Annotated in this window: 49 protein-coding genes (1 of these 49 running past the window's edge); 11 read left to right on the top strand and 38 right to left on the bottom strand. The window is 35.9% G+C overall.

The genetic code is table 11. The features are described from left to right. From ftsZ to mraZ, 13 genes are all read right to left on the bottom strand, one after another. Positions 1–1,407, bottom strand: partial view of a cell division protein FtsZ gene (gene ftsZ, locus ACLMCG_RS20090; protein WP_413960935.1) — the 5' portion only. It extends 507 nt beyond the left edge of the window; 1,407 of the gene's 1,914 nt are visible here — the first part of the coding sequence; the start codon lies at positions 1,405–1,407; its stop codon lies off the left edge, out of view. A gap of 91 nt (positions 1,408–1,498) precedes the next feature. Next, entirely contained in the window at positions 1,499–2,884 is a 1,386-nt protein-coding gene (gene ftsA, locus ACLMCG_RS20085) for a cell division protein FtsA (RefSeq protein ID WP_413960934.1), read from the bottom strand. 84 nt (positions 2,885–2,968) lie between these two features. Continuing rightward, positions 2,969–3,934, bottom strand: a complete 966-nt coding sequence (locus tag ACLMCG_RS20080) for a cell division protein FtsQ (protein WP_413960933.1) — start codon at positions 3,932–3,934, stop codon at positions 2,969–2,971. A 65-nt stretch (positions 3,935–3,999) separates the two neighbouring features. After that, positions 4,000–5,358 carry a UDP-N-acetylmuramate--L-alanine ligase gene (murC, locus tag ACLMCG_RS20075; protein WP_413960932.1) on the bottom strand — a complete coding sequence of 453 codons (1,359 nt, stop codon included), beginning with the start codon at positions 5,356–5,358 and terminating at the stop codon, positions 4,000–4,002. An 81-nt stretch (positions 5,359–5,439) separates the two neighbouring features. Then, a complete protein-coding gene (gene murG / locus ACLMCG_RS20070; protein ID WP_413960931.1) occupies positions 5,440–6,537 on the bottom strand; it encodes an undecaprenyldiphospho-muramoylpentapeptide beta-N-acetylglucosaminyltransferase in 1,098 nt (365 codons plus the stop codon). A 1-nt stretch (position 6,538) separates the two neighbouring features. After that, a complete protein-coding gene (locus tag ACLMCG_RS20065) occupies positions 6,539–7,777 on the bottom strand; it encodes an FtsW/RodA/SpoVE family cell cycle protein (protein ID WP_149834337.1) in 1,239 nt (412 codons plus the stop codon). 86 nt (positions 7,778–7,863) lie between these two features. Continuing rightward, complete coding sequence (gene murD, locus ACLMCG_RS20060; protein WP_413960929.1) at positions 7,864–9,189, bottom strand: UDP-N-acetylmuramoyl-L-alanine--D-glutamate ligase; 1,326 nt, start codon at positions 9,187–9,189, stop codon at positions 7,864–7,866. 82 nt (positions 9,190–9,271) lie between these two features. Beyond that, complete coding sequence (gene mraY, locus ACLMCG_RS20055) at positions 9,272–10,513, bottom strand: phospho-N-acetylmuramoyl-pentapeptide-transferase (protein ID WP_126652841.1); 1,242 nt, start codon at positions 10,511–10,513, stop codon at positions 9,272–9,274. Between the two features lie 80 nt (positions 10,514–10,593). After that, positions 10,594–12,054 carry a UDP-N-acetylmuramoyl-L-alanyl-D-glutamate--2,6-diaminopimelate ligase gene (locus tag ACLMCG_RS20050; protein ID WP_413960928.1) on the bottom strand — a complete coding sequence of 487 codons (1,461 nt, stop codon included), beginning with the start codon at positions 12,052–12,054 and terminating at the stop codon, positions 10,594–10,596. Between the two features lie 60 nt (positions 12,055–12,114). Further along, positions 12,115–14,106, bottom strand: a complete 1,992-nt coding sequence (locus ACLMCG_RS20045; protein WP_223598097.1) for a penicillin-binding transpeptidase domain-containing protein — start codon at positions 14,104–14,106, stop codon at positions 12,115–12,117. Further along, a complete protein-coding gene (locus ACLMCG_RS20040; RefSeq protein WP_047377999.1) occupies positions 14,090–14,455 on the bottom strand; it encodes an FtsL-like putative cell division protein in 366 nt (121 codons plus the stop codon). Before ACLMCG_RS20040 ends, ACLMCG_RS20045 begins: the two co-directional genes overlap by 17 nt. A 66-nt stretch (positions 14,456–14,521) precedes the next feature. After that, on the bottom strand, positions 14,522–15,415 hold the full coding sequence (gene rsmH / locus ACLMCG_RS20035) for a 16S rRNA (cytosine(1402)-N(4))-methyltransferase RsmH (RefSeq protein WP_223598096.1): 894 nt from the start codon (positions 15,413–15,415) through the stop codon (positions 14,522–14,524). 49 nt (positions 15,416–15,464) lie between these two features. Beyond that, positions 15,465–15,923: a division/cell wall cluster transcriptional repressor MraZ gene (gene mraZ / locus ACLMCG_RS20030; RefSeq protein ID WP_047421934.1), complete on the bottom strand. Its 459-nt coding sequence runs from the start codon at positions 15,921–15,923 to the stop codon at positions 15,465–15,467. A gap of 272 nt (positions 15,924–16,195) precedes the next feature. Between mraZ and ACLMCG_RS20025 the strand changes: the two genes are divergently transcribed. From ACLMCG_RS20025 to ACLMCG_RS20015, 3 genes are all read left to right on the top strand, one after another. Further along, on the top strand, positions 16,196–16,957 hold the full coding sequence (locus ACLMCG_RS20025; RefSeq protein WP_047379978.1) for an alpha/beta fold hydrolase: 762 nt from the start codon (positions 16,196–16,198) through the stop codon (positions 16,955–16,957). A 68-nt stretch (positions 16,958–17,025) separates the two neighbouring features. Beyond that, the gene (gene yihA, locus ACLMCG_RS20020; protein WP_223598094.1) at positions 17,026–17,649 is read left to right on the top strand and encodes a ribosome biogenesis GTP-binding protein YihA/YsxC; all 624 of its coding nucleotides are present in this window, start codon (positions 17,026–17,028) and stop codon (positions 17,647–17,649) included. Continuing rightward, positions 17,642–18,091: a GNAT family N-acetyltransferase gene (locus tag ACLMCG_RS20015; protein ID WP_413960927.1), complete on the top strand. Its 450-nt coding sequence runs from the start codon at positions 17,642–17,644 to the stop codon at positions 18,089–18,091. Before yihA ends, ACLMCG_RS20015 begins: the two co-directional genes overlap by 8 nt. A 61-nt stretch (positions 18,092–18,152) precedes the next feature. Here ACLMCG_RS20015 and ACLMCG_RS20010 read toward each other — a convergent pair whose 3' ends face one another. The 14 genes from ACLMCG_RS20010 to ACLMCG_RS19945 form a co-directional block, all read right to left on the bottom strand. Further along, positions 18,153–19,040: a hypothetical protein gene (locus tag ACLMCG_RS20010; protein ID WP_413960926.1), complete on the bottom strand. Its 888-nt coding sequence runs from the start codon at positions 19,038–19,040 to the stop codon at positions 18,153–18,155. A gap of 11 nt (positions 19,041–19,051) precedes the next feature. After that, a complete protein-coding gene (locus tag ACLMCG_RS20005) occupies positions 19,052–20,392 on the bottom strand; it encodes a beta-carotene 15,15'-monooxygenase (RefSeq protein WP_413960925.1) in 1,341 nt (446 codons plus the stop codon). A 6-nt stretch (positions 20,393–20,398) separates the two neighbouring features. Further along, positions 20,399–20,806 carry a hypothetical protein gene (locus ACLMCG_RS20000; protein ID WP_413960924.1) on the bottom strand — a complete coding sequence of 136 codons (408 nt, stop codon included), beginning with the start codon at positions 20,804–20,806 and terminating at the stop codon, positions 20,399–20,401. A 5-nt stretch (positions 20,807–20,811) separates the two neighbouring features. Further along, positions 20,812–21,213 carry a DUF6804 family protein gene (locus ACLMCG_RS19995; RefSeq protein ID WP_413960923.1) on the bottom strand — a complete coding sequence of 134 codons (402 nt, stop codon included), beginning with the start codon at positions 21,211–21,213 and terminating at the stop codon, positions 20,812–20,814. A gap of 8 nt (positions 21,214–21,221) precedes the next feature. Next, positions 21,222–21,749 carry an SH3 domain-containing protein gene (locus ACLMCG_RS19990; protein ID WP_413960922.1) on the bottom strand — a complete coding sequence of 176 codons (528 nt, stop codon included), beginning with the start codon at positions 21,747–21,749 and terminating at the stop codon, positions 21,222–21,224. A gap of 44 nt (positions 21,750–21,793) precedes the next feature. Further along, on the bottom strand, positions 21,794–23,065 hold the full coding sequence (locus ACLMCG_RS19985; protein ID WP_413960921.1) for a hypothetical protein: 1,272 nt from the start codon (positions 23,063–23,065) through the stop codon (positions 21,794–21,796). An 11-nt stretch (positions 23,066–23,076) separates the two neighbouring features. Beyond that, entirely contained in the window at positions 23,077–24,147 is a 1,071-nt protein-coding gene (locus ACLMCG_RS19980) for a type I restriction endonuclease (protein WP_413960920.1), read from the bottom strand. Positions 24,148–24,150: 3 nt separating this feature from the next. After that, positions 24,151–24,489, bottom strand: coding sequence for a YegP family protein (locus ACLMCG_RS19975; RefSeq protein ID WP_413960919.1), 339 nt, complete (start codon positions 24,487–24,489; stop codon positions 24,151–24,153). A 2-nt stretch (positions 24,490–24,491) separates the two neighbouring features. After that, positions 24,492–24,776 carry a membrane protein insertion efficiency factor YidD gene (gene yidD, locus ACLMCG_RS19970; RefSeq protein WP_413960918.1) on the bottom strand — a complete coding sequence of 95 codons (285 nt, stop codon included), beginning with the start codon at positions 24,774–24,776 and terminating at the stop codon, positions 24,492–24,494. Further along, entirely contained in the window at positions 24,748–25,011 is a 264-nt protein-coding gene (locus tag ACLMCG_RS19965) for a hypothetical protein (RefSeq protein WP_047378012.1), read from the bottom strand. The genes yidD and ACLMCG_RS19965 overlap by 29 nt, the downstream gene beginning before the upstream one ends. Before the next feature lie 132 nt (positions 25,012–25,143). Continuing rightward, the gene (locus ACLMCG_RS19960; protein ID WP_413960917.1) at positions 25,144–25,809 is read right to left on the bottom strand and encodes a response regulator; all 666 of its coding nucleotides are present in this window, start codon (positions 25,807–25,809) and stop codon (positions 25,144–25,146) included. A gap of 114 nt (positions 25,810–25,923) precedes the next feature. Further along, positions 25,924–26,586, bottom strand: coding sequence for a response regulator (locus ACLMCG_RS19955; protein ID WP_413960916.1), 663 nt, complete (start codon positions 26,584–26,586; stop codon positions 25,924–25,926). Positions 26,587–26,596: 10 nt separating this feature from the next. Further along, positions 26,597–28,243: an ATP-binding protein gene (locus ACLMCG_RS19950; RefSeq protein WP_413960915.1), complete on the bottom strand. Its 1,647-nt coding sequence runs from the start codon at positions 28,241–28,243 to the stop codon at positions 26,597–26,599. A gap of 115 nt (positions 28,244–28,358) precedes the next feature. Beyond that, positions 28,359–28,535, bottom strand: a complete 177-nt coding sequence (locus ACLMCG_RS19945; RefSeq protein ID WP_413960914.1) for a hypothetical protein — start codon at positions 28,533–28,535, stop codon at positions 28,359–28,361. A gap of 395 nt (positions 28,536–28,930) precedes the next feature. Here ACLMCG_RS19945 and ACLMCG_RS19940 point away from each other — a divergent pair, with 395 nt between their 5' ends. Continuing rightward, the gene (locus tag ACLMCG_RS19940) at positions 28,931–29,722 is read left to right on the top strand and encodes a hypothetical protein (protein ID WP_413960913.1); all 792 of its coding nucleotides are present in this window, start codon (positions 28,931–28,933) and stop codon (positions 29,720–29,722) included. Between the two features lie 75 nt (positions 29,723–29,797). Further along, positions 29,798–31,585 (top strand): metallophosphoesterase family protein, encoded by a 1,788-nt coding sequence (locus ACLMCG_RS19935; protein WP_413960912.1) that lies wholly within the window; start codon positions 29,798–29,800, stop codon positions 31,583–31,585. A 137-nt stretch (positions 31,586–31,722) separates the two neighbouring features. Here ACLMCG_RS19935 and ACLMCG_RS19930 read toward each other — a convergent pair whose 3' ends face one another. Next, positions 31,723–32,799 carry a phosphatidylinositol-specific phospholipase C1-like protein gene (locus ACLMCG_RS19930; RefSeq protein WP_413960911.1) on the bottom strand — a complete coding sequence of 359 codons (1,077 nt, stop codon included), beginning with the start codon at positions 32,797–32,799 and terminating at the stop codon, positions 31,723–31,725. A gap of 330 nt (positions 32,800–33,129) precedes the next feature. Here ACLMCG_RS19930 and ACLMCG_RS19925 point away from each other — a divergent pair, with 330 nt between their 5' ends. Both ACLMCG_RS19925 and ACLMCG_RS19920 read left to right on the top strand, forming a co-directional pair. Further along, entirely contained in the window at positions 33,130–36,174 is a 3,045-nt protein-coding gene (locus ACLMCG_RS19925) for a SusC/RagA family TonB-linked outer membrane protein (RefSeq protein WP_413960910.1), read from the top strand. Between the two features lie 18 nt (positions 36,175–36,192). Continuing rightward, positions 36,193–37,953: a RagB/SusD family nutrient uptake outer membrane protein gene (locus tag ACLMCG_RS19920; RefSeq protein WP_413960909.1), complete on the top strand. Its 1,761-nt coding sequence runs from the start codon at positions 36,193–36,195 to the stop codon at positions 37,951–37,953. A 179-nt stretch (positions 37,954–38,132) separates the two neighbouring features. On the opposite strand, the gene msrA is transcribed toward ACLMCG_RS19920, so the two are convergent. The 9 genes from msrA to ACLMCG_RS19875 form a co-directional block, all read right to left on the bottom strand. Next, positions 38,133–38,687, bottom strand: a complete 555-nt coding sequence (gene msrA, locus ACLMCG_RS19915; protein ID WP_223598084.1) for a peptide-methionine (S)-S-oxide reductase MsrA — start codon at positions 38,685–38,687, stop codon at positions 38,133–38,135. A 559-nt stretch (positions 38,688–39,246) separates the two neighbouring features. Then, positions 39,247–40,215 carry an ROK family protein gene (locus tag ACLMCG_RS19910; protein WP_223598083.1) on the bottom strand — a complete coding sequence of 323 codons (969 nt, stop codon included), beginning with the start codon at positions 40,213–40,215 and terminating at the stop codon, positions 39,247–39,249. A 79-nt stretch (positions 40,216–40,294) separates the two neighbouring features. Then, positions 40,295–41,506 carry a PepSY-associated TM helix domain-containing protein gene (locus ACLMCG_RS19905; RefSeq protein ID WP_413960908.1) on the bottom strand — a complete coding sequence of 404 codons (1,212 nt, stop codon included), beginning with the start codon at positions 41,504–41,506 and terminating at the stop codon, positions 40,295–40,297. 50 nt (positions 41,507–41,556) lie between these two features. Continuing rightward, positions 41,557–43,671: a TonB-dependent receptor gene (locus ACLMCG_RS19900; protein ID WP_413960907.1), complete on the bottom strand. Its 2,115-nt coding sequence runs from the start codon at positions 43,669–43,671 to the stop codon at positions 41,557–41,559. Continuing rightward, positions 43,671–44,870, bottom strand: coding sequence for a PepSY-associated TM helix domain-containing protein (locus tag ACLMCG_RS19895; RefSeq protein WP_413960906.1), 1,200 nt, complete (start codon positions 44,868–44,870; stop codon positions 43,671–43,673). The genes ACLMCG_RS19900 and ACLMCG_RS19895 overlap by 1 nt, the downstream gene beginning before the upstream one ends. Positions 44,871–44,912: 42 nt before the next feature. Then, a complete protein-coding gene (locus tag ACLMCG_RS19890) occupies positions 44,913–47,069 on the bottom strand; it encodes a TonB-dependent siderophore receptor (protein WP_413960905.1) in 2,157 nt (718 codons plus the stop codon). Between the two features lie 151 nt (positions 47,070–47,220). After that, a complete protein-coding gene (gene secA, locus ACLMCG_RS19885) occupies positions 47,221–50,295 on the bottom strand; it encodes a preprotein translocase subunit SecA (protein ID WP_413960904.1) in 3,075 nt (1,024 codons plus the stop codon). A 127-nt stretch (positions 50,296–50,422) separates the two neighbouring features. Then, positions 50,423–50,644 (bottom strand): DUF2795 domain-containing protein, encoded by a 222-nt coding sequence (locus ACLMCG_RS19880; RefSeq protein WP_002662059.1) that lies wholly within the window; start codon positions 50,642–50,644, stop codon positions 50,423–50,425. A gap of 136 nt (positions 50,645–50,780) precedes the next feature. Continuing rightward, positions 50,781–51,809 carry a GDP-mannose 4,6-dehydratase gene (locus ACLMCG_RS19875; protein ID WP_413960903.1) on the bottom strand — a complete coding sequence of 343 codons (1,029 nt, stop codon included), beginning with the start codon at positions 51,807–51,809 and terminating at the stop codon, positions 50,781–50,783. Positions 51,810–51,898: 89 nt separating this feature from the next. Here ACLMCG_RS19875 and ACLMCG_RS19870 point away from each other — a divergent pair, with 89 nt between their 5' ends. Together ACLMCG_RS19870 and ACLMCG_RS19865 are read left to right on the top strand one after the other, a co-directional pair. Continuing rightward, entirely contained in the window at positions 51,899–52,696 is a 798-nt protein-coding gene (locus ACLMCG_RS19870; protein ID WP_413960902.1) for a DUF2797 domain-containing protein, read from the top strand. Between the two features lie 31 nt (positions 52,697–52,727). Then, on the top strand, positions 52,728–55,379 hold the full coding sequence (locus tag ACLMCG_RS19865; protein WP_413960901.1) for a hypothetical protein: 2,652 nt from the start codon (positions 52,728–52,730) through the stop codon (positions 55,377–55,379). Positions 55,380–55,484: 105 nt separating this feature from the next. Here ACLMCG_RS19865 and ACLMCG_RS19860 read toward each other — a convergent pair whose 3' ends face one another. Next, positions 55,485–55,835 carry a hypothetical protein gene (locus tag ACLMCG_RS19860; protein WP_047421893.1) on the bottom strand — a complete coding sequence of 117 codons (351 nt, stop codon included), beginning with the start codon at positions 55,833–55,835 and terminating at the stop codon, positions 55,485–55,487. Positions 55,836–56,010: 175 nt separating this feature from the next. Here ACLMCG_RS19860 and ACLMCG_RS19855 point away from each other — a divergent pair, with 175 nt between their 5' ends. Beyond that, on the top strand, positions 56,011–56,205 hold the full coding sequence (locus tag ACLMCG_RS19855; protein WP_047378034.1) for a hypothetical protein: 195 nt from the start codon (positions 56,011–56,013) through the stop codon (positions 56,203–56,205). A 122-nt stretch (positions 56,206–56,327) separates the two neighbouring features. After that, positions 56,328–57,374, top strand: a complete 1,047-nt coding sequence (locus ACLMCG_RS19850; protein WP_413960900.1) for a PA0069 family radical SAM protein — start codon at positions 56,328–56,330, stop codon at positions 57,372–57,374. Positions 57,375–57,671 lie beyond the last annotated feature (297 nt).

Raw genomic sequence — 57,671 nt, 5'->3', positions numbered from 1 at the left:
ACTTCCAGACTGTGGCTCATCTTTTTTATTTTCGAAATCAAATGAGAAAGACTGAATTTCCAGATCATTTGGATCTTCATTCTCTTCGTCAATAGAAAATAAACTGTATTCCTGCTCAACTTCTTCTTCGTTTTTCCAAGCCTGTTCGGGAGTATTAATAATATCTTCCTCTTTATCAGAGAATTTAATTTCGGGTTTCACCGGTTCTTCTTCAAGAATCATTTTTTTTTCAATAGATGTCACCTTGAACTGTGTGCTGTGGTCTTCATCATCTAATCTGAAATGATTGGCTCTGCTTGAATCATACGTTGTATCAGGTGCAGACTCTCTTTCCTCTCTTGTTTTGAAAGGAGAGTTTTTAGGAGCGTCAAAGCTGTCATTAAGACTGATTCTGATTTTCTCTGTAGGTCCTGCAAATTTCTTGTTCTCATTAGAGAATCCTGTTGCAATAACAAGAACGCTTACTGCATCTCCTAATTCTTCATCAGCTCCCACCCCGAAAATAATATCTGCTGTGTTTCCAGCTTCTTTCTGAATGTGGTCCATGATGATACCAATCTCATCCATGGTTACTTCTTCAGCACCACTTCTGATCAATAACAGAACGTTTTTGGCACCTGTAATCTTATTATCATTCAATAACGGAGAATCAAGGGCTTTTCTTACCGCTTCTTCGGCTTTATTTTCACCTGAAGCAGTTCCTGTAGACATCAAAGCGGTACCTGAATTCTGAAGTACAGATTTAGCATCTCTAAAGTCAATGTTTACATCAAAGTAACCTGTAATAACTTCTGCCATTCCTTTAGCTGCATTGGCTAAAACTTCATCGGCTTTTGAGAATCCCTGCTTGAATCCAAGGTTTCCGAACTGCTGTCTCAGTTTATCATTGTTGATTACAATTAATGAATCAACATTATTTTTTAGTTTATCAAGACCATTTTCAGCCTGATCCAGTCTTCTTTTACCTTCAAAACTGAAAGGCACAGTAACAATACCTACCGTTAGAATTCCCATGTCTTTTGCTACTTTAGCAATGACAGGAGCGGCTCCGGTACCGGTACCACCACCCATTCCGGCAGTGATAAACACCATTTTGGTGTTTTGTCCCATAGCAGCTTTAATATCTTCAATACTTTCGATTGCAGATTTCTCTCCAACCTCAGGGTCTGCACCTGCTCCAAGACCTTCTGTGATTGTGGTTCCTAATTGAACTTTATTAGCAACCGGGTTATTATCTAAGGTTTGAGCATCTGTATTACAAATCACGAAATCTACCCCGTGAATTCCTTTCTCGTACATGTGCTTCAGAGCGTTGTTTCCACCGCCCCCTACACCGATTACTTTTATGATGGATGAATTTCCTTTTGGCAAATCAAATGAAAATCCTTGTGTACCTATATTTTCCATACCTATATTTTTAATAATTATAATTGATAACTGATCAATGATAATTGATAAGGAAAAGATCGTTTATCGCTTATCATTCATCATTTATAATTTACTCTACTTCTTCAAAGAATTTTTTTACTTTTTCCATAAGCGACTGCCCGAAGGTCAATTTCGCCTTTCTGTTCTCCTGTCTTTCATTCTCAAAAGACTGCTGCTCCTGAACAGGTGCTGCCTGCTGAACCGGCTGAACCGTTTCTGTCTGTACTGAAGCGGTTTCCTGCTTTGGCTGTTCTGCAACAACTTCTATGATTTCGTCAGCATTCTGCTTTTTGTCTCTGATCTTTAAACTCTCCATTAGTAACCCGATAGAGGTAGCAAATTCAGGGCCTTTCAGGTACTGATTTTTATCGTTGGCGATATATTCATTCGCAAAACCGATTCTGCTGTCAAAACCTGTGGTATAATTGGCCAGCTGACGAAGATGTTTTAAGTTTGAACCACCGCCTGTAAGAACGATTCCGGCAATAAGCTTTTTCTTTTGTTCAAAAGCACCATAAGCTTTCAGTTCTGTATTAACCATTTCCAAAACTTCTTCTACTCTTGCGTTGATGATCTGTGCTAAAGTTTTTAAAGAAATTTCTTTGTCCGGTCTGCCGTGAAGCCCCGGAATGGTTACAAAAGTACTGTCTTTTTCTAATTCGGGAACAGCCGAACCAAACTTTACTTTAAGTTGTTCTGCATGTTTCTCTATAATGGAACAGCCTTCTTTGATATCTTCGGTAATAATTCCGCCTCCGTATGGAATCACACAGGTATGACGGATGATATTATCTTTAAATATCGCAATGTCTGTTGTACCACCACCAATGTCAACAATGGCAACACCGGCTTCTTTTTCTTCTTTTGTAAGAACAGCTTCTGAAGATGCCAATGGTTCTAAAGTAAGGGCTTCCATTTCTAATCCGGCTTCACGAACGCATCTTGCAATATTTCTGATGCTGCCCATCTGGCCTACTACAACGTGGAAGTTGGCTTCTAAACGCTTTCCATGCATCCCGACGGGTTCCTGAATTTCACCCTCGGAATCCACTTTATATTCTTGAGGAAGTACGTGGATAATTTCTTCTCCAGGAAGCATCACCAGCTTTTTCACCTGATCTTTTAATGCTTCAATGTCATCGTCTGTAATAAATTTATCAGGATGTTCACGCATAATATAATCGGAGTGCTGCAGAGAACGGATGTGTTTTCCTGCAATACCTACCGTAACTTTGCGGATAGGAACGCCTGCACTGGATTGTGCTTCGGATACTGCAGCCTTGATTGAATTAATAGTCTGTGAAATATTATTCACAATACCCTTATGAACACCAAGACTTTTAGCTTTTCCTACACCGAGAACTTCTATTTTCCCGTGTGCATTCCTTCTTCCGACAATCGCGACTATCTTTGTTGTCCCGATGTCCAGACCTACTGAATACTCTTGATTTTCCATTTTATATCGATTTGATTTTTTCTACTTTTTCCTTTTTTTCTCTAAGGATGATCTCCTATTTGTGTATTGAATGTCCAAAAGGACTTATTCTATTTTTACTTTTGCCTTTGGCTTGGACAAAGCCTTAGCACTTGATTTTTTCTCTGGTTTTTTCGCTTCTTTTGTATGCGCTTTTGTGCTTTCTTTTGTTTTTACAGGCGTGGGGCTTGTCTTTTTTGCTTCCGCTATCTTTGGCTTAGCATCTGTCTTCTTTGCTGCTGCCATTGGAGTAGGGGCTTTTGCCAGTTCCATTTTTCCTGCTTTTAAAATACTATCGTTTTCTTTAAAATAAGGGTTTAAAGTAGTAACAATCTGATTCTGGTATTTTACTGAAACCATGCTGTACTTCTGTGGATCCTGGTACACAAGATATTTTTCCACAAAGGTTTTAAATCCTTTTACTTTAAAGTCAATATTATCCAAATCTCCAATTTCTACCCGGTAATTTCCTTCACTTGTCAGAAGATTGTAGCTGTCTTTGCTTTTTGAAATTCCAATAAAATATTTCTTGCTGAAATCATCTTTATCGATCTTTTCTACCAGTTCTGCCAGTTTTTCATATTCATCCGGCTGTACATTTCCGGTTACCAGCATACATGGATGAGAATACGTTCTTGAAATGGGAAACTCAATCCCTTTTTCATCTACATAAAAGTCTTTTCCATCTTTATTAAGCCTGAAAACAGGTACTCTCTGCTTAATATCCAGATTCAGTTTTCCATTCAGGTTCAGATAGACATTGGCACTATCGACCGCCGGAAGTGCATTGATTCTTTTTTCTAAGGAAGGGATATTAAGGTCACCTACTTTTCCAGAAGGATTTTCTTTTTTTACAATCTCTCTGATATCTTTTTCATCTACAAAATAAACCGGAGTTTTTTCACTCATTTTTACAGAAATCTTATTGTCTGTAATCTGTTGGTGGCTGAATCTCTTCAACGAGAAACTCAGTAACAATCCAAGGATGATTACAGTGACAGCAATTTTTAATATTCTGTATTTATTTTTCATACATTTTTTGTATTCACGTATTTATGTAAAATGTATTCATGAATACTTAAATACATTATTACTTTTTACAATTTACTTATCCATTCACAGATAGGATCATACAGGGTGTCTATATTTCCTGCGCCTACAGTAAGAAGGATGTCAAAATCTTTTTCTTTTATTTTTTCAAAAGCATCGGATAATGTCGATACTTCTTTTTTATTTAATGTTACTTTGTCCAGCAGCCAACTTGAAGTAATTCCTTCAAAGTTTTCCTGAAGTTCTCTTGCAGGGTAAATATCAAGCAGAATAAGTTCATCTGCTTTGCTTAAACTTTCTGCAAACCCGTCCGCGAAATCTCTTGTTCTGCTGAAAAGGTGGGGCTGGAAGGCTACCAATAGTTTTTTATCAGGATAAAATGTTTTGATTGAGCCCATTACAGCATTGATTTCTGTAGGATGGTGGGCATAATCATCAATGTAAATTTTACCGTTTTGATAAATATGTTTCGTGTATCTTCTTTTAATTCCTTTAAAATTGGCAATTGCCTTTTTCAGCGTATCAAAATCTGCGCCTAAATTATGCAGAATAGCCAGTGCTACAGTAGCATTCTCCACATTATGAATTCCCGGAATTTCCCAAACGAAATCCTTTATTGTTTCAACAGGAGTATGGAAGTCAAAATAAATTTTATCATGCTCCATACGCAGGTTGTCAGAATAGTAGTCTGCAGGTTCATTTACTGCATAGGTTTGGTGTCCTCTACCAATTTCCAGTCCTTTTCTTACAAAAAGCTGTTGGTCTTGAGGTACTAAAGCTGCAAACTGTCTGAATCCTTCTTCGATATGACTTTTATCTCCATAAATATCCAGGTGATCTGCATCTGTAGAAGTTACCACTGCCCAGTCCGGGGAAAGGTTAAGGAAGCTTCTGTCATATTCATCAGCCTCTACTACAGAATAAGTAGAACCATTGTACAGGAAGTTGGATTTAAAGTTTTCGGAAATTCCTCCTAAAAAGCATGAGAAAGGAAGATCTGCTTCTTTGCATAAATGAGCCACAAGAGTAGACGTTGTTGTCTTTCCATGGGTTCCTGCTATAGCAATACAGTCTGTATTTTCAGTAATTAATCCTAAAACCTTAGCTCGTTTCAATACTTCAAACTGATTTTCATTGAAATAATCCAATATTCCAAGCGTTTTGATGGCCGGGGTATAGATCACCAATGTGTCTTCTTTCTGAAGAGAAGTTATCCTTTCATCAATAAGGTCTTCAAAAACAATATCAATCCCTTCATTCATCAGATTCTGAGTCAATTTTGTATTGGTCTTGTCGTAACCCAATACTTTTTTTCCGGATGCATTGAAATAGCGCGCTAATGCACTCATTCCGATACCTCCGATTCCAACGAAGTAAAAAGTCTGATATGTTTGTAAAATGTTCATTTTTTTGTTTTGTATTGTTGTATTCATGTACAATGTATTCATGAGTATTGTTGTCATTAATACATTTTACAATGGTACTTTTTACAGTTTATTAAATATTTCGTCTACAATCTCTTTTGCTGCATTTGGCTTGGCAAAATATTTCAGATTGTCGGACATTTCTTTTCTTATATTTTCATTTTCGCAGATCTCTGATAATGTATTCCAGAATTTTTCCTGCATTTCAGAGTCTTTCACCATTCTGGCTGCATTTTTTTCAACCAGATTCATGGCATTTTTCGTTTGGTGGTCTTCCGCTGCAAAAGGGAAAGGGACCAAGAGTACCGGTTTTTGTGCCACTGCCAGCTCTGAAATGGCAATTGCTCCGGCTCTGGAAACGATGATGTCAGCTGCAGAATAAGCCAGTTCCATGTCTTTGATGAATTCAAGGATCTGAATGTTTTCGGTGGCTGTATCTTTTGTTTCGTTTATAATATCTTTATAATCAAGCTTTCCTGTCTGCCAGATCAGCTGATAATCTTTATCTACAATTTGTTTTAAATGAGATTTCCAGGCATTATTCAATGTTCTGGATCCTAAAGAACCTCCTACAGAAAGAATGGTAAGTTTGTCTTTATTCAATCCCATTTTTTCTTTTGCCTGAGCGGTTTCCTGCATTCCTGAAACGATGTTCTCACGAATCGGATTTCCCAGGAATTTTATTTTTTCAACAGGAAAGCCTTCTACTTTCGGGTAAGCTGTAAAAACGGCTTTGGCTTTCTTGCTTAAGATTTTATTAGTTACTCCTGCATGGGCATTCTGCTCTTGTATGAAAATCGGAATTCCCATTTTGCTTGCTTCATAAAGGGCTGGTCCGCTGGCAAATCCTCCGGTTCCTACAGCAAAATCGGGAGCGAAGTTTTTGATAATCCTTTTAGATTTTGATAAACTTTTCAGAATCTTGAAAGGAAGTCCCAGATTGGATAACAGGTTTCCTCTGTCTATTCCTGCGATATCAATTCCTTCGATTTTATAACCTGCCTGAGGAACTTTTTCCATTTCCATTTTCCCGTTGGCACCAATGAACAAAAATTCTGCTTCAGGAAATCTCTTTCTGATCTCATCCGCAATGGCGATAGCCGGGAAGATATGTCCTCCTGTTCCTCCGCCGGATAATACTATTTTTAATTTTTTGTCCATTTTAAGCGATATCGTTTATTTCTGCTATACTTTGTTTTTTGCCCATTCCTTCTTCATCATAAATCTGGATTCTTGAGCTTATATTTAAAATAATACCTAACTGTAAATAGGTGACCAGCATTGAGGTTCCTCCATAACTGATCAAAGGCAGAGGCTGTCCTGTTACCGGGATCAGATTTACAGCAACGGCTATGTTTACCGAAAGCTGAATGAAGATCATCACTCCAAGACTGAGCACGAGCAACGATCCGAAAAATGCAGGCATCTTACTGGCAATCATCACGATCCTGATCATCATAATCAGATATAAACTGATTAGAAAAGCAGCTCCTATCACTCCGTATTCTTCTACAATGACTGCGAAAATAAAGTCGGAGGCAGATTGTGGAAGCATTTGTTTCAATGCGCTTTTTCCTGGCCCCATTCCGGTAATCCCACCATGTACGATGGCTGCTTTGGCCTGCATTACCTGATAGTTTTTCGCTTTTACACTCTCATCATCTACATCGGCAGATTTTGCTTTGCTTGAGGTAAATGTTTCTACACGGCTCATCCATGTGTGAACACGGTTACCTCCGATCATGTTTGTATTCAGCGCTATTAATAAAAATAGAACAATGGCTACAAATGATGCTGATATAAACCCTGCAATGTATTTCCAGTGAAGCTGTCCTATGACAAGAACCACAACGGAAACCATTAGAATCATTAATGCCGTGGAACCGTTATCCTTTGCTACCAATACGAAAACAAGCAGGATAGGCCCGAAAATATACATGATATTCTCTATCGGAAGCCTTTCTCTGGTGATCTTTTTGGTTAAATATCTGCACAGATAGATGATTAACATTAAAAAAGCAAATGATGAAGGCTGGAAGGAAATCGGTGTTCCCGGGATTTTAAGCCATCTGGAAGCACTGGCCCCGTCAATGGTCTGTCCGGTAAACATGGTGACAATCAACAGAACAATCATAAGGCCGAGCAGAATACTGCTGAGCTTTCCGATGTATTCATATTTTATGGTTCCTACCAGTCTCATAATGGCTAATCCTAAGACTACAAAGAACATATGTTTGATAACGTGACCTGTTGTGGTCCCGTTATTAACAATGTATTCGAGATTTGAACTTGCAGAGTATACCGGGAAAATAGAGAAGATGGAGATCACAAGGATGACCATCCAAAGTACTTTATCGCCCTTTAGAAATTCAAATCTGTTTTCTGTGTTCTGTTCGTCCATAATTATTGTATTCATGTACTGATGTAAAATGTATTGATGAAATTGATGATCATTAATACGTTAATACATTAATACTTTTTACATTTTTACTTTAATACCTGCTCTTTAAACTGGCGTCCTCTGTCTTCATAGCTTTTGAACAAGTCAAAGCTTGCACAGCATGGAGATAGTAAAACCGTATCACCTTTTTTAGCCAGTGATTTTGAAATTCTCACGGCTTCTTCCATGCTTGAAGTATCATAAATAACCTCTTTTTTATCTTTAAAGAAATCTATGATCTTCTTGTTATCTACTCCAAGGCAAACAATGGCCTTTACTTTTCTTTTGACTAAATCTTCAATTTCGGTATAGTCATTTCCTTTATCTAGCCCACCAACGATCCATACGGTTGGTGTTTTCATACTTTCCAAAGCGTAGTAAGTAGCATTTACATTGGTTGCTTTACTGTCGTTGATGTATTTTACACTGTCAATTTCAGTTACTAATTCCAATCTGTGTTCTACAGCCTGAAACGTCATCAGTGAATGTCTGATGCTTTCATTGTTGATCTTTAATATCTTACCGGCAATAGATGCTGCCAAGCTATTGGCTACGTTGTGATTTCCCAATAGAGACAATTCATCAACTTTCATTGAGAATTCGTCTTTCATTTTTACCACAATCTCATCTTCATTCACAAAACCTCCTTCAGGTAACTTCTCTTTTGTTGAGAAAGGAACCATTTTAGCCTTTATTTCAAGTTTTTCAAGAAGGTTTTTGCTCATTTCATCATCCTTGTTATAGATGAAGAAATTATCATTTTCCTGATTTTCAGTGATTCTGAATTTTGCCAGCGCATATTCTTCATAGTTGTAGTTGTACTGATCCAGGTGATCTTTTGACAGATTCAACAATAAAGAAATATAAGGTCTGAAATTCTGAATATCATCCAATTGGAAAGAGCTTACCTCCAGCACATAATATTCATGGTTTTCATCTGCAACCTGCTTGGCAAAGCTATATCCTATGTTTCCTCCCAAACCTACATTCAATCCGTCATTTTTCAGGATATAATAGATCAGGGAAGTAGTGGTTGTTTTTCCGTTGCTTCCGGTAATGGCAATGATCTTGGCGTCTGTAAATTCAGAAGCAAATTCAATTTCAGAGGAAAGTCTGATTCCTTTTTCATGAATTTTATTGATGATGTCTGCCTTTTTCGGAATTCCCGGACTTTTTACGATCCAGTCCGCATTTAAAATCCTTTCTTCATCGTGGTTTCCTTCTTCAAATTCAATTTCATTATCGGTAAGAAACTGCTTATAGTTATCCTTAATGGCTCCTTTATCTGAAAGAAATACTTCCAGACCTTTCTTTTTAGCCAAATAAGCAGCTCCGCATCCGCTTTCTCCACCTCCTAAAACAACTATTTTCATATTATTTTGATTTAATGATTAAAAGATTTAATGATTAAAAAAATTATTCAATGTTTCAATCTTTTAATTTTTAAATTGATTTTTATCTCATTTTTAATGTGATCAGACATACAATAGCCAGTATTACCCCGATGATGATCATTCTGTTTACGATTTTACTTTCGTGAAATCCTTCTTTCTGATAATGGTGGTGTAATGGTGACATTTTGAATAGTCTATTGTTCTGGGCATATTCCAGCCCGAATTTTCTTTTTCTGTATTTGAAAACTACGACCTGAAGCATTACAGATACGTTTTCAATTAAGAAGATTCCGCATAATACAGGAATCAGCAATTCTTTTCTTAAAATAATAGCTAAAACGGCAATTACTCCTCCAAGCATCAAACTTCCGGTATCACCCATGAAAACTTGTGCAGGATAGGTGTTGTACCAGAAGAATCCGATCACGGCACCTACCATTGCCACGGCAAAAATGGTGGTTTCTCCCATATTAGGAAGGAACATGATATTGAGATAATCTGCAAAGATGATGTTCCCTGAAAGGTAAGCGAAAAGAGCCAGCGTGAGCAGTATAATGGCACTTGTTCCAGCTGCCAGACCGTCTATTCCATCTGTAATATTGGCCCCGTTTGAAACGGCTGTTACAATGAAGATCACAATAGGAATAAAGACAATCCATGCCCACTCATGGGCATCTTTATCATTCATCCAAAATAAAATTCCGCTATAATCAAACTCGTTATTCTTTGCAAAAGGAACGGTAGAAACTGTAATTTTTTCTGTAGGCATAAAGTTTTGCTCTACATTGTTTCTGTTCACTACTTTAGCATCTGCATATTTTCTTTTAACCGTAATATCCGGGTGGAAATACATTGTAATTCCGACAATTAGCCCTAATCCGACCTGTCCTACAATTTTGAATTTACCACTTAATCCGTCTTTATTTTTTTTGATTTTCTTTAAATAATCATCAAGGAAACCAATGGCACCCATCCAAAACATTGAAACCAGCAACAGTACAATATACACATTGGTAATTCTTGTAAACAGCAATACGGGAATGATGGTTGCCAAAATGATGATAAGTCCTCCCATGGTAGGAGTTCCTTCTTTTTGTTTTTGGCCATCTAATCCAAGATCACGTACCAATTCTCCCATTTGTTTTGTTCTCAGGTAATTGATTACTCTTTTTCCGTAGACAAGAGCAATAATCAGAGAGAATAGTACAGCCATTCCGGCACGGAAGGAAATGTATTTCAACAATCCTAATCCCGGAACGTGAATTCCATGGTTGGTTAGATATTCGTATAGATAGTATAGCATAGTTTCAATTGTTAATAAATAATCATTGATAATTGATGAATGATAAAATCAGCTATTATTGATCAATTATCGCTTGTAATTTACTTGCTCATTAATTTCCAAAGCTCATTAATTACTTCTTTGTCATCAAAATGATGTTTTACACCATTTATCTCCTGATAGGTTTCGTGGCCTTTTCCGGCAACCAAAACAATATCTTTAGGTTCTGCAAATTTTATCGCCATCTTTATGGCTTCTCTTCTGTCCGGAATTGAAGTGTATTTGCTGAAGTTTTGAGGTTCAACGCCTGCTTCAATTTCTTTGATGATCTGCGCAGGATCTTCTGTTCTCGGATTATCTGAAGTGATGATTGCCAAGGTTGATTTTTTGGTGGCAATATTTCCCATTTCAGGTCTTTTGGAGTGGTCTCTGTCGCCTCCGCAACCGAATACGGTGATTAATCTTTCGTTTTTTGTCCTGATATCGTTGATACTGTCCAGAATGTTTTCCAATGCATCCGGAGTGTGTGCATAATCTACGATAAAGAAAATACCACCATCGGATTTGAAAGTTTCAAACCTTCCGGAAACTCTTTTTAGTTTGCTGACTGCCTGGAGAATTTCGTCCTGTTCAAAACCAAGTTCTTCAGCAATTCCGAATACAAGCAGCAAGTTGTATACATTGAATTTTCCTGTGAGTGTCGTCCAGAATTCTTTTCCGTTGAAGTTCAACAGCATTCCGTTGAAATCTACTTCTAAAAGCTTTCCATGATAATCTGCCATGGTTTTCAAAGCATAAGACTTCTTTTTAGCCTTCGTATTCTGAAGCATGACGTTGCCATTTTTATCATCTACATTGGTGATAGCGATGGCTGTATCTTCTAATTGGTCGAAGAATCTTTTCTTTGTTTTTAAATATTCTTCGAAGGTTTTATGATAATCTAAATGATCATGAGTAAGGTTGGTGAAGCCCGCTATTTTGAAGTGTAATCCTTCAATTCTGTTTTGGGCAATTCCATGTGAGCTTACTTCCATAAAGGCAAATTCACATCCTTTTTCTACCGCTTCAGCCAAAATCCTGTTGATCGTAATTACATCAGGTGTAGTGTGTGTTGCCGGGATAATTTCTTCACCAATTCTGATTTCAACAGTGGAAAGTAAAGCAGAATCATATCCTAAGTTTTTGAAGACATCAAAAAGTAGGGTAGAAACAGATGTTTTCCCATTAGTTCCTGTAACGCCAATCAGTTTTAGTTTCTGAGAAGGGTTTCCATAGAAGTTGGAAGCAAGATGTCCCAAAGCTTTAGAAGAATCTTTCACTTTGACATAGGTGACATTCTCTGCCAATGTCTCAGGAAATTCTTCGCAAACGATTGCTGCAGCACCTTTTTCAATAGCAGAAGCGATGAATGAATGTCCATCCACTACTGTACCTCTCATTGCAATATAAAGAGAGTTTTCTGTAACCTTTCTGCTGTCGATCACCAATTCCGTAACCTCGCGGTTGTTATCACCGTGAATTTCCAGTACTGGGATTCTGTTTACTAATTCTGTTATAATCATCTTTATCAATAGAGCCTTACTCTATTTTGGTTTATATCACTCTTTTGGAGTTCTGTTTCTTTAATTTTGCAGAGACAAATAAATTCTCTGATTTTTACTGATTGTTGTGCCTTCCAGAGGGAATTGTTCTTTAATTCTTCCCACTCCTTTATAGTCGACACGATATCCTAAGTTTTCCAATTGTGGGATTACGTTTTTACCGATTAATCCTACGACATTTGGCATTTGCTTATCATTTACTGCTACTTTCACATTAGGCTCAACCATTTTGCTCAGGTTTACCTTTTTGTCTACAAGCATTTCTTTTTCAATATTCTGAGGTGTTTTCAGGAATGTTTTACCTGCAATTTCCTTAAACACGGGTGCTGAAACGGGTCCCCCATAAAATCCTATTGATGTATTGGGTTCGCTGATCATTACATAACAGGTGTATTTTGGTGCGTCTGCCGGATAAAACCCAGCGAATGATGCTCTGTATTTCATAGGACCAGGCAGCCAGTATTCAAATCTTGCGGTTCCGGTTTTACCTGCCATTTTAAGGTTAGGAGTAAAGATGCTTCGTCCTGTTCCTTTTTCTACGGCTTTGGTTAAAGCGCTGGTCATCATTTTAATAGCTTTTTCCGATGCCATTTTATTAACCATTACTTCAGGCTTGGCATTGTACATTACTTTTCCATCTTTCATGATTTTATCGATGAATAATGGCTTAAGCATTTTACCTCCGTTGGCAACTCCGTTGTAGAAAGTTGTCAATTGTAAAAGGTTGACGTTGGAAGAGTATCCGTAAGAAATAGATGCTAGTGTTGCAGCATTCCATCTTTTATTTTGTGGAGTGACAATCTTCGGTTTTGTGATTCCCGGAAGTTCGATATCCATTTTATCGAATAGTTTCCAGCGCTTCAGGTGATCAAGGAATATCTGAGGCTTTTCTGCATAATATTTTGTGATCAGTTTTGCAGTTCCCACATTACTGGATTTAGCTAAAACATCACTGATATCATACGTTCCTCCGCCGTGCCCGTCTGAAATTCTCTGTTTTGCGTAAGTCCAGACACCGTTTCCTACATTTACAGTGGTGTTTTCATCGATGAATCCATCATCCATTGCGGCCAGAAGCGAAATGGTTTTAAAAGTCGATCCCGGCTCAATATTATCTTTCAGGGCATAGTTGTAAGAGTCTTCGTAATCTCCTGAATCTGTTCTTCTTAAGTTAACAAGAGCACGTACTTTTCCGGTCTCAACCTCCATTACAATCACTGTTCCGTGTTTTGCTTCAAAATGGATCAGCTGTTTCTCCAGAGCGGAGTGTGCAATGTCTTGAATTCTAAGGTCTAAGGTAGTGTACACATCTTCTCCGTCTACAGGTTCCTGTACTTTCCAGAAGTCGATAGGTTTCCATTGAGAAGAATTGATTCTTTGTTCAAGCCTTTTTCCGTCAGTTCCTGTCAGATATTTCGAGAAAGCACCTTCCAGTCCGGATTTAAGCTCACCGTTATCCATACCAATGGTTCCGCCTCCGATTTCCGAAGTAGCCAATTCTCTTTTATAATTTCGGTCAACAATAAAACCTCCTTTATTTTTGCCTCTTTTAAAGATCGGAAACTTTCTGATTCTGTCGTATTGGTCAAAGTCAAGACCTTTTACCAACGTGTAGTATTGGTTTTTCTTTTTCTTCTGCTCGTCAAATTTCTGTCTGAATTCTCCTCTGGATTTTCCGAACATTTTGCTCAATGAATCCGTCAGCGCTCCGATATTATTGGAGTACACTGTATCTTTCATCGTTTTGAAGTCAAGATAGATATCATATCGCATCACTGTGGTTGCGAGAATAGAGCCGTCAGATGCAAAAAGATTTCCGCGGGCAGCCTTTAAAGTAGCTTCACGATAGTTTTTATTAATGTAATCGTCTTTAATTTCCTGAACATTGGTATTCTGAAGAATAACAATTCTTGCCAAGAACATTACAAACACGCACAAAGCTACCACTGCAAAGAGGTAGCCCCATCGTAACGTTTTCTTACGTTTATTGTCGTATTCATTTTGCTTTTGCATCTGTACTGTCCAGTTTTATTAGCAATTTGTGAGGGTGGTTTTCCAGGGTCATTAATGAATCCCGGGCGACCTCTTTCCCCAGCTCTGATTCCATTTTTACTTTGATCAGCTTACTCTGGGCGTAAGCGTTTCTTGATTTGTATTCTTCTGTTTCCTCCTTTAAGGCGTTTACAATTTTAATTTTTTTATTGACGAGATGGTTGGTATAAATCATGGCCATCATCAGTATAAACAACAGGAGAAAATACTTGTAATGTATTTTGATCTCATCACGATTCAGAAAGTTTCCTTTTATAATATCTATAAAAGTGAGTCTTTTCTGGGGGCGATTTGTTGTTCTTTTTGCCAAAGCTTTATTTATAATTGATTAATGATAAAAGATAATTGATATCGCTTATCACTTATGATTGATCATTTATACTTTTATTCCTGTTCTCATTTTGGCACTTCTTGCTCTTGAGTTTTCTTCGATCTCCTGATCGTCAGGAATGATTGCTTTACTCTTTATCAATTCGAATGCCTTTTTATAATTTCCGTAGATATCTCTTGCCGGTTCTCCTTCGAACATTCCGTTTTTCAGGAATCTTTTTACTAAACGGTCTTCTAAGGAGTGGTAGGAAATAACAACGAGTCTTCCTTCCGGTTTTAAAACATTGTAAGCCTGAACCAGCATTTCTTTTAATACCTCAAGTTCCTGGTTTACTTCAATTCTTATTGCCTGAAAAAGCTGTGCATAGAACTTATTCACTTTGTGAGGCGGAATATAGCTGAACAGTTTTTTCAGATCTTCCGTAGTATCTATACTTTTTGTTTTTCTGTGGTGAACAATTTCTCTTGCCAGTTTTCTTGCCTCTCTTAATTCTCCATAGTGAAAGAAAAGATCTGCAAGTTCACTTTCTTCATATTCATTAATCACTCTTTTGGCATCAAGGTTCTGCATTACATTCATTCTCATATCCAAAGGAGCATTGCTTCTTGTAGAGAAACCTCTGTCTGCTTCATCAAACTGGTGTGAAGAAACACCCAGGTCAGCCAAAACACCATCTACCTGAGGAACTCCGTACATCAGTAATGAGTTTTCCAGAAATCTGAAATTCTGATTAACTAATGTAAATCTTGGATCATCAATTGTATTTTTAAGTGCATCCAGATCCTGGTCAAAACTGAACAATCTTCCTTTGTCAGAAAGTCTGCTCAAAATCTCCCTGGAGTGGCCTCCGCCTCCAAAGGTGCAGTCCACATATATTCCGTCAGGATTCGTCACCAAATCATCAACACTCTGCTTCAACAAAACGGGGTTATGATACATGCTTAATTGTGTTTTTTATTTAATACTATTAATTAATAACCTACTATCATTATTCTTCGTCAAAAGAGCCCATCACATCTTCGGCAAGGCTTGCAAAATCAGCTTCATTGGTAGCAATTACCTTTTCATAGGCATCTTTGTCCCAAATTTCGAAGAGTTCTCCTGCGCTGGTAATCACAATATCTTTCTGAAGATTTGCGAAAACGGTAAGGTCTTTCGAGATCTGTAATCTTCCTGCATTATCCAATTCTACTGTTTTTACTCCTGCCGTAAACATTCGTATGAAATCAGCATTCTTTTTTATGAATCTGTTCAGTTTATTAATTTTGCCCATCAGTTTGTCCCATGCATTCATAGGATAGACCTCCAGACAGGGTTGGAACACAGATCTCTTGACTACAAATGCCTTGTCTTCGAAGTTTTCCATCTGTTTAATTAAAGATGAAGGAACTTTTAAGCGGCCTTTGTCGTCAATTTTGCACTCATATGTCCCAATGAAATTTTTCATTTGGGACAAATTTATATAATAATTTCCAAAATTTCCCACTTTTTCCCACTTTTTGACTCAATGTTAATAAGTTTTATTAGAGATTGAATTTCAATAATGTAAAATACTGATATGAAGATAGTTGCCGGAAGTGTTATTTAGCCCATAATAAAGCGTGTTTGAAAAAAAAAGTTAAAAAGGAGAATATTATATTATTTTTATCTTAAATTAGGATAATCAAAATTTTTTTGAGGTTTAATTTGTATTTTTGCAAGGCTTTATTAAGGCGTTTTATGATATTTAGTACAAAAAAAGAAAAGAAATATTCCTATGTAGAAGCGGGAGAAGGACATCCATTAGTGCTGTTGCACGGGTTAATGGGTGGTTTGAGTAATTTCGATAAAATGGTAGATTTTTTTTCGGAAAGAGGCTTTAAAGTATATGTTCCTCAGTTGCCGATCTATGATCTGCCGGTACTCAATACGAATCTTACCACTATCGCAAAATATATTATCAAGTTTATAGAAAGTCATATTTCAGGTCCGGTTACCATTATGGGAAACTCAATGGGAGGGCATGTAGGACTTATCTTGACTTTAGCAAGACCTGATTTGGTAAAAAATCTTGTGCTTACAGGAAGTTCCGGATTGTATGAAAGAACTTTCGGGGACAGTTTTCCAAGGAAAAATGACCGGTCTTATATCAGAAAGAAAACGGAAGAAGTTTTCTATGATCCAAAGATTGCGACAGAGGATCTTGTAGATGAAGTTTTTGCGGTGGTCAATGACAGAATGAAAGGAATAAAAACAGTAATGCTGGCAAGAAGTGCCATCAAACACAATATGCTGAATGACCTTCCGAAGATTGTGACACCTACGTGTCTGATCTGGGGGAAACAGGATAATGTAACTCCTCCGGAAGTGGCAGAGGATATGCACAAGTTTATTCCAAATTCGGATTTATTCTGGATAGACCATTGCGGGCATGCAGCCATGATGGAGAAACCGGATGAATTCAATGAAATCCTGTACAACTGGATAAAAGATAAAGTTTAATAAATACATCATAAAATGACCATTAAGAGCTTTTCTTAATGGTTTATTTTTCTAAAATACATTCAACAATGATTATCAAGACAGCAGAGTTTGTAAAGAGCAGCGGAAAATGGCAGGAATGCCCTGAACCTAATATTCCTGAATATGCTTTTATCGGAAGATCAAACGTAGGAAAGTCGTCATTGATCAACGCAATGATGAACCATAAAGACCTGGCTAAGACATCACAAACTCCAGGAAAAACCCAGCTGATCAATCATTTTTTAGTGAATGAAAACTGGTACCTTACCGATTTACCGGGTTACGGTTATGCAAAGGTTTCAAAAGTTCAGCGAAAGGATTTTGAAAAGCTGATCACGAACTATATTCTTAACAGAAGAAATCTTGTTAATCTTTTTGTATTGGTAGATATAAGACATACTCCACAGAAAATTGATCTGGAATTTATTCAATGGTGTGGTGAAAGTGGAATCCCTTTTTCAATTGTATTTACCAAGTCTGACAAACTAAAACCGAACGTTGCTGTTAAAAACGTTGAAGACTATAAAGCTGAGCTTCATAAAACCTGGGAAGATCTACCAGAATTGTATGTGACCTCAGCAGAAAAGAAAGAGGGCGGAGATAACATTCTTAATTTTATTCAAAAAACCAATGAGTTTTTAACCAATAATAATATAAGCTTCGATGAGTAATATTATCTGGAAAATAAAAACATTTGATGAGTTCACGGTTCCGGAATTGTATTCGGTACTGAAAGCTCGTATTGATGTTTTTGTTATTGAACAGAATTGTCCTTACCTTGATCTGGATAATTATGATCAGAAAGCGGTTCATATCTGGGCTGAAGAAGACGGACAGGTACTTGCCTATTGCCGTGTTTTTGATAAAGGAATAAAATATGACGAGACTTCTTTCGGCAGAGTTCTGACTACGGAGCAGGCAAGAGGAAAAAGCCTTGGAAAACAGCTGATACAGTATGCTGTAGAAACAATTGAAAACCGTTTTCATACTTCTGAAATCAAAATATCTGCACAGGATTATCTGTTAAGATTCTATAGTGGATTTGGATTTATAGATACGGGTAAGAAGTATTTGGAAGATGATATTCCGCATACGGAAATGATAAGAAAATAAATAAAAGCGAGGAAATCTAATTCTTCGCTTTTTTGATAGTTAAATATATTGGAGTGTGTTTTTATTTTCCTGAAATCGTTTTTAATATAATGGGCTCCAGATTGGAGGGGAGATCAGCAGATTTGATCTGATACTTTTTAATTTTCATTTCTTTAAACCAATTTTCCCAATATTCTTTAATAACTGCTTCTTCAAAAGGATTGCCTTTTTCAGGATTAATACCGAGAACAATTACTTCTAAATTTTTGAGATCATCATTTGCTTTTACAAATCCATAGCCTTTTTTTTCAATAGTATTTTTAAAATTAGAGGTTGTCAGATTGTTAGCTTTTATGAGCTTGGTGGTTAGATAAGAGGTTTTGCTTCCTTCTGCAAATTTTGTGTTTTCATGGTACATATATCCGTCAGTCAAAATGAACAGAATATTTCTTTTATCTTGTTTTATGCAATAATCGTTGACTTTGTTTTTAAAGAATTCCCAAATATCTGAGCCTACAAATTTTCCATCTTTTATAGCTGACTGATAAATATTTAAAGGCAATTCAGCATATTTTTTATCTACGGAATCAAAATATCTTTTTGGAACATCTTTATTAAAAGAAACTTTCAGCTCTTTTGTGAAATCATTTATCTTAGGGTCAGAAGGTTCCGGATTGAAGAAAACCTGCATCTGATCATCATAGGTGATGATTCTTTTGGATTTAATATGATTTAAAAAGCCTTTTTCAATGGCTTTGATATATTCTGTATCCCGCTGAAAATATTGCATTGTAGGATTTGGATTTGTGTTAGGATCAATTCTGTCGGATAAATCAATCAAAATGCTGACATTGATATTGTTTGAATCAACAACAATAGAATCCTTATTTCCTGTGATTGTTCCGTCTTCTTTGCCTTTGCAACAGGAAACCAAAGAAATGACCATTAATAAATAAAGTAATTTTTTCATAATCTGTGATGTTATAAAGATGATAAATACACTAAATTTTGGTTGTCGGAATTAGCACCCACAGTTTCCAGATTGGTATTGTAGGTGGCAATGCAGTCATCAATAATTGTTTGTTTTTCCGTTCTTGATACGGCTATTTTTTCACCGATGAAGGTGATCCAGCCCTGAACATATTCCGAAGCATACAGTTTGTAATCTTTGGTCGGAATAATGACTCCGTCAATAATATTCTGAAGCTCTTCGACTCTTCCCCGGGTTTTGATAACAGTTTCTTTTATCGTTCCGATACTGGCAAGGATTTCTTCAATGTCTTTTTTCAAAATATTGATCTTGTCCTGAAAGAATTCAACTCTTTTCTGTCTGATTTCCTGCTCGTTTTTGATTTTATCCTTTTCACGATGTTCTTTCATTACAAAGTCGAAAACCAGTCCCCAGATAATATAAACAATAAACCCTGCGAAAATAATTCCCCAAAACTGAATTTTAGTAAAAGCTATTTTAATATCAAATGGAGGAGATTCAAAAGTTTTATTTAATTCATATAATTTTGACTCAATTTCGTAGGCTAGAATAGAATCAAAAATAAATGTTACAATAAATAATAATCCAAGCTTGACGTAGTTTGCGGTCGTTTTATTTTCCCAAAACATATGAATCAAATAGCCTAATCCAAGAAACACAAACGGAATCAGGGTAACAAAAGCTCCTTCAATAACTCCTTCGTTCCATGCCTTGCTGAAAGCCTGAGCGTCTAAAACACTTTGAATAACAGTGCTTTTTGCATCAAAGCTTTTAAAGAATGCAGAATAAGAAGTGGATATATAAAATGTCGTTAAATATAAAGTGATAGGAATCAAAAGAATCAGGCCGATCCAAAATTTTGCAGATGCACCCCTTGTAGCTTTTACATTGTATTTTTCCGGGTTTCTGGGAAGGTCAAGAATTTCAGCCTTCAAATTTTCAATTGTATGCTGATGATTTTCAATTTCTATATTTTTGTTTTTTAGCTGTTCTTCTTTTGTTTCCTGTGATACTGTCAGCGCCTTAATTTCCGTTTCCCGGTTTTTTTGTTCATTGACGTAAGATTCTTTCAGATTTTTCTGTTTTTCGACCATTTCCTTTTCTTCGTTCTGAAATTTGGAATAAACGGCATCGAGGCATATGGATAGGGTAGAATGGTTTCCGTTGGTTCGCGAACTGTCTCTGTAACCTGATTCATGATAAGTTCTCTTTCTGGTTTCTTCCAGAGATTCATCGTTCGGATTGTCATTATTTGAGGGAAGCGGTTCCGGTTTCGGTTCTATCGGAACGGATTTGAGTTTGAATAAATTTTTTATACTGGCGGTGTCCATGATGAGTTAGTTTTTTAATTCATATAAAATTTCACTTTTGTTCTTTCCGATTCTTACAGCTTCAATGAGATAGTCTACAATTGCCGTTACATTTTCTTCCAAAAAGCCAAACATCAGAACGTATTTTTGCATTGCAGAATATTCGTTTGGCGAAACAATTCCGTCTGCCCAGATCATTACGGTGAGATCATATAAATAATCTACTTTCTCCTCAATAGTCTGTGGTACCAATGATTTTAAATTGATGGGATTTAAAAGGATTTCATCTAAATTTTTGGATGGAATTCCCCTTTCTTCTGCACATTTGTAGAGCATTTTTAATTCTAATGCACTGAAATCATCATCGCAGATAGCCATTTGATACAACCTTAAAAAATGGGCTTTGAGATTTTCCGTTATATGATTGTTTTCCATGATGGTTATTCTTCTTTGGTTTTTTTAGGATTAATAATTCTGTCTCTTGAAACAGTTCTTTGATGAATAGGTGATGAAGGTTCTGTAGTTTCTTCGGTAATTTCTTCTTCTTTTTTTTGTTCTTTTCTTTCTATGAAAGTGATCAGCAGAAATAAAATTCCTGTGATGATATCAATGGGGATCCAAATGCTTTTCCGATATAAATAAAAAGGAAAAACGGGGTTGAAAAGAATTAGGATGATTATAAATAGTATACTGAAATAGCGTTGTTTAGAGCTCAGCGTATTGTACAAAACCAGTAAAGCTCCAATGGAAATAATAATTCTAAGAAAAGTATAATATTCTATAGGAAGTCTGAAAATACCAATGAAACAACATAATGCACAGAAGGTGAGAAATTGTTTCATTTTTTTGTTTATTTTATATCTTTATAATGAACATATCCTGTTTTTTTACTTGATTTAACCTGTACCTTGTACCACGAACCATCTCTTGAAAGTTGAATCAATTTGGCCTTTTTAGAGACTGTTGCTATTATTTTAGATTTTAAGGATGGTTTCTCGTAAATATTTGTTGCTTCTATTCCTGCTATATACCTGTTGCTGGAATTAATATTAACATTAACCTCATCAATAAAAACTTTTGGTGGTTTACTGGATTTTGTTTTGGTGGATTTATAAGAATCAGAAGGTTTGTATTTTCCAGGCTTACTTTTTTTACTGGAATTATCTGATGATGAGCTTCTTCCGGAAGAACCTCCTCCACAAACGCCGCACGTTCCACCACCACTGCAGTGCCCGCATCTTGAGCAGTTAGAGCAGGCTGTGCAATAGGAAGAACCTGTACATCTTCCGCCGTGTCCTGCATTGTCATTGGCTTTTAAGCAAGAATTTAAAAGAAGTAAGCTGAAGGTAAATATAATGAAGGGTATTAATTTTTTCATACTTTAAAAATTAAAAAGTTAGTTGGATTTTGCTGGGCTATTATTTAAATGAAAGTTTCATTCATAGAGATTTCTCTCATTGCCTGTATTTTTAGATGATCATTGGCATTTTTGTACTGCCGGAGAGAACTTGATAATGCAAGTGTGAATATTTCAGCTTCTTTATAATTTACACGCAGTGAATAGCTTTTATTTTGGATTACCAATTCAAGATTTCCTCCTCTTGCGTTGTGGGAAATCAATTTATAGAAAGGAATTTGGAAGCTTTTCCCTCCGGCATTGAAAATAATTCTTGAGTTGGTAAGATACAGAGTTCCGGGATGAGTCTCCCTTATATTTTCTTTTACGGGACGGTATCTTCCGCCGCCAATTCTGGCATTTACTCCTTTCATAACTCTGAAAGAAACACCGGTACTTGTGCGTGAATATCCTGCATGAACCAGCTTGTTTTCAATAAGAGTTGCAGTAACGTTTAAATAGTATTGTTCATCTCTTGCTAATGTTATGGAAGGATTGTAAATAACTTGAAAAATACCATGGTCAAGATTCCATAATAACTTGGCATGCTGTAAACTTTTAATTTTTCGGTCAGAAAGAAATATTTTAATACTCTGATGATCAATTTTCAGATTTCTTGTTGCCTGTTTCAACTCTGTTTCTTTTATTGGAGAAAGACGATTATCTGATACCTTTTCTTCAAGTATTCTGTTAAATAATGAAAAAGCAATTTTATTTTTGATCTCTTCAGCTTTATCTAATGGAAATTGAAGAAAGATAGCAATGCTTGTGATTTGTTTACTTTCTAAATCAGTCAATACACGATCTTCATAACATTTCTGAACCAGATTTTTTACCGTTTTTTCTGAGATCCTATTTTTTTCTGAGAGTACTTGCTGATCAGATAAATTGAAATACACTTTAATCTCGTTCAGTTTAAGGATTTTGCTTTGGGTGAGATTAAAATCTGAAATAGCAGTACAAAGGGTATTATAATAAATTTTTCTCCCAAGCCTTAATTTTTGTTTTTCAGTTAATGCTTTTTTGTGGTTTAATACATTTTGTTGATAGACGGGTAAAATAGTATGAAGATCAGAATAGTCTATGGTTTGTAAGATTTTATGAGTTCCATCAAGATTGATCATTCTTATTTTATTAATAATAAAATTACCTGTTGGCGGGATTAAAAATATACCCAATATCAGCATTACAATTGATGCCTCAAAACTCTGTTCTATTAATAGACTCAACGAAATAAGAAGAAATGAAACGCCCAAAATCCACCGTAAAGCTTTCAGAATAATTATAAAAGTTTTCATGGTTATTAGTTTTATGAATAATTTTCCAGCGTCTGATGAAGCTGATTCCTGTAATTATAGATTTCATCCAGAGTAGTCAACAAAATCTTTTCTCCTGCTTCTTTTCCGTTGTGAAAAGTCTCCAGATATTTATTTGCTGTATTAAAGTGTAGTCTGCAAATCGGTTTTCTATTGTTATCATCCAGCAAAACTCCGAAATATGAAAATGTATCTCTGTAAGCAATTCTGGATGACGGAATTTTCTCTCTCAGGATCGCTTTTACAATTTGAAAACCTTCCAGCTCTTCTTCCGTTGTTACAATTTTAGAATCATTATTCTCATCGATGGGTTGTGATGTTTTTACATCGTCTTCTCTTTTTTCTATTTGTTCGTTAATGCTTAATGCAGATTTTAAACGGAAGCTGATGGATTCATTAATAGAAGTCGTTAAAGCCTTTTTTGCATATTCTTTGAAAGAAACCATTCTGTTGGCTGTTAAAGGCTTTTCAAAGAAACGGTTCACTAATAGTTTTACCAATTCATCAGACGGGTTTTCGATCTCTTTTTCAAATTCTTTTCTAATGGCTTTGATGTATTTTAACGCTTCTGCAGAATCGAGAATATTTTCCAGATTATAATCTTTCTTCGTGAAGCTTTCCAGAATTTTAATGGAACTGTCTTTTAAATCCTCAATATTAATGGTGAAAAAAGGTTTTTCATCCATAATATTAGGTTTTTCCAAATCTGTGTAAAAGTTGTATATAATTCCATTGGTCAAAACTCCGAATCTTGTTTTAGAAACATGATAATATCTGTGAAGCTGTGAATTGTGAGCATCTGCACTTTCCTTCCAATGTTTACATTCGATAATGAAGATAGGCTCATCATTATTTTTGATAACATAGTCTACTTTTTCACCTTTTTTCGTGCCAATGTCACAAACGTGTTCAGGGACAACTTCCGTAGGGTTGAAGATATCATAACCCAGAATTTGTATAAAAGGCATTACAAAGGCATTTTTTGTAGCTTCTTCCGTTCCTATCTGTTCCTTCAGTCCAATTACTTTCTGATGTAACTGATCAAGTTTAATTTTGAGATCCATAGTTTATTTTTTTAAAGTTTCATCAACAATTTCTGCTGTTGGAGCATTTGATTTTACGGAAGCAATACCGTTTTCCATTCCGGATTTTGAACTGTACATTTGACTGTTTCCGATAATTTCACCGTTTTTTGCTTTTAACACGAAATAATCTTTTCCGTTTTTCGCTACTCTTCTGTCATATCTTGAAAGGTCCTGAGAATTAATTTTTACAGATTCAATTCCTTTCTGACAGGATGCTTTCTGAACATATCCTTCACTGGTTAAAATAATTTCGCCATTTCCTGCCTTCAGATTAAACTGATACTCGTTGTTGATTCTTTGTGTGATGATAAATTTTCCCATGATTATTTATTTTTAATGAATCTTTCTGAAACTTCTGTTTCATTAAGAATTTGTTGATTAGGTAAAATGATTTGAATTTCTCCAGAAGGATTTTCCATGATACAAGCACTTGATCTACAGTTCTGAAAACGATACTGGAAAGCTTTTAATCCTGAAATAAGCCCTTGTTCTGCTGTTTTTTTGTAAACGTATTGGGAACAACTGGTTCTGAAAATACATTTTCTTCTTTTTGGCGGAGGAATTACTATCCAATAAGTTTTAATAAGGAGGATTAATAGATTTTTCATTTTCTTCTTTACTAAAAACAACCATTTGATAAGAAGTCATATAACCTGGTTTGACTGTATTTCCAAAACAACCTTCAACAGGTTGTATGTAAGTAGATACACTTTCCAGTCTTACATATTCCCAGCCGTCATGGGTATGAACTTTTATTAAATTGTCTAGCTGTTCTGCAATATTTTTTGCACTCATATTTTGTTGATTAGCGGTTGCAACAAATGGTATTACTTTATATTCCATAATTGTTTATTGTTTTTAACATTCCAAAAATATGAGCATTAAAATTCTGTCCGTTACGGGTTTCCGTAAAATGGGCAAAAAATAAAAAACCTTTCAAATTTTTTGAAAGGTTCTAAGTGAAATGAATTGTTTTTATATAATCCCGATATCCTTGCAGAAGGCCACCAGCTGTTCGTTGCTGTTTATTTCGAGGTCTTCTTTCAGACTGTTTAATCTTTTCTCAACACTGCTCAGGCTGGATGGCTTAATATTTCTCTCCTCGAGATGAACAGGAATGTTTTTTTGTAAGACTCCTTTGGAAAGCAGCGAAACAAGAGTAATGTCAAACGTAGAAAATTCATAGCTATTGAATTTTTTCATATCCTGCTTGAGCTCAAAAGATAAATAGTTTTCGCCAATGTATACAGAGGCAATCGACTTTTTTAAGTCTTTTGAATCGTTTCTGGCTTTACGAACATAACCGTTAATTTGGTAATCCGAAAAAAGATTTTCTATGACCCCCGTTTTATGCTCCGCCGAAAATACAATGATTTTCAAATCAGGCTGAATCTCTTTTGCTTTTTTAATAAGATCTTTTCCGTCTTTAAGATTCTGTTTATGATGGTCATCTTCATAATAAAGATCTGTAATCAACAAGTCATAAGGATGTTCTTCCCGTAAAGCTTTCTGTATTTTTCCTATGGCATCGTCACAATAGTACACATAATCTACGTTGGGAATATTCAGATCCTCAAGGGTTTTCTGAACGGAAATATTGATGCTTTCATGGTCTTCGGCAATTAAAACTTTTTTGAACATGGTTATACGGTTTAATTTTAAAAAAAAGGTTAAGACCTCAAAAGTATAGTCATTTATTATTTCATCATTACGTGATCCCGTAAAAGGGCGAAAAAATCTTTTCAACAGATAGGATCAGATGAGACCAATATCTTTACAGATTACGATCATTTCAATATTATTTTTTGCACCAAGATTGTCACGAAGCTCATTCAACCTTTTTTCAATAGATCTGATGCCGTATGGTGTCATTCGATGGTTTTTCAGATAGGTACTTATTTCACTCTGTTTGTGTCCCTTGGCAAGAAGCTCAATTAATTTCATATCATACACATCAAACTCAGAAGAAATATGACGCATTGTATTCAGAACTTCCTGGGGAATTACAGTCTCTCCATTAAAGATTTTCCGTATTGTGTTTTTCAGGTCCTGCCCGTCACGCCTTGCCTTGCTTACAAACCCGTCAACCTGATATATCTTGTACAGATCATCAATTATTTTGGCTTTCTTTTCTACAGAGAATACAACTATTTTTAACCCAGGCTGAACCTTTTTTACCTCAGAAATAAGCTCCTGTCCGGAACGAAGCCGCTGAGGAATATGATCTTTTTCAAATGACAGATCAGCAATAAGAAGATCGTAAGGACTTTTCTTTTCCAACGCTGTTCTGATCCTGCTTAAAGCTTCATCACAATACATTACGTAATCAAAATCAGGGATATTTAATTCTTTTATTGTATTCAGGATTCCCTGGTTCATTATTTCCTGGTCTTCCACGATTAAAACTTTTTTGAACATGACTATATGATTAGGAAACAGGGAATGAAAGATTTACCTTCAGCCCTTTTTCAATTTTTGTGTCAAAAGTAATAGTTCCGTTAATCGCTTCTATGCGGGATGCCGTATTACGCAGACCATTTTTATAAATAAGGTCTCCGGAAATTCCTATTCCATTGTCTTTGTATTGAATTTCAACGAGATTGTTTATTTTTTCAAACTTCACGGCAACATGGCTGGCATGGCTGTGTTTTTTCATATTCACCATCAGCTCACGAATCATTTGGTGAACTTCGTCTTTAACTGTAGCAGAAATAGGCGCCCAAATCGCGGGACTGTTTCCTGCAGTAAATGTTTTTACAGTTTCACTATTGAAGGAAGCAATAAGTTCTGAAATTACTTTGCTGAATTCTTTTTCTTCGCCAATTTTATCATAGGATATATCCCTTGATTTTTCATAGACAAATTCCAGTTCGTCAAGTGCTTTATCCCGGTCAAAATCTTCTTGGTTCTCAATCTTTGTCATCACCTGATAAATGCCGTTGGCAACTACGTCATGGACTTTTTTCGATATTCTAAGCTGGGTGTTTTTTATTTCAATTTCTTTTTCTTGTTGAAGGCCTTTTTGTCTTTTTTTATACCACATTATAATGAGTGTTAGTAAAACTAAAACGACCACTAAAATACCTATTGCAATATACTGCGTCAGTATATGATTTTTATTCTGGGCATTTTGTTTTTTTATTTGCTCAGTGTCAAACTTTATAAGGGCAAATTGATTTTTAGAGTTGTTTCTTTCTGTTTGTAGACTATCTGCTAGTGTAGTATATCTATTGAAGAATTTTTTATAGCTGTGTGGATCTAATTCAATAATTTTCTGTAGAGCCTCTAGCTGATCATCAGGACTCTTTATTTTTTTTGATATTTCATACATTTTGTTTGCATGAAATAATGCTTTTTCAGAATTTTTGTTCATGAAATAGTTACTTAGATGAGAATGACTGGAATTTTGCCCCCAAAGATCATTTTCATTTTCTCGTATTTTCAATGCTTTTAAAAGTTCTGGTTCGGGATTATAAGATGGATCTGATAACCACTCTGATGTTGTAAGATTAGTTAATGCAGTGGGATAGATTTGGTTATTTTGTGTTTTAGAACGACTTATTATATTTTTATAAATTTTAATAGCCTGGGTATATTGTTTATTTTCTTTGTAAATACGGCTGAGATTATTTAATGCAATTAACTTTGATGATTCATCAATTGCAAATTTTAATGCTAATTTGCTAAATTTAATTGCACTTTTATAATCTTTTAAATTATCACTTGAAATTCCAAGATTGATATAGTTGGAATAAATATCAGAAAACTGGTTCTTGTCGTTTTCATCAAAAATTTTGATAGCTTGTGTAGAAAGTGATTGCCCATTATAGTAATCTCCTTTATTGGTAGATATTATTCCCATTTGAATAAGGCATTTTCCTTCTTTGATCTTATTTTCACTTTTAAGAAAAAGCTCTTTAGCCTTGTCAAAATATACATATGCACTGTCTTCATTTTTTTTCTCTAGAAAAGCATATGCTTTTTCATAAAATATATTAGTCTCGTTTTGTGAATTTCCTTTTTTGCAGGAATATAGAAAACTTAGTATGGTTAGTAAAAAAAACAGTTTTTTCATGGAAAAAGTTTACTGCAAATTAATAAAAAAAGACAGATTGTGTAAATCTGTCCTTTTTTATTTCTTAAGTAAAATAATAAAAACAGGAGAAACTTAATTTTTCCCCTGTTTCAGATTATTTTTTAGGTGGTACTTGTATTGTATCTCCTCCTGTATCGTTTCCCCCGGTTTCTCCCGTATCTCCTATACCTGTAGATTCTCCCTGAGATTGTATTGTTACAGTTGTTGGGTTATTATCATTTGCTGTTGTTACATTAGCAGTATTGTTTGAGAATGCTAAACCGAATAGCATTAATATAATTTCTAACATAGTTCAAAAAATTTATTGTTAAAGCATTCGTATTCTTCCCTGCGAAGCAGATCGCAGACAGTGTTATACGGTTAAAAAAATTGAAGCGCTTCTAAATTTTTTGGGAAGTGAACCTTCAAAAACGGAGGAGAAACATCTGCTTCCCAACCCGGAGTTTTCCTCCGTTTTATCTGGCGATTTTCGAAATCAGGTTTTTGATTTTCTGTTTATTTTTTTGTTATCTCACTGATCTCTGATGCAAAGATGCAACGGAGCGGAGGGAAGGCGAGAGAAAGTTTTTGGAAAGTTTTTGGAAAGTTTATTTGATTGATTATTACGGTTTTCCGCAATTTTTTCTATTTTTTTTTCTCTAATTTTCTACACTAATTTCTATCATTATGTCTAAATTTTTACCACAGAAAAAAAAGCTATTGGAGGAAGTCTATGAAAAAGGGAAAGAAGAGGCTGTTGAAAACACATTTACAGGGATTGCAAAACACATTGAAAGATCCCTGAAGGATGATTTTGGTATTGCATTAACCTATAAATCTTTTGAGACGTATTATAAGTCAATAGTAGAAAGAGAAGAGGATTATAACATTAAAAGAGCAATACTGGATGACCTTTGTAAGTATGTTGAATATGATAATTTTATGAGTTTTTGTCTCGAGTGGAAGACTATAGAATATACAATCAATCATACTGTTTCAAAAATCGTTATTAATATTACTAATAAGCCGATTCTAACTTGGCCTTCTGTAGTTAAAAATGGTTTTGGAATGGCAGAGTTTGCATTTATATTTCTTCTACTAACAGGTAGTGTTGCTTTTTCTAATAGCAAAAAAGATAGTTCTGGTATTGAAAATGTGGTGAAGGGAATATTTGGAGGAAAATTGGATACGGATAGAAAATATATGTATTGGAACAGGGAAAGATATATTGCAACTGATGAAAATTTTATTGGGCCAAACTATCAAAGTATCGCAATGGATAAAAATTTATTTATTCATTTTAAAAAGATCACTAGACCAGATACATTAACTCTTGCAAATTCCTCGGGGAAGGTATGGTGCACGAAATATAATAATGAGGTTGATTTTTTTACAATGGATGGAATTAATCCAGAAAATAAAAAAGAATTAAAATTGGCAACTGATCACATGATTTTAACTTATGGTAAAGGAAAATAAATTTCCTTCACAATAATTTAAAATTCAATTAAAACATTTTCTCGTCCATTCCTGTAATTTCGTCTTATTTTTAAGATGAATAAACTAATTGTCTCCGTTTTACTTTTTATAAGTACTCTTTTTTCGGCGCAGAAACCTGTACAGATTGCTTTTCTGTCTGATGCACATTTCCAGGATTTGTATGGAAGTTTTTCAGATCATGATTTTAAAGGAATTATGAATCCTAAAACAGGAAAATCCACCATCCTGAGGACTATGGATTCTCAATTGCATTCCACAAGAATTTTTAATGAGAACTATTTTGCCTTTCTAAAGGCGTTGGATGATATTGCTGCTAAAGGAATTAAAATTGTAGCGATGCCAGGTGATTTTTCTGATGATGGACAGGCTTATAACCTTCGCGGGCTTCATGGTATTTTGGAACAGTATCACCAGAAATATGGGATTAATTTTTATCTGACAACCGGAAATCATGATCCCGTTGGACCATTTAGAAATGATGGTGGAAAAGATGACTTCCTTGGACAAAATGGGAAGCCACTGGGGATTTATAGTAAAGAAAATATCGGAAAATCAGCAGATAAGATCATTACAAAAGATATTGCAGAATCCGGGTATCTTGAAATTTTGAATGAATTAAAAGATTTTGGGTTCTATCCTAAAAAAGAAGATTTATTCTGGAGTACACCTTTTGATCAAGATATTTTTAAAAATTATACTTACAAAAAAGGTCTGGAAACCGCAGAGTATTCCAAAAGAATGTATGAAGTGGCCAAAGGTTTTTCTGTTCCTGATTTAAGTTATGTTGTTGAACCGGTGAAAGATGTATGGATGATTGCCATAGACGGAAACACCTATATTCCCAAAAACATCAATGAAAATCCAAGTAATGCGTCTAATTATAAAGGAGCGAGCATTGGCTATAATAATGTACTGACCAACAAGCAGCATTTGATAGAATGGGTAAGGAAACTTGCCGATGAAGCAAAGAGAAATAACAAAACCCTGATTGCATTTACCCATTATCCGATGATTGATTTCAATGATGGGGCAACCAGCGAAATTAAAAATCTGTTGGGAGAAAAAAAGTGGCAGCTGGAACGTGTTCCACAGGAAGAAGTAGCAAAAGTATTTGCTGAAGCAGGATTACAGATTCATTTTGCGGGACATATGCATATTAATGATACAGGAATCAGAAAATTTGGAGAGAATGTTTTGGTTAATGTTCAGGTTCCGTCACTGGCTGCTTATTTGCCTGCTTATAAAATTTTGACCATAGAATCTCCTGATAGGATGGAGGTACAAACCGAAGTTGTAAATGATGTTCCCCGGTTTAATGAATTGTTTCCTTTGTACGAAAAAGAATATAAAACCTTACTGTATGATACAACTAAAATACTTTGGAATAAAGACATTTTAAAAACAAAATCGTACCATGATTTTATGCTTTTTCATTTAAAAGAATTGGTTCGGCTAAGAATGATTCCTGATGACTGGCCAGTAGATTTTATTGATAAAACTAAAAGCTTAAATGGAGAAGATCTCCTGTTACTCATACAAAATAAAGATCAGTTAAAAGTGAAAGGTATCATTTCTGATGATTTTAGAAAATGGTCCTTTGATGATTTACTACTGGATTTGTATAAATTTCAATCTGCAGATGAGCTGGCGAAAAGAGATATTCCCAAACAACGGCTAGAGCAATATCAAATATTGGAGAAGCTATATGAGAAGAGTCAGTCTCGGAATTTATTTGTTATGCAGTTAAAATCATTTTTTAAAATCCTTTCATTACTTTCTCACGGAGATCCGGCAGATCATTTTGAAATAGATTTGAAAAAAAAGGAAATAATAAAGCTATAAATATAATACTTCATAAATCTTCGGCTTGTATTTTGTGGCATTTGTGAAAAGAATTAGTGTTACTTGTGTTTAAATAAAAAAGAAAAGGCCGTCAATCTGACGGCCTCCTCAATTATAAATCTAACAGCAAAACAGGACTACTTTCCTGCCAAAGGATTCTTTCTTTCATAGGTGTTGTTGTCAAAACTTACCTTATAGTTGGATTTGAATAATTTGCTGGGATAATAATAATCCGTTGTAATGATCTGTGCTCCGCTTTCTTTTGCCTTTTCAAATCTTGAATAATCCTCGCTTCTTGCTTCTATTGTATCCGCATCTGCTCTGGTACGGATGATGTATCCCTTTTTAACCAGATCTTTGATCACTGTATCATCTTTCTTCGGTTCATTCATAAACAGAACAGCAGCTTCAGGAGTTCCGGGTGTTGAATTCGTGAAAATCATTCTCCCTTTTAATGAAGGATGATCCTTGGCGTAGAGGTCTCTGTTTTCTCCGTTATTATCCATTACAAAAAGGAATTTTCCCTTTACGTCTTTTACTTTTGGCCAGTTTTTATTTAAAACAGCTTCATTCAGTGTTTTATAAGTTCCTCTGATATCATCAGGGGTAATAATTTTATCTTTCCCGAGGTATTTTTTCAGTTCATGATCCAGATCGTCAAAAAGTTTTGCAGTATAGTGTTCCGGTTCTGTCCCGAATTGATTTGCTTTTCCATCTTTGGGTTCAAGCGTTATAAAAACAGGATCGTGATCAGGATTTCCGTCAGACCATTTCTTCAAATCCTTCAGACATTCTTCCAGGGTATAATACCATGTCTGATAATCAATATCTGTAATGTGAATCATTTTGTAACCCGGTTTTTTCATTTTTCCTTCAGGATCAAAAGATTCGCTGGTCTTTACAAGATCAAGAATTTTCGGATGAGCATATTTTCCTCCTTTGCTGTCTGCATAGACATCAATTTCCAGATTTCTAAGTCCAAGATCCAGCTGCTCATGAATAGGAATGTGTTCATATTGAATCTTCGGCAAAGAGTTCTGAGTGTCTTTTTGTGACAAATAATCGTAAACTTCAGGCAGAATGGCTTTTTTATAAGAATTGTGAGAACCTATTACCTGAATTTCATTGATCTTCAGCTCATCAAGTTGCTGAGATTGTGACCAAAACAGGTTGAATGAAGATAAACAGATACCAAGAAAAACCGCCTTTTTCATTTCGATACATTTTACACGCAAAATTAAGGAGTCTTTGTTGGGGATGATTTATATATTATGTTAAGTAATTTTTAAAATTTTGTGAATGTTGAAAAAACAGATGCATATAAATATTTGATATATAGTAAGTTTATAATATCTCAAATTGAGATATTTATATTTTGTTGACTTTAAGATAATATTATGTTAAAATAGATTTGTGGTAGATCCTTTTACTTTGTATGCCGAAATAAAAACTAACCGTTGCCTGAAAAGAAAACCACTGTTGCGGGAACAACAGCGGCTTTTTGATAAGCAATGTAACGTCTTGCAATTACTTTACTTATTGATATGTACCACAAAATTAATTTTTTTAAGTTTAAAAAGCTAATCCCGATTGCATTAATTTTTTTGGTGGCTCACCAAGCTGATGCTAAAGGATTTACTTCAAACTATCCTGTGTTTTCGCAGGTAAACGAAACCATTTCCGGAAATGTAACGGATCAGAATGGTTCCGCAATAGAAGGCGCAAAAGTCACTGTTGTAGAAACCGGAGACACTGTTTCTACCGATGCATCAGGAAACTTCTCAATTTCGGCCGGAATTGGACAGACTTTATCCATTTCTTATGAAGGATATGGAGAACAGATGGTGAAAATTTCCAGTACTTCAGTTTCTATAAAACTAGAATCCAAAAAAGGTTCAACTTCCATTGAAGAGGTAACTTTGGTAGGGTATGGTTCTCAGAAAAAATCTGATTTAACAGGAGCCGTAAGCCAGCTGAAAGCCGAAAATTTCAAAGAAGGAATGAATATTTCCGTGGATAACCTGATGCAGGGAAAAATCGCGGGTGTTCGTATCGTTCAGTCGAGTGGAGAACCTGGTGCGGGAGTGAATGTTTCCATCAGAGGTATCGGTTCCATCCGAAGCGGAAGTACACCTTTATTCGTTGTAGACGGAATTCCTTTGAATAATGATCCTGTAAGTGCACAAAGTCCGAATGTAGGACTGGGGAATACAACCGCAAAGAATCCTCTTAATTTTTTGAATACAAGTGATATTGAGTCTATCACGGTTTTAAAAGATGCTTCTGCTGCTGCAATCTATGGAGCGAGAGGGTCAAACGGGGTGGTTTTGGTAACAACAAAAAGAGGAAAGAAAGGAGAGCCGATGTTTACGTATGATACGTATTTAGGGTTTTCTTCAGTGATTAAAAAATTAGATTTAATGACTGCAGATGAATACAGAGCTGCAGGCATAGATAAATCTTATGACCATGGCGGAAATACAGACTGGCAGGACGAAATCTACAGAAATGCCGTTTCATCCAATCATTCCGTTTCATTTTCAAAAGCTACAGAAACAGGGAATTATTTTGCATCTCTTTCTCACATGGATCAGGATGGTATTGTTCTGAACAGCAGTTTTAAAAGAACAACAGCCCGTTTGAATGCTGAAGAATCTTTCTTTGATAATAAGAGATTAAAGGTGAAGCTAAATCTTACCGCCAGTGATATCAGAGAAACAGGAATTCCAAACGGTGGAAATGCAGGATCTGACGGGCAGCTTATTATCCATGCTTTAATGGCAAATCCTACGCGTTCTGTTTACGATCAGAACGGAAATTATACCAATTTCAATATGAACGCCCATTATAATCCACTTTATTTATTGAGCGTTTACGAAGATAAAACGAATACTTTCAGAGTATTAGGAAATACCGAAGCAACGTTGAGAATTTTACCGGGATTGAATTATAAATTTAATTTAGGGATTGACAGAAGTTTATCAGAAAGAAATACCACCATGTTCCCGAATATTACAGACAGAAGCCCGAAAGGAATCTATTCCCAGGCCAATCTGGATTCTTATAATATTCTTTTGGAACATTATTTAACGTACGACCTTAGTTTTAAAAATCATAATTTCAGTGTATTAGGAGGTTTTTCTTATCAGAAGTTTAAAGCTACTGCCACTTATCTGGGTGTAAGAAACTTTGTGAATCAGGGAGCTGGGATTTCGCCGGAAATTAACCCGGGATATTCCGGAGATGTATTTATTCCTCAGCCGGGAACTTCTCAGGAAAATGAACTGCAGTCTTACTTTGGAAGAGTAAATTATAATTTTGACAAAAAATATTTCTTAACCGCTTCGTTAAGAGCTGATGGTTCCACACGTTTTGGAGATAATAATAAGTATGGATATTTCCCATCAGTTGCTGCAGGCTGGACCATTTCAAAAGAAAACTTTCTAAAAGATGTTTCATTTATCAATGAGCTGAAACTAAGAGGAAGCTGGGGAGAAACCGGAAATCAGGAAGTTCTCAATAAAATTACAAAAGCAAGTTATCTGTTATCACAGAATGCGGGATATTATCTATATGATAACTTAAACCTCATCAACGGAGTTCAGGTAGTAAGAACACCCAATCCTAATCTGAAATGGGAAGTTGTAGCGCAAACCAATATTGGTTTGGACTTCAGCCTATTCAGTAATAAATTATACGGTTCATTAGAATACTATAACAAGACAACCAAAAATCCAATATTATTTATTCCTTCCACTCCATTGAGTCCTACAGATTTTGTTTGGCTGAATGCTGACGGAAAGATCGTTAATAAAGGTTTTGAATTCTCCTTAGGATCAGAAATTATTAAAAACGAAAACTTTACATGGAATCTTGACATTAATGGAGCTACAGTAAATAATGTGGTGAAAGATCTTCCGGTTTCAGGAATTAATTCCGGTGAAGTTTCAGGACCGGGACTTTCAGGTGTTACTGCAAATATCTATAGAAATGGCTATGAAGCAGGATCCTTCTACATGTACAATTACTTAGGAATTGATGCCAATGGAAAATATATTTATGAAGATCTGAACGGAGACGGAAAGATTGACCCGAATGACAGAAAGATTTTTGAAGGTGCTATTCCTAATTTCACTTTTGGGATCAATTCTTATATGAAATACAAAAAGTTTGATTTTGCATTCTCTTTCATTGGACAAACAGGAGGTTATCTTGTGAATAATACAGCTTTAGATTTGAATATTAACAACTTAGCTTCAGACAGAAACGTATTGAAGAAATATTACGATTCAGGAGCAAGTTTTGCCAATCAGCCGCAGTTATCTTCTTTATATCTTGAAAAATCAGACTTTATTCGTTTAAGCAACGTAAGATTAGGATATACTTTTGACATGAATCAATTGAAATTTCTGAAAAGTATCAATCTGTATGTAAGCGCACAGAATCTGTTTACCATTACCAGCTATTCAGGCTACGATCCACTTGTTGATACTAATAAGCAGGTGCAGGGAAATCAGTCTTTAGGAATTGATTATACGACCTATCCGTCTGCGAAAACTTTCATTCTGGGAGCTACTATTAAGTTTTAATTTAAGTTAAAAGAAATTATGAAATCTAAATTTTTAAATCTAAATAAAATCGTTTTGTCCATCGCTGTGATGTCATTAGTGGGATGTACCAATCTGGATGAAAAAGTAATTGATGAGGTAATGGGAACTGAAAATGCAGACCCTGAAGCTTCTCTTGCAGCTGCTTACGGACAACTTGGTGACGGAACTTTTGTAGATCATGGAAGTGTGTTTGCATTACAGGAATATTCTACTGATGAAGCTATCCTGCCAACAAGAGGAAGTGACTGGGGAGACGGAGGAAAGTGGAGAGCCATGCACGAATTTACCTGGGATGCAAATAATGATGTTGTAAAAAATACCTGGAATCAGCTGAACTCAGGAATTACGAAATCTCTTTTTGCTATAGGAAGTATCAACAAAAGTAATATCAATAACAAGACTTTATTTCTGGCTGAAGCTAAAGGGTTACTGGCCTTTTATACCTATACAACAATTGATTTGTATGGACAGGCTCCGTACAGAGACCCGGATAATTTAAATGCACCCATTCAGATCAGAAAAGCGGAATCTACCATTGATGCATTGATTACTGAAGTGGAAGGTCTTATTCCAAACCTGGCAGATATTAAAACCCAGAACACGCACGCAGGAAGATTTACAAAACAGGCAGCGTATGCATTATTGGCTGATATGTATCTAAACAGAGCTGTTTTAAAGAACAAGACGGCAGGTACTTTTAACTTTAAGGAACAGGCTTTAAGTGGAGGAGGGAATGATATGGATATGGTGATCAAGTATTCTGATATGCTGATTAATGGAGGCTTTTTTAGCTTAGAATCAAACTACTTCCACAATTTTGATATCAATAACGACACAAGTAAGGAAATGATCTTTACCATTGTTCAGAAGAAGAATTCAAACAGAAATGCGGACAATGACCTGGCTTATATGTCTATGGAAAGAATCCAGAAGCCTTCGCCGGATAACAGAGGAACGAATGCTTCTTGTGTTACGCCGGAATTTTATTATTCATGGAACGGAAATCACGGTGATCCTCGTTTTCAGAGAACCTATCAGTATGAGGATGGAACATGGTTCAGAAATGATGGAACGGATGTGAGTGTACCGTCAACAAGTAAAGTGGAAGGAACAGGAAAACCATGGTTTCACTTCAACAGAGGATTACAGGTTGGTCAGCAATATGGACCTAAAATTCTTGCCAATGGTAACTTTGACCTGACTTCAGACGGAAGAATCAAAGTATACAAATTGTTCACCGAAAAAAATACAACGCTTGCTGCAGATTTTACTCCGGAACTCAATTTTGATAATCCTTCAGAAGCTGTATTTACACAGGCTCAGATCAACAGAGGGGTAAGAAACTTTAAGTTTGAATTTGATCCAGGTTACGGAAATAACGGAACAAGCGGAATGGATGTTCCCTTATACAGATTAGGAACGATCTATATGATGAGAGCAGAAGCCTTTTTCAGAAACGGAAACGTATCTGGAGCGCTGGCTGATGTTAACAGATTAAGAACAACAAGAACGAATGATGCTTTAAAGAATAATGCTCCGGGAGTTGCGCTTACTTCTCTGGATGCTGATGCGCTTTTTAAAGAATCAGGATATGAATTATATTGGGAAATGTACAGAAGAAAAGCAATGATCAGATTTCAAAAATTTGATTTGCCGGGAACTGCAAAAGCAGCTACTCAGCCTTACAGAAGAATCTTCCCGATTCCTCAGGCAACCCTTGATGCCTCAAAGGATTTCACTCAAAACCCGGGATATTAGTTTTTTTCATATAACAATTATTTTTGCGTAAACAAGAAGCGAAGAGATTTCCTCTTCGCTTCTGTTATTTTGTATCGGTTTGTGGCGATTCAGTTGATATCAATAGGAACGGAATTTAGTCCGTTTAACCCAATATACATCATCAATCCGGCTTTAGCCAAAACTTAGAATATAAGGTTTTATTCAACGTTTAGCATTCCCAGTTCTCCGTAATACTTTTTGAACTTTTGGATCTTAGGACCAACAACAGCACTACAATAAGGCTGTGTAGGATTTTCATTATAATATCCCTGATGATATTGTTCTGCCGGCCAGAATTTATCGAATTGAGTCAGTTCCGTTACATAAGTTCCTGCCCATCTTCCTGATTCCTGAGATACTTTGATAGCTTCTTCAGCCTTTGCCTTTTCAGCAGCATCTTTATAGTAAATAACAGAACGGTATTGGGTTCCGATATCATTTCCCTGTCTGTTTAATTGGGTAGGATCATGAAGGAAGAAAAATACATCCATCAATTGTTCATAGGAAATAACCGCCGGATCATAAGTGATCTGTACTACTTCTGCATGTCCTGTTTCTCCTGTACAAACTTCCTGATAGGTCGGATTGTCTTTATGTCCTCCGGAATATCCTGAAATAGCAGATTTTACTCCTTTAAGCATATTGAAACAGCTTTCCACACACCAGAAACATCCACCACCGAAAGTAATCTGTTCTAAATTATTGTTGTCCATTGTTGGTAATTATATTGTTTTATTATCCTTTCCTGATGCAGAAAAGGCCAATCAAAAATAGGAAAAACTTTTTCATTTGAACACGATTTTAGCCTTATAAACTTAAATTGCCGTGATAGATGTGACAAATGATTTCTAAACACAATTATAAAAGTTTTTATAGGTAATACAGTATATAAAATGACAGAGATAATTGCCCAAGGTTTTCAAAACACTTAGTATTAGCAATGTCATGCTGAGCGGAGTCGAAGCATTTCAATTAAGCTGAATTTTAAACACAAATAGCACTAATGTTTTCACAAATAAACACAAGAAAATATAACCCGATCATCTGTGAAAATCTGTGAGAAAATAGAGCAATACAAAATGTGAAAGGGAGATATCTGAGATATTTTAAAACAGCTGGTATTAGCAATGTCATTCTGAGCGGAGTCGAAGTATCTTATGATACTGAGTTTATACCTTATAAGAAAATATAGCATAATTATCTGTGCAATCTGTGGGAAAAACAAAAAGCACCCTAAGAAGGATGCTCTGTATGATATAAATAGTGTTCAGTTTATTTTTCCCAAACCAAAGCACTTGCTCCAAGAATAGCAGCATCAGCCTCGTCAAGTTCACTGAATACCAGTTTTACTTTATTTCTGAAGATAGGAAGAAGGTTTCTTTCCATATGAAGCTTAGCAGGCTTTAAAATAAAATCTCCTGCTTTGATTACTCCGCCGAATAAAAGAATGGCTTCCGGGGAAGAGAACATCACAAAATTGGCCAATGCCTCACCCAGTTTCTGACCTGTATATCTGAAAACCTCAATAGCAATTGGGTCTTCTTTCATCGCACACTCGTATACTGTTTTAGAATTGATCTCATCTTCAGGATACTGGTTCAGCATAGATTCCGGGAACTCAGCTCTCATTTTCTTTGCTGTAATGGTAATTCCTGTAGCAGAAGCATAAGCCTCAAGACTCCCTTCAGAACCCGTACTCCAGTGTTTTCTACCGCCTGGTTTTACAATTGTATGTCCCAATTCTCCGGCGAACCCATCATGTCCGTAGATTAAGCTTCCGTTGGCAATGATTCCGCTTCCAACTCCTGTTCCAAGTGTAATCATGATGAAATCTTTCATTCCTCTTGCTGCTCCGAAAAGCATTTCTCCAAGAGCCGCAGCATTCGCATCATTGGTCACTGTACAAGGAAGTCCGAATTTTGCTGTCATCAGCTCAGCGAAAGGAATTACTCCTTTCCATGGAAGGTTGGGAGCTAATTCTATGGTCCCTTTATAGTAATTTGCATTAGGAGCTCCTACTCCGATTCCGTCAAAATGAGCTTCAGTACCATATTTTTCCATCATTGGATGAACATGTTCATATAAAGCATCGATGAAATCCTCAACTTTGTCATAAGCATCGGTTCTCAGGTTTCCTTTATCCAGAACTTCTCCACGGTGGTTTACGATTCCGAATTTAGTATTGGTTCCGCCGATGTCAACTCCAAGGGCAACTTGTTTTGATAAATCTATTAATGACATTTCTATTATTAAATTCTAGGGGCTAAAATTATAAAAAAGATTGTATTAATGGATTATTAACTGGATTTTATTTAATATGTTAAGCTGTTTTTAACGGTTTTTTCTTTTTTCTCCCCCACCAGATCATAAATCCGGTAACCGGAAGAGAGGCACAGATCAAACTTACGATAAAGGCAATGATCTTGGTAGGAAGTCCTAAAATGGCTCCTACGTGGATATCATAATTAGCACTCACCGCCTTTTCCCCAAAGTTTTTGTCCTTCGGATCATGAGTATGCAGCAATTCCCCTGAGTTTTCATCAAAGATTAAGCTGCTGCTTTTATGGTAAGAATAAGAAAGATGTTTCACATACACCTCAAAGTTGGGGTGTTCATGATCATCCATGTGTGGGTGTCCTAAATCTATAGCAAAACCATAGGAATCAGGATATTTTGTCTGTACAGTATTGATGATTTTATCCAGCGTGCCCTCTGTTCTCAGCTCAATAGGGGCTTTTGTCTTGATATGGGAAAAATCCGGGTACTTTGTTTCTCCTCCTGAAAATATCATGTAGATCATCGCCTGAACGACAAAAAATGCATAGAAAAGTCCTGTAATAGAAAAGATCAAAGCAAAAATAGAGGCATAAAAACCTAATACATTATGAAGGTCATAGTTCTTTCTTTTCCAGCTTTTAATGTTTTTCCATTTGAATGCAAAACGCTGTTTTCTTGCTGCTTTGTTCTTAGGCCACCATAAAATGATCCCCGAGATCAGCATAATGATAAAGATAATAACCGGAATTCCTACCACATAAGTTCCCCAATCCTGTTTTAAAAGGTAGCTCCAGTGGATCATTTTTACGATATTGAAGAACCCGTTTTTTTCATCATAAACTCTTAGTACTTTCCCGGTATATGGGTTTACATATGCCTGTTTATAAATTGGAAATTCATCAAAATAATTCCAGGAATCTGTGTTGTGTTCATACCAGAAGAACATATAGGACATCTTTTTGTCAATAGGAACATTGACCCAGTGGATCGGGTATTTTTCCTTGACCTGTTCTGCAACAGCTTTTTCCATTACTCTGATAGGAAGCACCTGCTTCTGTTCAATATTCTGCTCATGGTGGTAGATGACATCTTTTCGGGTGATGTTTTCAACTTCATCCTTAAAAACGTACAATGCTCCGGTGATAGAGATAATAAAGATCAGAAAACCTATTCCCAATCCGAACCAAAGGTGCAGCTTGGCAGACCATTTTTTAAAGAATCCCGGTTTCTTTTTATGATGATGATTTTTCTTCATATACAGCTAAAAGTAAAGCAAAGATATGTTTTACTTCTTATTTAGTTTAATTAAAATTTATATTCGATCATGAAGGTTCCCCTCAACCCAAGAGCATTGGTGAAATCACTGTCTCTTGCCGTCCACCATGAGATGGCTGGCTGATATACTTTGTTAAAAAGGTTTTCAACTCCTAATGATACCCTCCAGTTGTTGTTCACCTCGTAGCTTGATTTGAAATTAAAAACGGTATACTCAGGAACATATCCTTCACCGTAAGCATACAATCCTGTTTTTGCATTAGGCTCAAATCTTTTCTGCTGGAAAGAATGAAGCATGTCTAAACCAACTGATAATGTGGGAATAGGTTTTGCCTGTACATAAGCCAGAACTTTTGGAGCGGAAATTCTGCTGTTATTGATTTTTGCTGAATAATCACCATCATCTTTTATAGAAGTAATTCCTTCCATCCAGCTGTAGCTTCCACCAAACTGAATCCATTTTGTAGGAGTAAAGTGTAAGAAACCTTCAACACCATATACAATTTCAGGAGATCTTTGAATCATCAGGGCTCTGTCCGGGCTCTGCACAAATGATGCACCTAGTTTAGATGTACTTACATAGGAAGTCAGTTCATAATTAAGCCAGCTGGAAAGTTGTCCTGTAGCTCCCAATTCGTAATTATTAACGATAATTGGTTTCGTTTCCAGATTTTTAATCGTTTCAGAAGTTGAGGTTCTTAAAATTCTTCCCAATTCATTGATAGAGTAGGCTTGAGAAAAGCTTCCGAAAAGGTTGATATAAGGTTCAATATTATAACGTACACCGATATTTCCTACCAAAGCATTATAGTTTAATTTTCCTCCGGCTACAGGAATACTCTTAGTAAATGTTCCGTCACTTTTAAGGGAAGAAAGCGTATTGAAGTCATCCACATTCACTTTGATATTTTCGTAGCGGAATCCTCCTTTGATGGTGAATTTTTTGAAAAGATCAATTTTTGCCAATACAAAAGGTGCTATATTGGTCATGTTCATATTAGGAGTCCAGAAACGCCCGTCTTCCAGTTTCTGCACGGTCTGATCGTTTAGGATATCAGCTCCGTAGATGATTTCTCCCTGTGAGTTCGGGGAGTTCCATAGTTGGGTATCCAAATTGATTCTTGCTCCTTTTTTCTGGGAAATAACATTGGATTGGCCACCGTTGAAGAATGTATCACTGTATCCGTAAACGGTTTTAAAATCCTGATAATAAAGATTAATATTTAAAGAAGTTCCTGCAAACAGGTTCTTATTGTCATAGCTTACTCTGATGTTGTGGTTTTTCGGAGTTCCCTGAGGCGTTGTTTCCAATCCTTTTCCTAATCCTTCACCAATGGTAGGAGTGATACCGTATTTTCCTGTTTTTAATCCTACATTCAGGTCTGATCTTGAAGAGTAACCAATATAAGAGGCTTCAACTCTTTGATTCTCGTTGATATTATAACCAATTTTAAGCAATCCGTTGTAGTTGTCCATCTTGGCAATGCTGTAAGTAGGGCTTATCAAAACACCGTCTCCATCTTTTGTATATCCCGTTCTTTCGTAGGCTAATGAAAGGGTATAGTCGAATTTATTAATCTTTCCGGTTAAAAGCTGGCTGGCTCTTACTCCTAAAGTCCCTCCGTAAGGCTGTCCTGTAAGACCAATCTGTGAAACCCCGGAGATTTTTTTATCTGTTTTGCTCCTTTTCGTAATATAATTGATGATCCCTCCATCTGCTCCGTTACCATAGATGGAAGAAGCTCCTTTAATCACTTCTATTCTTTCGATAGCTGAAGGGTCAATAGTCCTTAAATCTCTTGCTCCGTTACGAAGTGGGGTAGACTGCGGAATCCCATCAATCAAAACCAAAACCTGGCGCCCTCTCAATGTCTGTCCCGAATTGGAAGTCTGCCCTGAATTGGTTCCTAAGCTGGGAACCGTATATTGCAAAATGCTCGTAATATCAGAATTTACTGTAAGCTGAGACTGAATCTGTTTCTCTCCCACAACAGTGATGGAGCTTGGAACTTCTTTTATGTTTTCCTTTTTCCTGGAGGCAGTCATTACAACCTCGTCTACATTTTTGGTTTGCAGAGTATCTTTTACCTGAGCAAAAACGGTAGTGGTTCCCAGACAGGCTGCTGATAAAAGCGCTTTTTTCATTATATTTTCTTTCCTTTTTTCTTTCTTTTTCCCCACCAAACCAGAAATCCGGTTACAGGGAGTGATGTACACGTGAGGCCGGCAATAAACCAGATGATTTTTCCAAACAGACCGAAGTAAGATCCTGTATGAACATCATAATTGGCATTGGCATATTTTTCGGCGTTGCTCAGTTTTTGATGAGGTTTGTTGGTCAGTAGCTTTCCTGAGTATTTATCGAATGTCAGCAGATTTCTTTCGCTGAATCTTCCGTCTTTTCCGTAAATGGTAACGGGAAGGTTCTTCAGTTCTTTTCCTTTTTTATTCTTTCCGTTTAAATTGATTCTGAAACTGGATGAGCCCGCATACAATTTTTCGGTCTGCGCTGCAGCTAAATCAAAAACAGCTTTATTTTTTACCATCAATGAATCCGGAGACTTGATTTCTTTTTCTTTTGGAGCTTCCCAATAGCCGGATATGGCGAGGTTAAAGGTATTTTTCACATACGGATAGGCAAAATAAATCCCTGTAACACTCATTATTAAGGCAATGAATGAGGCATAGAACCCTAATACATTGTGAAGGTCATAGTTTTTACGTTTCCAGTTTTTTACATTTTCCCAATTGAACCAAAAGCGTCCTTTTCTGGCATTTTTATTTTTGGGCCACCACAAGATGATTCCCGTAATCAGCATTATAATAAAAAGAACGGTTGGGATTCCTACAGTAAATGGTCCCCATTCGGAATTGAGCAGAAGCCCCCAATGGATATACTTCAGAATATTAAATACATCATATTTTTCATCATATACCGCAATGATTTCTCCGGTATACTGATTTACATATGCCTGCTTGTTGATGAGAACCTGTTGAAAATAATTCCACCCTTTTTTACTTTTTTCATAATAAAGAAAACGGTAGGATTTGCTTTTGTCTAAAGGGATTTCTACTGAACTTAGCGGATGTTTTTCGTTGAGTTCCAGTGAAACTTTTTCACGAAGCAAATTAAGTGATAATGCCTTCTTTCCGAGATCTTCTGTTTTTACATAAATGGCTTCTTTGCGCAGACTGTTTTGTACTTCATCCTTAAAAATATATAAAGTCCCCGAAAGAGAGACTATAAATACAATGATGCCAACAGACAGACCAAACCACAGATGGAGTTTGGCAGACCATTTTTTTGTTGAAGAAACCTTCTTTTTATGGTGATGCTTTTTCATAGCAAAAAGTTAACCCCGTGAGGGGCTAACCTTTGATTTTTTTTAAAATTTATATCCTATTGATACTCTCCAGTTACGCGGAGCATTATAGATCCATGCGTATTCTCCTCCATCTCCTCTATATCCGCTGTAAAGTTTTCTGTTAAGAACGTTATTCAACATAAAGTTGACATCGAATTTTTTAGCAACATAGGAAACCCCGAAGTTGGTATCAAAATAATCCGGAAGACTCTGATCTTTTGTTGCATTTACCCCAAACCATGACTGTCTTCCTCCCTGATATTGATAACCGGCTGAAATACCGAACCCTTTCATAAGACCATTTTCAAATCTATAGTTGACCCAGGTATTCTGAACATTTTTTGCATTCCCCGGAGACTGAATTCCAATTCTTGTAGGATCTGTGTCTTTAACAGTTTTTGCATCTGTATAAGCATAGTTGATGATAATATTCAACCCTTTGATGATTTCTCCTTTGATATCGGTTTCAAAACCTCTTGCTCTTTGCTCACCCGTAGCAACCTGGAAAGCAACTCCATTGTTTTCGTTTGCATTTCCTGATACAAGAATATTTTGTCTTCTGATTTCATAAACGGCAAAAGTAGTGTTCCATCTTCCTCCAAACCAGTCTTTCTTCAGTCCGAATTCAATATTCTGTCCTCTGAAAGGATCTGTAATTTTAGTTTGGTTAATCCCAGTTCCGGATTGTGGTGTAAATGTTTTGTCATAGATCCCATAAGCCGAGAAGTTTTCATTAATAGAATAACTTACTCCAACTCTTGGTGTAAACTCACCAGCTGTATCAGGCACAATAGGTGTCCCGGGGCTCAGGTTAGGATATGCGGAATAGGTTTTACCGCTTGTATATCTTCCTGCTAATGTTAATCTCAGTTTGTTATCAAACATTTCAATCTGATCCTGAGCATAATAAGAAGTATATTTTACTCCCTGGTCATTATAAAATGGGGCAGAGGTGTTTAAGCTATAAAAGTCAGAAGAAGGAAGTTTTGTAGGGTCTACACCATAATTTACATTATAAATGTCAATTGGGAAAGGTCCTCCAGCGAAAGATGAAAAGTCGGCAATGTATTTTCTGTCTCCGTAATCAAATCCTGCAATAACTTTATGTACAATATTTCCTGTATTAAGCTTTCCTCTTACATACGTCTGGAAAATGTGATTTTTTCCTTTTGCCTGCCAGTTGCTTAATGTCCTGTTTAAAACATTTTTATTGGCTGGATCAAAAGTTCCCCACCATGAACCTCCGTCATAATTCAGGTCCATGTAAGCATATTGTGTACTCCAAACCCAATCTTTGGATAGTTTCTGATCTAAGCTTAAGAATAAACTCTGATCTTTTACTTCAGTTTTTTTGAAGTTCGGATCATTAAAGTTGGTATGTACATTCAATGAAGCATATCCGTCGTTAGACATCAGGTATGCTCCCGGCTGATTGAATTTTAAGTACTGATAGTTGTACTGTGCTGTAAAGATAGTGGTCTTTGTTGGTCTGAAAGTAATGGAAGGAGCAACAATGATTTTACTTGTTTTATCATTTTCCACCCAAGAATTGTTGGAGCTTCCCATTAAATTGATACGGTAATCTAAAATCCCGTCTTTCACAAGAACTCCGTCAAGATCTGCTTCCCCTCTGAAAAGGTTATAGCTTCCTGTAGTGAAACGAACACTATTAGCAAATTTTCCGGTAGGTTTTTTGGTTACCACATTATAAAACCCGGCAGGATCTCCCATAGAACCCATGAATCCGGCAGGACCTTTTACAAACTCTATTCTGTCTATAATAGAGGCATCAGGGTTGATAGGCCCCCAGGTAGAAGAAACATTCATTCCGTTCATAAATGTGGCAATACCGGCTCCTCTCATGAATACATTGGAATACACATTATCCCAGTGTTCTACCTTTCTTGCCCCACTTACATTACGGACAATCCCTTCAGACATGTTCAATGTAATCTGATCAGCAAGAACCTGAGAACTTACAGACTGTACATTCTGAGGAAGCTCAAGAATAGGAGTCTGGATTCTCAGTGAACCCGAAACCTCATTCAGCTTGTACTTCTGATAATATCTTCCGTTAACAACTACTTCTTCAATATCATTGGATTTGATGGTGTCTTTTTTTTGCGCAGAAACCAGCATTGTTCCCAGTGCGGAAGCACAGATCAGTACATTTTTCATGAAACTCAAATTTTCTGCAAATATATTATTTTTAACTGTTCTAAATAAATAATAAGATTGATATTTATCATAAAATTATTATATACTGAATAACAAAAAACCGCTATGGTCAATGCCAGAGCGGTTTTTAGATGATATTATTAAATTTTTCTTAAGCTGGAATTTCTCCTTTATATAAGAAAGAAATAATTTCTTTGTTCAATTTGTCGATCATTTCACTGAATAAGTGGAAAGATTCCTGCTTATAGATTACCAATGGATCTTTCTGTTCGTAAACAGCTCCTTGTGAAGATCTTCTTAAGTCGTCCATCTCACGAAGGTGAAGTTTCCAGTTTTCATCGATGATCGATAAAGTGATGTTCTTTTCGAAATCATTTACTAAACTTTCACACTGAGTATCGTAAGCTTCTTTAAGATCAGCTACAATAGTCATTGTTTTGTGTCCGTCTGTGAAAGGAACCTGAATCATTTTGAACATTGAACCTTGATTTTGGTAAACATTCTCAATGATTGGGAATGATTTTTCTTTCAATAAGTTCAATTTCATTTTGTAATCTTCCTGAGCTGCGTTGAATAAGATATTCGTCAGATCCTGAACATTTTTATTATTAAAATCACTTTGGGAAACCGGAGATTCCATGGTAAATGTTTTAATAATTTCGTATTCAAAATCTTTATAATTTCCGGTAGCTTTTCCTTTCGCAACGATAGAATTGGCAACATCGAAAATCATATTGGTGATATCATACTTCAGGTGATCTCCGAATAGAGCATTCTTTCTTCTCTTGTAGATTACATCACGTTGTTTGTTCATTACGTCATCATACTCAAGAAGTCTCTTTCTTGTTCCGAAGTTATTTTCTTCTACTTTTTTCTGTGCTCTTTCGATAGACTTACTGATCATAGAATGCTGAATTACTTCACCTTCTTTATGACCCATTCTATCCATCATTTTAGCAATTCTCTCAGAACCGAATAAACGCATCAGGTTATCTTCAAGAGATACATAGAACTGAGAACTTCCAGGATCTCCCTGACGTCCTGCTCTACCTCTAAGCTGTCTGTCAACACGTCTTGAATCGTGTCTCTCAGTACCGATAATAGCTAAACCTCCTGCTTCTTTTACTTCCTTAGATAATTTAATATCCGTACCACGACCTGCCATGTTCGTTGCAATCGTTACAACTCCCGGCTGTCCTGCTCCAGCTACAATCTCTGCTTCTTTCTTGTGAAGTTTCGCGTTCAGTACCTGGTGAGGAATTTTTCTTAACTGAAGTGCTTTTGAAAGCAATTGGGAAATTTCAACAGAAGTAGTACCTACCAATACTGGTCTTTTTTCTGCAGTTAATCTTTCAATTTCTTCAATTACAGCATTATATTTTTCTCTATTGGTTTTGAAAACCAAATCCTGTTTATCATTTCTTAAAATTGGACGGTTTGTTGGGATAACCACTACATCCAGTTTGTAGATTTCCCAAAGTTCACCAGCCTCAGTTTCAGCTGTACCAGTCATCCCCGCAAGTTTGTTGTACATACGGAAATAGTTCTGAAGTGTAACTGTTGCAAAAGTTTGAGTAGCAGCCTCAATTTTTACATTTTCTTTTGCTTCAATTGCCTGGTGAAGACCATCTGAATAACGACGTCCCTCCATGATACGTCCTGTCTGCTCATCAACGATTTTTACTTCACCATCAATGACTACATACTCATCATCTTTTTCAAATAATGTATAGGCTTTCAATAGCTGGCTCATAGTGTGAACACGCTCAGATTTTTCTGCAAAGTCAGCAAAAAGTCTTTCTTTAGCTTCAAACTCTTCTTCTTTAGAAAGGTTTTTAGCTTCTACTTCAGCAATTTCAGTCCCGATATCAGGAAGAACGAAGAAATTCGCATCAGAGTTTCCTTGAGACATGTATTCAACACCTTTGTCTGTAAGGTCTACCTGATTGTTTTTCTCCTCGATTACGAAGTAAAGATCTTTATCTACAATCGGCATATCGCGGTTGTTGTCCTGCATATATTGTGCTTCAACTTTCTGAAGTAATGCTCTGTTTCCGCTTTCCGATAAGAATTTGATTAATTGTCTGTTTTTTGGAAGACCTCTGTAAGCCTGAAGTAATTTGAATCCTCCTTCTTTTGTATTTCCTGCAGCGATTAATTTTTTCGCTTCATTGAAAATAGCGGAAACAGTTTTCTTTTGTACTTCAACAATTCTGTCGATAGAAGGTTTAAGAACATCAAACTCCTGTCTGTCTCCCTGAGGAACCGGGCCAGAAATGATCAAAGGTGTTCTTGCATCATCTACCAATACAGAGTCAACTTCATCCACGATAGCAAAGTTCAATTCTCTTTGTACCAATTCTGAAGGTGAAGTCACCATGTTATCTCTAAGATAATCGAAACCGAATTCATTGTTGGTTCCGTAAGTAATATCTGAGTTGTATGCTTTTCTTCTTCCGTCTGAGTTCGGCTGGTGGTTATCGATACAGTCGATAGACATTCCGTGGAACTGGTAAAGAGGGCCCATCCATGCCGAGTCTCTTTTTGCAAGATAGTCGTTCACGGTTACAACGTGTACTCCTCTTTCCGGAAGTGAATTTAAGTAAATAGGTAATGTTCCTACCAAAGTTTTACCTTCACCGGTTGCCATCTCGGCAATTTTACCACTGTGAAGAATAACCCCTCCGATAAACTGAACATCATAGTGGACCATATCCCAAACTACTGGAGTTCCGGCAGCATCCCATGAGTTTTTCCAAACAGCTGTGTCTCCCTGAATGCTAACGAAATCTTTTCCTGCCTCAGCCAGTTCTCTGTCCCAGTCACTTGCTGTTACACGAATCTCTCCATTCTGTGCCCATCTTCTTGCTGTTTCTTTTATCAATGCAAAAGCTTCAGGAAGAACCTGAACAAGAACTTTTTCCTCAATTTCGTATGATTCTTTCTTTAGAGACTCAATTTTTGAAAAAAGAGCTTCTTTTTCGTCAACATTGGTTGAATTTTTTATCTGCTCTTTTATCTGTTCTATTTGAGCTGTGATCTTGCTGGTTGCAGATTTTATATTCTCTTTAAACTCAGCCGTTTTTTGTCTCAACCCATCATCCGTCAATTGTTGGATGTTAGGTTCTACAGCCTTGATTTTTGTTACAACTTTTTTTACTTCTTTTAGGTCCTGCGCTTTTTTGTCTCCCAAAAACCCTTTAAGAACTTTGTTTAAAAAACTCATAAATTTTTTGCTTTATGCTTAATGCAAGATGCTTTAAGCGTTTTAAATGACACGCTTATCGTGTGAAATTAATATATAAAAAAGGGCAAAAAAGCTCTAAGCACGCAGCCTAAAGCTTATCGCTTTATTAATATTCGTCCTCGTTCCAAAGGAAATCCTCGTCAGTAGGATAGTCACTCCATACTTCTTCGATAGATTCATAAATTTCTCCTTCGTCTTCGATTGCCTGAAGGTTTTCTACTACCTCCATAGGTGCACCAGTTCTGATTGCGTAGTCAATAAGCTCTGCTTTTGTCATTGGCCAAGGTGCGTCACTTAAATATGAAGCTAATTCTAATGTCCAGTACATAATTTTCTAATTTTTTGCAAAAGTATAAAAATAGGTTGTATAATAAACTTTTTTATACTTGATTTTCAATTCTTTTTATAATTTTTTCTTATAAATGGCTGTCACAAACTGAATGGCAGCTGTGTCAGCAATTTACTTAATGTCGTTTTCTCAAAAACCATTCCACAAATTTTTTTATGCCATTTTGGAAGTCTGTGGCCGGTTTATACCCTATTAAATCCTTTGCTTTTGTAATATCAGCATTGGTTTTTGTGACATCTCCCGGCTGCATTGGCAGAATTTTTTTAATGGCAGATTTTCCCAATGCCATTTCTATAGTCTCTACCATTTCTGATAAAGTGACTACCTGGTTCTCTCCGAGATTCAGAATCTCATAAACCCCGGAATTATTTTCCAGATAAAGGACAGACTTGGTAATCCCGTCAATAATGTCATCGATATAAGTATAGTCTCTGGCAGTATTCCCATCACCATAAAAAGGAATTTCCTGATCCTCTGAAATAAGCTTTACAAACTTGTGTATTGCGAGGTCTGGTCTTTGCCTTGGTCCATATACCGTGAAGAACCTAAGCTGTATCATATCTATATGGTATAGATTGTGGTAAACATGTCCTATGACTTCACCACTTTTTTTGGTGGCTGCATAGGGTGATATCGGATTGTCTACATTATCTGTTTCTGCAAAAGGAACCTTTTCATTATTCCCATAAACACTTGATGAGGAAGCGCAAATAAATTTTTTGATATTAAAATCCTTACAAAGTTCCCAAAGATTCATAGTACCTCTTACATTGACTTCTTCATATTCTAAAGGACGTTCAATGGAAGGGCGTACACCAGCAAGTGCAGCCAGATGGATCACCATGTCGATAGGGTGATTTTTAAAGATGTTTTCAAGACCTTTCATGTCTCGGATATCCTGCCAATAGAGGGAGTATTGGTCAGAATGAGTAAGTGAAATCAATTGGCGGATATCAGTCTCTTTGTCTGAATATTCAAAATCCGAAATTTTACCAATTGACTCTAAAGTATTTTTAATTTTTACCTGATAGTTATAGAAATCATCAAAATTGTCAATGTTTATGACAGAATGTCCATTTCTTAATAATCGTTCAATTAAATGAGATCCGATGAATCCACTACCGCCTGTTACAAGATAAACCATTTGTATTTTTTATTAGTACAAAAATATAAATTTTACTTTTTGAAAAATATAATCATTAAATTTACTTAAAAAAGTAATATAAATATAATATGCAGTTTCAAGGGCAAATTTTAAAGATGACAAGCTATGATGCAAAGCCAATCCAGTACTATCTCAATCTTTCAGGGGACCTGATCCATATGAATGAGCTGATTGGAAAGGAATTAAGTATCAGGCACACCGGATTTCAATGTGTAAACTGTGGAGAAAATAAACCTATTTACAGGATGGGATTCTGCAAAAACTGCTTTTTTGAAAGTCCTTATGCAAGTGATACCATTATCCGTCCCGAGCTTTCTACAGCACATTTAGGCGTTGCAGAACGGGATCTGGAGATTGAAAAACAAATTCAGCTTCAGCCGCACACCGTGTATCTGGCTTATACCGGAGACGTAAAAGTAGGAGTAACGAGAAATACTCAGATTCCGACAAGGTGGATTGATCAGGGTGCGACTTTTGCATTACCCATAGCAAGAACCGAAAACCGTTATGAAGCGGGAATGATAGAAGTAGCTCTGAAAGAACATTTGGCAGATAAAACCAATTGGCGAAAAATGCTGCAGGATGATTTTGAAGGAGAAATAGACCTTGCGGATTTCAGACAAAAGATCAAAGAATATTTTCCTGAAGATTTTCAGAAATTCTATAGGGATGGAGAAGAATTATGGATGTTCGATTATCCTTTTGAAAAACCAGAAAAGGTTACTTCATTTACATTAGATAAAAAACCTGAATTTTCCGGAAGACTTTCCGGTATCAAAGGACAGTATCTGGGATTTGAAGGAGGAAATTTCATGAATGTAAGAGGACACGAAGGATATGTGATCGATCTTGAAATAAGAAATTGATCGATGTAAAAATAAAACCAAATCGCAAAATATGGGAAAATGGGTTAAAAGACTATTGATAAGTTTCGGAATCCTGGCAGGAATTCTTCTTGCTGCGAATTTCGGACTGAATATATGGCTTAAAACCCAGCTTCCGGAATATATAAAAAAGAATACTGACTATAAAGTTTCCTATAAAACCCTGGATGTAGATTTAGGAACCGGAAATATCTTCGCTTCCGGAATTTCTGTTAACAGTAAAGATCCGCAAAATACAGACGTTATTGGATTGCAGGGAACTATTGATACTCTGAAAATAAGCCGTTTTGGAATTTATGATGCTATTTTTAATAAAAGAATAAGCTCCTCGGACCTCTTGCTGGCAAAACCTAATCTGAATGTCATTCTCGCAAAACCCGTCGATCGTAAAACCGGAAAGAAGAGAAGCCCGTTTTTATTTGAAAATATCAGGATCAATGAAGGAAAGATTGCCGTTTTTAAACATACCAAACAGAAATTTTTATCTGTACAGCAACTGGATCTGTTCGTTGAAAACTTACAGATGACAGAAGAGTCTGTTGAAAATAAACTTCCAATAGTTTTTGACAGATACAGTATTAAAGGGGAGAAGTTCTTTTTCCGTCCCGATGAAACGTATGCTATTACCATTCATAAGATTAATACACGTGATGGGCAGATGTCAGTTGAAAATTTCAGACTGACTCCGCTTTTTTCTTTTGTACAGTTTAAAAAGTTTTATCCTAAAAAGCCACAATTATTTGAATTTAGCGTTCCAAAAATGGAATTCAAAGATGTGGTTTTGACAAAAAATAAGGTCTCACTTACCAATGCTGATTTTCAAAATCCTGCTTTTACAGTATATAATACAGGAGTAAAAGCGATAAAAAGTAATAAAAATTCCAGTTTTGAAGTTGATTTAAAAAATATTAAACTGAATAATGCTGTAGTTCATATCAATAAACCAGATGGAAATAAGCTCTTGTCTATAGGAAATCTTAATTTGAATATCAACCAGATGATGTTTAATAAAGAAAGTTCACAACAGGTAATTCCTATCGGGTATAAAGATTTTCTGCTTGCCGGGAAAGATATCCAATATTCCAATCATCAGAATATCTCTATAAGAAGCTTTGCATTAAGCCCTAAAAGCGGAGAAATTATGGATGTTCTGCTGACACCCGGAACTCCATCAGTAGAAAAAACGGCTGCAGTTCTAAAGACAAACCACATTGCTTTTAATATTAATAAATTAGAATTTCTTAATAAAAAAGTGAATCTTGATTTCAAAGATATCCTTATAGACAATGTAAATGGAACGATTAAAACAGGCGAGAAGAAGCAAAATAAAACTTCAGGCTCTGGGATCATACAATCTGTTGTTGTAGGAAAAATGTCTTTGAAAAATTCAGATATTACTTATGATAATGGGAAAGAACCCTTGGTTTTTCATGATTTGAATGCCACACTTAACGCTATAGAATTAGCGCCCAAACCCAATCAGTCAGGATTATCATTTAAAGTCAAAGATTATTATCTCACCACCCGGAACTTTGCATATAAAACTCAGTTCTATAACATGAACTTAGAGCTTCTCAAGCTGAATAAAAATAAAGTTCAGATCAATAATTTTTCAATGAAACCTCTTGTTTCGAGAGCACAGTTTATCAAAATGATACCCGTTGAAAGGGATCTGTATGATATAAAAGCCGGACAAATCTCGGCAGAAGGAACATGGGATCTATTTTCCCATCAAAAAATGGTGAATGCTTCTCATGTCACAATCCAGTCAGCTAATGCCAATATTTTCAGAAGCAAAATTCCGAAAGACGATCCAAAAATAAAAGCATTGTATTCCAAAATGCTGCGTTCTATTAAAATTCCGATGACGATCAGTAATCTTGATCTGAAAAACTCAGTATTAGTCTATGAAGAGGATACTCCGGAAAGTATGGGACCCGGAAAATTGATATTCAGTAACTTTAATATGAACGTCAAAAACCTGAATTCTGCTAAAATAAAAGGAAAACCCACAAAAGTAGACATCAAAATCAATTGTTCATTCATGAATCTTTCTCCACTTTCTGTAAACTGGAACTTCGATGTTGCCGATAACAATGATAATTTTACAATTGCAGGGAAAACTATGGGCCTTCCCGCCAGTGGAATCAATCCGTTTATCAGGCCTTACCTTCATGTAACGGCTACTGCAGGAACTATTCAGGAAATGCTTTTTAATTTTAAAGGAAACCCTGCCGGATTACACGGAACCTTTAATCTTAAACACAAAGATCTGAAAATTGCAGTACTTAATAAGAATAATCATGAGAAGAAAGGGTTCCTCACGGCTGTTGCCAATGTTTTTCTGAAATCAGATTCAGGAAGTTTTCCCGATGCTGTTACTGTAGAAAATGTAGAAAGAGATCCTACAAAATCTTTCTTTAATCTCTTCTGGAAAGGAATTGAGCAAGGATTGAAGAAAACGCTCATTGGTAAAAACGTAGAAAAGACAGAAAAGAAAGTAAAAGAAGCAGTCACTTCTGTGAAAGAAATGAAACAATCTGTAAAAGAAATAAAGCAGGAGATCAAAAATAAAAAAGAAGCATCCAAACCGGAAGCAGAAAAAAAGGAAAAGAAAGGTTTTTTGAACAATATATTCAAGAAAAAAGAAAATTCAGGAGAATAATTCTTTAAACCATTAAAGCAGAACGATTGATGATTACATAAAACCAACGATCTTTTTATTGAAATAACCTTAATGGTTTAAAGAATTAATATAAAGTGGTTCAGTTTAAAAATTGAACTCATCACTTTCCAATATAGGAATATCTCTTAGAAACTTATCAAACTCTTCACCTGGATAATTGCTGTCTGCCCCGTAAGAATCTATGATCATTCCACGGTTTCCGGCACCATCTTTTACTACATAAAGCACTGCATTGTCATCAGGATTGCTGTCTCCTTCAAAACGGTATGTTTTTAAGATCACCAATTCCGCAGGCTGATAAACTTTTTCAGAATTTTCAAACTTCATTTCACATTTCTCATTCATCCTGAATTCTCGCTGTATTCCTCTTTCAGAAAGCGTTTTCATGACTTGGCTTAAGGTTGTCATCCTGTCAATGTTTTCTGGATTTTCCATAATGTTATTTTTCTTGTTAAGTACAATAATTAAACCATTACAATTTTTAAATATAATAAAAATATCGGATTGTAATTTCCCTAATAATAAAGTTCAATGTTAACAAAATTTATAATTTAAAAAAATAAAATAGGTATGCTTTTTGCAATGCTAACAATATTAAATCAAAGAAAATATGAAAAAAGAAGTTGGAGTTTTACTGGCAGGAGGAGTTGGTCTTTTGGCAGTATTAAGTTTAATAAGTATAAAAAAAATTTTGACTAAAAAAGATAAAAAATATAGTGATTCTTATTCGGACTATCACAGACACTTTGATGAAAAGAATCAAGATGATGAAACTCATGGAGTGGAATTTTACGCACTGAAGTAGTAAAAAAATATATTTAATTATGTTAAAATCCAACGCTTTTGAAAGTGTTGGATTTTTTTGTGGAAAACTTTAATGTTAAAACTCATTATTTTATGCAAATTCCATTCTAATTTTACACCAGAATGCAAAACGAAAATTTCATAAAAGGTCAGGGAGCTCAGCGGAACGTTATCAATCGTTTCGACAGGTATACCTATGAGCCTGATGATGAAGATTTCGAAACAATAAAAACCTCCTTCACTGAAGTTTTTCCCAAAACCATTGTTAATCAGGTGAAAAGCGAGGATCTTCCGATGGAATATTCTATGAATCCTTATCAGGGATGTGAACATGGCTGTTCTTACTGTTTTGCAAGGCCTACCCACGAATATTGGGGGTATAGCGCCGGGATTGATTTTGAAAGAAAGATCATGGTAAAGAAAAATGCTCCGGAATTGCTGGAGAAGTTTTTTCAAAAAAGAGGATACAAAGCAGCTCCAATTCTGCTATCCGGTAACACAGACTGCTATCAGCCCGCCGAAAGACAATTTGAAATCACCCGAAAACTACTGCAGGTATGTCTGGATTACAGACATCCTGTCAATATTCTGACAAAAAATGCAATGGTTTTGAGAGATCTGGATATCTTAAAGCCTATGGCGGAGCAAAACCTGGTATCTGTTTCTTTAAGTATTCCCACTATCAACGAAGAACTGAGACGGAAGATGGAGCCCAGGACGAGTTCTGCAAAAAATAAATTAAAAGCCATAGAAATTCTTTCCGAAAACAACATCCCCGTACACGTAATGGTTGCTCCCATCATTCCCGGACTCAATAGTGATGAACCGTTGAATATATTAAAAGCTATTTCCGATGCAGGAGCTTTAGGATTCGGATATACTCTGGTGAGATTAAATGATACTGTTGAGCCTGTTTTTGTGAATTGGATAGAAAGTCATTTTCCGGACAGAGCACAAAAAGTTTTAAACCTTATCCGCTCTATGCGGGGCGGAAAGCTTGGAGATAAAAGATATTTCGAAAGACAGAAAGGAGAGGGAAACATTGCTGAAATGATTCATACCACTTTTAAGATCGGCAGAAAGAAGTTTTTTGACGGTAAAGAATTTCCAAAGCTCTCAACCGCTAATTTTACCGGAACCCGCGATCAGCAATTAAGACTATTTGATTGATCATTACATCCGGATTAATCCTACCTATTATATTATAGTATAAAGAGTAGCTGTTTTCAATATTGTTGTCATTAATAAACTTTCCGCTTCTGGTTATTTTAAATACTTATCATATATATAGTATATAGTACGATTTTTTCGGGAGCTTCATCCTGCTATCCATTCATACTCCTCACGCGGAGCTGTCCCACGCTCACACCCATCTGCTCTCCTACATATACTGCGGGGTAACCATTCCTATCAGTGCTAGGGGAGGGAGGTCAATTATAAATTATAAATTATAAATTATGAATGATG

It is taken from the genome of Chryseobacterium sp. S90 (genome assembly GCF_047444895.1).
Taxonomy (GTDB): Bacteria; Bacteroidota; Bacteroidia; order Flavobacteriales; family Weeksellaceae; genus Chryseobacterium.
This window is presented reverse-complemented; position numbering and strand designations above follow the sequence as displayed.

What these genes read in the sequence shown, in the direction of transcription:
- ACLMCG_RS19875 (WP_413960903.1), bottom strand. Translation starts at nt 51,809, where the DNA reads ATGGTTTATCTTGTAACAGGCGGTAGTGGATTCATCGGATCTCATTTA.
- ACLMCG_RS19905 (WP_413960908.1), bottom strand. Translation starts at nt 41,506, where the DNA reads ATGAAGAAAAATCATCATCATAAAAAGAAACCGGGATTCTTTAAAAAA.
- ACLMCG_RS19920 (WP_413960909.1), top strand. Translation starts at nt 36,193, where the DNA reads ATGAAATCTAAATTTTTAAATCTAAATAAAATCGTTTTGTCCATCGCT.
- ACLMCG_RS19955 (WP_413960916.1), bottom strand. Translation starts at nt 26,586, where the DNA reads ATGTTCAAAAAAGTTTTAATCGTGGAAGACCAGGAAATAATGAACCAG.
- ACLMCG_RS19980 (WP_413960920.1), bottom strand. Translation starts at nt 24,147, where the DNA reads ATGGATCTCAAAATTAAACTTGATCAGTTACATCAGAAAGTAATTGGA.
- mraY (WP_126652841.1), bottom strand. Translation starts at nt 10,513, where the DNA reads ATGCTATACTATCTATACGAATATCTAACCAACCATGGAATTCACGTT.
- ACLMCG_RS19940 (WP_413960913.1), top strand. Translation starts at nt 28,931, where the DNA reads ATGTCTAAATTTTTACCACAGAAAAAAAAGCTATTGGAGGAAGTCTAT.
- ACLMCG_RS20080 (WP_413960933.1), bottom strand. Translation starts at nt 3,934, where the DNA reads ATGAAAAATAAATACAGAATATTAAAAATTGCTGTCACTGTAATCATC.
- ACLMCG_RS19990 (WP_413960922.1), bottom strand. Translation starts at nt 21,749, where the DNA reads ATGAAAAAATTAATACCCTTCATTATATTTACCTTCAGCTTACTTCTT.
- ACLMCG_RS20045 (WP_223598097.1), bottom strand. Translation starts at nt 14,106, where the DNA reads ATGCAAAAGCAAAATGAATACGACAATAAACGTAAGAAAACGTTACGA.
- ACLMCG_RS20050 (WP_413960928.1), bottom strand. Translation starts at nt 12,054, where the DNA reads ATGATTATAACAGAATTAGTAAACAGAATCCCAGTACTGGAAATTCAC.
- ACLMCG_RS19855 (WP_047378034.1), top strand. Translation starts at nt 56,011, where the DNA reads ATGAAAAAAGAAGTTGGAGTTTTACTGGCAGGAGGAGTTGGTCTTTTG.
- murD (WP_413960929.1), bottom strand. Translation starts at nt 9,189, where the DNA reads ATGAAAATAGTTGTTTTAGGAGGTGGAGAAAGCGGATGCGGAGCTGCT.
- ACLMCG_RS19930 (WP_413960911.1), bottom strand. Translation starts at nt 32,799, where the DNA reads ATGAAAAAGGCGGTTTTTCTTGGTATCTGTTTATCTTCATTCAACCTG.
- ACLMCG_RS20025 (WP_047379978.1), top strand. Translation starts at nt 16,196, where the DNA reads ATGATATTTAGTACAAAAAAAGAAAAGAAATATTCCTATGTAGAAGCG.
- ACLMCG_RS19925 (WP_413960910.1), top strand. Translation starts at nt 33,130, where the DNA reads ATGTACCACAAAATTAATTTTTTTAAGTTTAAAAAGCTAATCCCGATT.
- secA (WP_413960904.1), bottom strand. Translation starts at nt 50,295, where the DNA reads ATGAGTTTTTTAAACAAAGTTCTTAAAGGGTTTTTGGGAGACAAAAAA.
- ACLMCG_RS19965 (WP_047378012.1), bottom strand. Translation starts at nt 25,011, where the DNA reads ATGGAATATAAAGTAATACCATTTGTTGCAACCGCTAATCAACAAAAT.
- ACLMCG_RS19985 (WP_413960921.1), bottom strand. Translation starts at nt 23,065, where the DNA reads ATGAAAACTTTTATAATTATTCTGAAAGCTTTACGGTGGATTTTGGGC.
- ACLMCG_RS19960 (WP_413960917.1), bottom strand. Translation starts at nt 25,809, where the DNA reads ATGTTCAAAAAAGTTTTAATTGCCGAAGACCATGAAAGCATCAATATT.
- ACLMCG_RS20000 (WP_413960924.1), bottom strand. Translation starts at nt 20,806, where the DNA reads ATGGAAAACAATCATATAACGGAAAATCTCAAAGCCCATTTTTTAAGG.
- ACLMCG_RS19860 (WP_047421893.1), bottom strand. Translation starts at nt 55,835, where the DNA reads ATGGAAAATCCAGAAAACATTGACAGGATGACAACCTTAAGCCAAGTC.
- rsmH (WP_223598096.1), bottom strand. Translation starts at nt 15,415, where the DNA reads ATGTATCATAACCCCGTTTTGTTGAAGCAGAGTGTTGATGATTTGGTG.
- ACLMCG_RS20065 (WP_149834337.1), bottom strand. Translation starts at nt 7,777, where the DNA reads ATGGACGAACAGAACACAGAAAACAGATTTGAATTTCTAAAGGGCGAT.
- ACLMCG_RS19950 (WP_413960915.1), bottom strand. Translation starts at nt 28,243, where the DNA reads ATGAAAAAACTGTTTTTTTTACTAACCATACTAAGTTTTCTATATTCC.
- ACLMCG_RS19975 (WP_413960919.1), bottom strand. Translation starts at nt 24,489, where the DNA reads ATGGGAAAATTTATCATCACACAAAGAATCAACAACGAGTATCAGTTT.
- murG (WP_413960931.1), bottom strand. Translation starts at nt 6,537, where the DNA reads ATGGACAAAAAATTAAAAATAGTATTATCCGGCGGAGGAACAGGAGGA.
- ACLMCG_RS19900 (WP_413960907.1), bottom strand. Translation starts at nt 43,671, where the DNA reads ATGAAAAAAGCGCTTTTATCAGCAGCCTGTCTGGGAACCACTACCGTT.
- yidD (WP_413960918.1), bottom strand. Translation starts at nt 24,776, where the DNA reads ATGAAAAATCTATTAATCCTCCTTATTAAAACTTATTGGATAGTAATT.
- ACLMCG_RS19865 (WP_413960901.1), top strand. Translation starts at nt 52,728, where the DNA reads ATGGGAAAATGGGTTAAAAGACTATTGATAAGTTTCGGAATCCTGGCA.
- ACLMCG_RS19880 (WP_002662059.1), bottom strand. Translation starts at nt 50,644, where the DNA reads ATGTACTGGACATTAGAATTAGCTTCATATTTAAGTGACGCACCTTGG.
- ACLMCG_RS19850 (WP_413960900.1), top strand. Translation starts at nt 56,328, where the DNA reads ATGCAAAACGAAAATTTCATAAAAGGTCAGGGAGCTCAGCGGAACGTT.
- ACLMCG_RS19995 (WP_413960923.1), bottom strand. Translation starts at nt 21,213, where the DNA reads ATGAAACAATTTCTCACCTTCTGTGCATTATGTTGTTTCATTGGTATT.
- murC (WP_413960932.1), bottom strand. Translation starts at nt 5,358, where the DNA reads ATGAACATTTTACAAACATATCAGACTTTTTACTTCGTTGGAATCGGA.
- ACLMCG_RS20010 (WP_413960926.1), bottom strand. Translation starts at nt 19,040, where the DNA reads ATGAAAAAATTACTTTATTTATTAATGGTCATTTCTTTGGTTTCCTGT.
- ACLMCG_RS19895 (WP_413960906.1), bottom strand. Translation starts at nt 44,870, where the DNA reads ATGAAAAAGCATCACCATAAAAAGAAGGTTTCTTCAACAAAAAAATGG.
- ACLMCG_RS20015 (WP_413960927.1), top strand. Translation starts at nt 17,642, where the DNA reads ATGAGTAATATTATCTGGAAAATAAAAACATTTGATGAGTTCACGGTT.
- msrA (WP_223598084.1), bottom strand. Translation starts at nt 38,687, where the DNA reads ATGGACAACAATAATTTAGAACAGATTACTTTCGGTGGTGGATGTTTC.
- yihA (WP_223598094.1), top strand. Translation starts at nt 17,026, where the DNA reads ATGATTATCAAGACAGCAGAGTTTGTAAAGAGCAGCGGAAAATGGCAG.
- ACLMCG_RS19935 (WP_413960912.1), top strand. Translation starts at nt 29,798, where the DNA reads ATGAATAAACTAATTGTCTCCGTTTTACTTTTTATAAGTACTCTTTTT.
- ACLMCG_RS19910 (WP_223598083.1), bottom strand. Translation starts at nt 40,215, where the DNA reads ATGTCATTAATAGATTTATCAAAACAAGTTGCCCTTGGAGTTGACATC.
- ACLMCG_RS19945 (WP_413960914.1), bottom strand. Translation starts at nt 28,535, where the DNA reads ATGCTATTCGGTTTAGCATTCTCAAACAATACTGCTAATGTAACAACA.
- ACLMCG_RS19870 (WP_413960902.1), top strand. Translation starts at nt 51,899, where the DNA reads ATGCAGTTTCAAGGGCAAATTTTAAAGATGACAAGCTATGATGCAAAG.
- ACLMCG_RS20005 (WP_413960925.1), bottom strand. Translation starts at nt 20,392, where the DNA reads ATGGACACCGCCAGTATAAAAAATTTATTCAAACTCAAATCCGTTCCG.
- ftsA (WP_413960934.1), bottom strand. Translation starts at nt 2,884, where the DNA reads ATGGAAAATCAAGAGTATTCAGTAGGTCTGGACATCGGGACAACAAAG.
- ACLMCG_RS19890 (WP_413960905.1), bottom strand. Translation starts at nt 47,069, where the DNA reads ATGAAAAATGTACTGATCTGTGCTTCCGCACTGGGAACAATGCTGGTT.
- mraZ (WP_047421934.1), bottom strand. Translation starts at nt 15,923, where the DNA reads ATGAAAAATTTCATTGGGACATATGAGTGCAAAATTGACGACAAAGGC.